General features: G+C 51.4%; 54 protein-coding genes and 1 pseudogene (2 of these 55 cut by a window edge). 18 read left to right on the forward strand and 37 right to left on the reverse strand.

Translation table 11 applies throughout. The annotated features are described in order from the left end of the window. Both ftsH and rlmE read right to left on the reverse strand, forming a co-directional pair. Nucleotides 1-1422, reverse strand: the 5' portion of a protein-coding gene (gene ftsH, locus UC15_RS01490) for an ATP-dependent zinc metalloprotease FtsH (protein WP_112286795.1). Its footprint begins 522 nt before the window's first position; the window shows 1422 of its 1944 coding nt (coding positions 1-1422); it begins with the start codon at nucleotides 1420-1422; its stop codon lies beyond the left edge, outside the window. Nucleotides 1423-1478: 56 nt separating this feature from the next. Next, on the reverse strand, nucleotides 1479-2108 hold the full coding sequence (gene rlmE / locus UC15_RS01495) for a 23S rRNA (uridine(2552)-2'-O)-methyltransferase RlmE (RefSeq protein ID WP_112286796.1): 630 nt from the start codon (nucleotides 2106-2108) through the stop codon (nucleotides 1479-1481). A gap of 182 nt (nucleotides 2109-2290) precedes the next feature. Here rlmE and yhbY point away from each other — a divergent pair, with 182 nt between their 5' ends. Continuing rightward, nucleotides 2291-2587: a ribosome assembly RNA-binding protein YhbY gene (gene yhbY / locus UC15_RS01500; RefSeq protein ID WP_095923662.1), complete on the forward strand. Its 297-nt coding sequence runs from the start codon at nucleotides 2291-2293 to the stop codon at nucleotides 2585-2587. A 180-nt stretch (nucleotides 2588-2767) separates the two neighbouring features. On the opposite strand, the gene greA is transcribed toward yhbY, so the two are convergent. Beyond that, nucleotides 2768-3244: a transcription elongation factor GreA gene (gene greA, locus UC15_RS01505; protein WP_112286797.1), complete on the reverse strand. Its 477-nt coding sequence runs from the start codon at nucleotides 3242-3244 to the stop codon at nucleotides 2768-2770. A gap of 281 nt (nucleotides 3245-3525) precedes the next feature. Between greA and dacB the strand changes: the two genes are divergently transcribed. From dacB to pmrB, 3 genes are read left to right on the forward strand one after another with little or no spacing between them, the layout of a single operon-like run. Next, nucleotides 3526-4959, forward strand: coding sequence for a serine-type D-Ala-D-Ala carboxypeptidase (gene dacB / locus UC15_RS01510; RefSeq protein ID WP_112286798.1), 1434 nt, complete (start codon nucleotides 3526-3528; stop codon nucleotides 4957-4959). 20 nt (nucleotides 4960-4979) lie between these two features. After that, nucleotides 4980-5642 carry a two-component system response regulator PmrA gene (gene pmrA / locus UC15_RS01515; protein WP_112286799.1) on the forward strand — a complete coding sequence of 221 codons (663 nt, stop codon included), beginning with the start codon at nucleotides 4980-4982 and terminating at the stop codon, nucleotides 5640-5642. Next, nucleotides 5639-6730 (forward strand): two-component system sensor histidine kinase PmrB, encoded by a 1092-nt coding sequence (pmrB, locus tag UC15_RS01520; RefSeq protein ID WP_112286800.1) that lies wholly within the window; start codon nucleotides 5639-5641, stop codon nucleotides 6728-6730. Before pmrA ends, pmrB begins: the two co-directional genes overlap by 4 nt. Before the next feature lie 87 nt (nucleotides 6731-6817). Here the strand turns inward: pmrB and cgtA are convergent, their stop codons facing one another. The 4 genes from cgtA to rplU all read right to left on the reverse strand — a co-directional run bounded on the left by cgtA (nucleotide 6818) and on the right by rplU (nucleotide 9653). Then, entirely contained in the window at nucleotides 6818-7990 is a 1173-nt protein-coding gene (gene cgtA / locus UC15_RS01525; RefSeq protein WP_112286801.1) for an Obg family GTPase CgtA, read from the reverse strand. A 33-nt stretch (nucleotides 7991-8023) separates the two neighbouring features. Next, on the reverse strand, nucleotides 8024-8980 hold the full coding sequence (locus UC15_RS01530; protein ID WP_112286802.1) for a DMT family transporter: 957 nt from the start codon (nucleotides 8978-8980) through the stop codon (nucleotides 8024-8026). Between the two features lie 85 nt (nucleotides 8981-9065). Continuing rightward, the gene (gene rpmA, locus UC15_RS01535; RefSeq protein ID WP_013573805.1) at nucleotides 9066-9323 is read right to left on the reverse strand and encodes a 50S ribosomal protein L27; all 258 of its coding nucleotides are present in this window, start codon (nucleotides 9321-9323) and stop codon (nucleotides 9066-9068) included. Nucleotides 9324-9341: 18 nt separating this feature from the next. Continuing rightward, entirely contained in the window at nucleotides 9342-9653 is a 312-nt protein-coding gene (gene rplU / locus UC15_RS01540) for a 50S ribosomal protein L21 (protein WP_013573804.1), read from the reverse strand. 259 nt (nucleotides 9654-9912) lie between these two features. Between rplU and ispB the strand changes: the two genes are divergently transcribed. Continuing rightward, on the forward strand, nucleotides 9913-10884 hold the full coding sequence (gene ispB / locus UC15_RS01545; RefSeq protein WP_112286803.1) for an octaprenyl diphosphate synthase: 972 nt from the start codon (nucleotides 9913-9915) through the stop codon (nucleotides 10882-10884). A 48-nt stretch (nucleotides 10885-10932) separates the two neighbouring features. Here the strand turns inward: ispB and UC15_RS01550 are convergent, their stop codons facing one another. Further along, complete coding sequence (locus UC15_RS01550) at nucleotides 10933-11292, reverse strand: DNA-binding protein (protein ID WP_112286804.1); 360 nt, start codon at nucleotides 11290-11292, stop codon at nucleotides 10933-10935. Nucleotides 11293-11981: 689 nt separating this feature from the next. On the opposite strand from UC15_RS01550, the gene UC15_RS01555 reads away from it, so the two are divergent. Beyond that, the gene (locus UC15_RS01555) at nucleotides 11982-12254 is read left to right on the forward strand and encodes a helix-turn-helix transcriptional regulator (protein WP_112286805.1); all 273 of its coding nucleotides are present in this window, start codon (nucleotides 11982-11984) and stop codon (nucleotides 12252-12254) included. Nucleotides 12255-12341: 87 nt separating this feature from the next. On the opposite strand, the gene mdh is transcribed toward UC15_RS01555, so the two are convergent. Beyond that, nucleotides 12342-13280 (reverse strand): malate dehydrogenase, encoded by a 939-nt coding sequence (mdh, locus tag UC15_RS01560; RefSeq protein ID WP_112286806.1) that lies wholly within the window; start codon nucleotides 13278-13280, stop codon nucleotides 12342-12344. A gap of 467 nt (nucleotides 13281-13747) precedes the next feature. Between mdh and argR the strand changes: the two genes are divergently transcribed. The 3 genes from argR to yhcN (UC15_RS01575) all read left to right on the forward strand — a co-directional run bounded on the left by argR (nucleotide 13748) and on the right by yhcN (UC15_RS01575) (nucleotide 15386). Continuing rightward, nucleotides 13748-14218 carry a transcriptional regulator ArgR gene (gene argR, locus UC15_RS01565; protein WP_112286807.1) on the forward strand — a complete coding sequence of 157 codons (471 nt, stop codon included), beginning with the start codon at nucleotides 13748-13750 and terminating at the stop codon, nucleotides 14216-14218. A gap of 440 nt (nucleotides 14219-14658) precedes the next feature. Further along, nucleotides 14659-14922 (forward strand): peroxide/acid stress response protein YhcN, encoded by a 264-nt coding sequence (gene yhcN / locus UC15_RS01570; RefSeq protein WP_112286808.1) that lies wholly within the window; start codon nucleotides 14659-14661, stop codon nucleotides 14920-14922. Between the two features lie 200 nt (nucleotides 14923-15122). Continuing rightward, a complete protein-coding gene (gene yhcN, locus UC15_RS01575; RefSeq protein ID WP_112286809.1) occupies nucleotides 15123-15386 on the forward strand; it encodes a peroxide/acid stress response protein YhcN in 264 nt (87 codons plus the stop codon). 315 nt (nucleotides 15387-15701) lie between these two features. Here the strand turns inward: yhcN (UC15_RS01575) and mpl are convergent, their stop codons facing one another. Then, nucleotides 15702-17087 (reverse strand): UDP-N-acetylmuramate:L-alanyl-gamma-D-glutamyl-meso-diaminopimelate ligase, encoded by a 1386-nt coding sequence (gene mpl / locus UC15_RS01580; RefSeq protein ID WP_112286810.1) that lies wholly within the window; start codon nucleotides 17085-17087, stop codon nucleotides 15702-15704. Nucleotides 17088-17254: 167 nt separating this feature from the next. Here mpl and fbp point away from each other — a divergent pair, with 167 nt between their 5' ends. Then, nucleotides 17255-18259, forward strand: coding sequence for a class 1 fructose-bisphosphatase (gene fbp, locus UC15_RS01585; protein WP_112286811.1), 1005 nt, complete (start codon nucleotides 17255-17257; stop codon nucleotides 18257-18259). Nucleotides 18260-18383: 124 nt separating this feature from the next. Here fbp and UC15_RS01590 read toward each other — a convergent pair whose 3' ends face one another. Next, on the reverse strand, nucleotides 18384-19955 hold the full coding sequence (locus tag UC15_RS01590) for a methyl-accepting chemotaxis protein (RefSeq protein ID WP_112286812.1): 1572 nt from the start codon (nucleotides 19953-19955) through the stop codon (nucleotides 18384-18386). 316 nt (nucleotides 19956-20271) lie between these two features. Between UC15_RS01590 and ppa the strand changes: the two genes are divergently transcribed. Next, a complete protein-coding gene (ppa, locus tag UC15_RS01595; RefSeq protein ID WP_013573791.1) occupies nucleotides 20272-20802 on the forward strand; it encodes an inorganic diphosphatase in 531 nt (176 codons plus the stop codon). Nucleotides 20803-20921: 119 nt separating this feature from the next. On the opposite strand, the gene UC15_RS01600 is transcribed toward ppa, so the two are convergent. The 3 genes from UC15_RS01600 to UC15_RS01610 are packed head-to-tail and all read right to left on the reverse strand — an operon-like array spanning nucleotide 20922 to nucleotide 26798. After that, on the reverse strand, nucleotides 20922-21275 hold the full coding sequence (locus tag UC15_RS01600; RefSeq protein WP_112286813.1) for a gamma-glutamylcyclotransferase: 354 nt from the start codon (nucleotides 21273-21275) through the stop codon (nucleotides 20922-20924). Nucleotides 21276-21306: 31 nt separating this feature from the next. Beyond that, nucleotides 21307-25122, reverse strand: a complete 3816-nt coding sequence (locus tag UC15_RS01605; protein ID WP_112286814.1) for a translocation/assembly module TamB domain-containing protein — start codon at nucleotides 25120-25122, stop codon at nucleotides 21307-21309. Further along, on the reverse strand, nucleotides 25119-26798 hold the full coding sequence (locus UC15_RS01610) for an autotransporter assembly complex family protein (protein WP_276320313.1): 1680 nt from the start codon (nucleotides 26796-26798) through the stop codon (nucleotides 25119-25121). The genes UC15_RS01605 and UC15_RS01610 overlap by 4 nt, the downstream gene beginning before the upstream one ends. A 328-nt stretch (nucleotides 26799-27126) precedes the next feature. Between UC15_RS01610 and msrA the strand changes: the two are divergent. Further along, nucleotides 27127-27763: pseudogene (gene msrA, locus UC15_RS01615) on the forward strand (peptide-methionine (S)-S-oxide reductase MsrA). 228 nt (nucleotides 27764-27991) lie between these two features. Next, nucleotides 27992-29344: a hemolysin family protein gene (locus UC15_RS01620; RefSeq protein ID WP_112286816.1), complete on the forward strand. Its 1353-nt coding sequence runs from the start codon at nucleotides 27992-27994 to the stop codon at nucleotides 29342-29344. A 149-nt stretch (nucleotides 29345-29493) separates the two neighbouring features. Here UC15_RS01620 and UC15_RS01625 read toward each other — a convergent pair whose 3' ends face one another. Beyond that, complete coding sequence (locus tag UC15_RS01625; protein WP_013573785.1) at nucleotides 29494-29700, reverse strand: DUF1107 domain-containing protein; 207 nt, start codon at nucleotides 29698-29700, stop codon at nucleotides 29494-29496. A 309-nt stretch (nucleotides 29701-30009) separates the two neighbouring features. Between UC15_RS01625 and UC15_RS01630 the strand changes: the two genes are divergently transcribed. Next, nucleotides 30010-30567 carry a YtfJ family protein gene (locus UC15_RS01630; protein WP_112286817.1) on the forward strand — a complete coding sequence of 186 codons (558 nt, stop codon included), beginning with the start codon at nucleotides 30010-30012 and terminating at the stop codon, nucleotides 30565-30567. A gap of 36 nt (nucleotides 30568-30603) precedes the next feature. On the opposite strand, the gene cysQ is transcribed toward UC15_RS01630, so the two are convergent. Continuing rightward, a complete protein-coding gene (cysQ, locus tag UC15_RS01635) occupies nucleotides 30604-31350 on the reverse strand; it encodes a 3'(2'),5'-bisphosphate nucleotidase CysQ (RefSeq protein ID WP_112286818.1) in 747 nt (248 codons plus the stop codon). Nucleotides 31351-31549: 199 nt separating this feature from the next. Between cysQ and UC15_RS01640 the strand changes: the two genes are divergently transcribed. After that, nucleotides 31550-33499, forward strand: a complete 1950-nt coding sequence (locus UC15_RS01640; protein WP_112286819.1) for a bifunctional 2',3'-cyclic-nucleotide 2'-phosphodiesterase/3'-nucleotidase — start codon at nucleotides 31550-31552, stop codon at nucleotides 33497-33499. A gap of 65 nt (nucleotides 33500-33564) precedes the next feature. Here UC15_RS01640 and fklB read toward each other — a convergent pair whose 3' ends face one another. Then, the gene (gene fklB / locus UC15_RS01645; RefSeq protein WP_037034256.1) at nucleotides 33565-34185 is read right to left on the reverse strand and encodes an FKBP-type peptidyl-prolyl cis-trans isomerase; all 621 of its coding nucleotides are present in this window, start codon (nucleotides 34183-34185) and stop codon (nucleotides 33565-33567) included. Nucleotides 34186-34440: 255 nt separating this feature from the next. On the opposite strand from fklB, the gene UC15_RS01650 reads away from it, so the two are divergent. Then, nucleotides 34441-35151, forward strand: coding sequence for a LysM-like peptidoglycan-binding domain-containing protein (locus UC15_RS01650; RefSeq protein WP_112286820.1), 711 nt, complete (start codon nucleotides 34441-34443; stop codon nucleotides 35149-35151). 100 nt (nucleotides 35152-35251) lie between these two features. Here the strand turns inward: UC15_RS01650 and rplI are convergent, their stop codons facing one another. From rplI to yjfP, 5 genes are all read right to left on the reverse strand, one after another. After that, nucleotides 35252-35704, reverse strand: a complete 453-nt coding sequence (gene rplI, locus UC15_RS01655; RefSeq protein WP_013573778.1) for a 50S ribosomal protein L9 — start codon at nucleotides 35702-35704, stop codon at nucleotides 35252-35254. A 38-nt stretch (nucleotides 35705-35742) separates the two neighbouring features. Beyond that, nucleotides 35743-35970, reverse strand: a complete 228-nt coding sequence (gene rpsR, locus UC15_RS01660) for a 30S ribosomal protein S18 (RefSeq protein ID WP_002210155.1) — start codon at nucleotides 35968-35970, stop codon at nucleotides 35743-35745. A gap of 4 nt (nucleotides 35971-35974) precedes the next feature. Beyond that, nucleotides 35975-36292 carry a primosomal replication protein N gene (priB, locus tag UC15_RS01665; RefSeq protein ID WP_095923688.1) on the reverse strand — a complete coding sequence of 106 codons (318 nt, stop codon included), beginning with the start codon at nucleotides 36290-36292 and terminating at the stop codon, nucleotides 35975-35977. A 5-nt stretch (nucleotides 36293-36297) separates the two neighbouring features. Further along, nucleotides 36298-36690, reverse strand: coding sequence for a 30S ribosomal protein S6 (gene rpsF, locus UC15_RS01670; protein ID WP_013573776.1), 393 nt, complete (start codon nucleotides 36688-36690; stop codon nucleotides 36298-36300). A gap of 150 nt (nucleotides 36691-36840) precedes the next feature. Next, complete coding sequence (gene yjfP, locus UC15_RS01675; protein WP_112286821.1) at nucleotides 36841-37590, reverse strand: esterase; 750 nt, start codon at nucleotides 37588-37590, stop codon at nucleotides 36841-36843. A 279-nt stretch (nucleotides 37591-37869) separates the two neighbouring features. Here yjfP and UC15_RS01680 point away from each other — a divergent pair, with 279 nt between their 5' ends. Together UC15_RS01680 and bsmA are read left to right on the forward strand one after the other, a co-directional pair. Continuing rightward, nucleotides 37870-39819 (forward strand): methyl-accepting chemotaxis protein, encoded by a 1950-nt coding sequence (locus UC15_RS01680; RefSeq protein ID WP_112286822.1) that lies wholly within the window; start codon nucleotides 37870-37872, stop codon nucleotides 39817-39819. A 96-nt stretch (nucleotides 39820-39915) separates the two neighbouring features. Then, the gene (gene bsmA / locus UC15_RS01685; protein WP_112286823.1) at nucleotides 39916-40227 is read left to right on the forward strand and encodes a biofilm peroxide resistance protein BsmA; all 312 of its coding nucleotides are present in this window, start codon (nucleotides 39916-39918) and stop codon (nucleotides 40225-40227) included. Here bsmA and UC15_RS01690 read toward each other — a convergent pair whose 3' ends face one another. From UC15_RS01690 to nnr, 15 genes are all read right to left on the reverse strand, one after another. Further along, a complete protein-coding gene (locus tag UC15_RS01690; RefSeq protein ID WP_112286824.1) occupies nucleotides 40228-41859 on the reverse strand; it encodes an isovaleryl-CoA dehydrogenase in 1632 nt (543 codons plus the stop codon). A gap of 136 nt (nucleotides 41860-41995) precedes the next feature. Further along, entirely contained in the window at nucleotides 41996-42739 is a 744-nt protein-coding gene (rlmB, locus tag UC15_RS01695; protein ID WP_095923693.1) for a 23S rRNA (guanosine(2251)-2'-O)-methyltransferase RlmB, read from the reverse strand. Between the two features lie 203 nt (nucleotides 42740-42942). After that, nucleotides 42943-45441 (reverse strand): ribonuclease R, encoded by a 2499-nt coding sequence (gene rnr / locus UC15_RS01700; protein WP_112286825.1) that lies wholly within the window; start codon nucleotides 45439-45441, stop codon nucleotides 42943-42945. A 41-nt stretch (nucleotides 45442-45482) separates the two neighbouring features. Beyond that, complete coding sequence (gene nsrR / locus UC15_RS01705; RefSeq protein WP_013573769.1) at nucleotides 45483-45908, reverse strand: nitric oxide-sensing transcriptional repressor NsrR; 426 nt, start codon at nucleotides 45906-45908, stop codon at nucleotides 45483-45485. Nucleotides 45909-46136: 228 nt separating this feature from the next. Continuing rightward, complete coding sequence (locus tag UC15_RS01710) at nucleotides 46137-47435, reverse strand: adenylosuccinate synthase (RefSeq protein ID WP_112286826.1); 1299 nt, start codon at nucleotides 47433-47435, stop codon at nucleotides 46137-46139. Between the two features lie 144 nt (nucleotides 47436-47579). Then, the gene (locus UC15_RS01715) at nucleotides 47580-47780 is read right to left on the reverse strand and encodes a DUF2065 domain-containing protein (RefSeq protein ID WP_112286827.1); all 201 of its coding nucleotides are present in this window, start codon (nucleotides 47778-47780) and stop codon (nucleotides 47580-47582) included. Nucleotides 47781-47874: 94 nt separating this feature from the next. After that, the gene (gene hflC / locus UC15_RS01720; protein WP_112286828.1) at nucleotides 47875-48876 is read right to left on the reverse strand and encodes a protease modulator HflC; all 1002 of its coding nucleotides are present in this window, start codon (nucleotides 48874-48876) and stop codon (nucleotides 47875-47877) included. A gap of 2 nt (nucleotides 48877-48878) precedes the next feature. Then, the gene (hflK, locus tag UC15_RS01725) at nucleotides 48879-50180 is read right to left on the reverse strand and encodes an FtsH protease activity modulator HflK (RefSeq protein WP_112286829.1); all 1302 of its coding nucleotides are present in this window, start codon (nucleotides 50178-50180) and stop codon (nucleotides 48879-48881) included. Between the two features lie 33 nt (nucleotides 50181-50213). After that, nucleotides 50214-51518, reverse strand: a complete 1305-nt coding sequence (gene hflX, locus UC15_RS01730; protein ID WP_014333660.1) for a ribosome rescue GTPase HflX — start codon at nucleotides 51516-51518, stop codon at nucleotides 50214-50216. Nucleotides 51519-51616: 98 nt separating this feature from the next. Continuing rightward, nucleotides 51617-51925 carry an RNA chaperone Hfq gene (gene hfq, locus UC15_RS01735; RefSeq protein ID WP_013573763.1) on the reverse strand — a complete coding sequence of 103 codons (309 nt, stop codon included), beginning with the start codon at nucleotides 51923-51925 and terminating at the stop codon, nucleotides 51617-51619. Between the two features lie 114 nt (nucleotides 51926-52039). Further along, on the reverse strand, nucleotides 52040-52981 hold the full coding sequence (gene miaA, locus UC15_RS01740; RefSeq protein WP_112286830.1) for a tRNA (adenosine(37)-N6)-dimethylallyltransferase MiaA: 942 nt from the start codon (nucleotides 52979-52981) through the stop codon (nucleotides 52040-52042). After that, nucleotides 52974-54875, reverse strand: a complete 1902-nt coding sequence (mutL, locus tag UC15_RS01745; protein ID WP_112286831.1) for a DNA mismatch repair endonuclease MutL — start codon at nucleotides 54873-54875, stop codon at nucleotides 52974-52976. The genes miaA and mutL overlap by 8 nt, the downstream gene beginning before the upstream one ends. A 32-nt stretch (nucleotides 54876-54907) precedes the next feature. Beyond that, the gene (amiB, locus tag UC15_RS01750) at nucleotides 54908-56668 is read right to left on the reverse strand and encodes an N-acetylmuramoyl-L-alanine amidase AmiB (protein WP_112286832.1); all 1761 of its coding nucleotides are present in this window, start codon (nucleotides 56666-56668) and stop codon (nucleotides 54908-54910) included. A gap of 7 nt (nucleotides 56669-56675) precedes the next feature. Then, nucleotides 56676-57143 carry a tRNA (adenosine(37)-N6)-threonylcarbamoyltransferase complex ATPase subunit type 1 TsaE gene (gene tsaE, locus UC15_RS01755; RefSeq protein WP_112286833.1) on the reverse strand — a complete coding sequence of 156 codons (468 nt, stop codon included), beginning with the start codon at nucleotides 57141-57143 and terminating at the stop codon, nucleotides 56676-56678. A 10-nt stretch (nucleotides 57144-57153) separates the two neighbouring features. After that, on the reverse strand, nucleotides 57154-57671 hold the end of the coding sequence (gene nnr, locus UC15_RS01760; RefSeq protein ID WP_112286834.1) for a bifunctional ADP-dependent NAD(P)H-hydrate dehydratase/NAD(P)H-hydrate epimerase. It continues 997 nt past the right edge of the window; the window shows 518 of its 1515 coding nt (coding positions 998-1515); its start codon lies off the right edge, out of view — the gene reads right to left on this strand; the stop codon is at nucleotides 57154-57156.

The following is a 57671-nucleotide window of genomic DNA, read 5'->3' on the forward strand; positions in this document are numbered from 1 at the left end:
AAGACGACCACCGTACAAGGTAGAAATCTGGCTTTCCAGTTTCTGACGGCTTGCGCTGATCGCATCGCCTTCAGGCAGGAAGAAGGTCACACCTAATGCACGGCCACGAGGAATAATGGTCACTTTATGCACCGGGTCATGTTCAGGAACCAGACGACCAATGATGGCGTGGCCTGCTTCATGATAGGCAGTGGACTCTTTCTGCGATTCAGTCATCACCATGGAACGACGCTCAGCACCCATCATGATTTTGTCTTTGGCTTTTTCAAACTCAACCATCGACACCACACGTTTGTTACCACGTGCAGAGAACAATGCAGCTTCGTTCACCAGGTTAGCCAGGTCCGCACCGGAGAAACCAGGGGTACCACGGGCAATCACAGACGCATCAACGTCAGTTGCCAGCGGAACGCGACGCATGTGAACTTTCAGGATCTGTTCACGGCCACGTACGTCTGGCAAGCCTACAACAACCTGACGGTCGAAACGGCCCGGACGCAGTAATGCCGGGTCAAGAACGTCAGGACGGTTAGTTGCTGCAATTACGATGATACCTTCGTTACCTTCGAAGCCATCCATCTCAACCAACATCTGGTTCAGTGTCTGTTCACGTTCATCGTGACCGCCACCTAAACCTGCACCACGCTGACGGCCAACGGCGTCGATCTCATCGATAAAGATGATACATGGAGCGGCTTTCTTCGCCTGTTCGAACATGTCACGCACACGAGATGCACCGACACCCACGAACATTTCTACGAAGTCAGAACCGGAAATCGTAAAGAATGGCACTTTGGCTTCGCCGGCAATGGCTTTCGCCAGCAAGGTTTTACCGGTACCCGGAGGACCAACCATCAGAACGCCTTTAGGAATCTTACCGCCCAGTTTCTGGAAACGGCTTGGCTCGCGCAGGTAATCTACCAGCTCGCTCACCTCTTCCTTCGCTTCGTCACAACCTGCAACGTCAGCAAACGTCGTTTTGATTTGGTCTTCCGTCAGCATGCGGGCTTTGCTTTTACCAAAGGACATTGCGCCTTTGCCACCGCCACCCTGCATCTGTCGCATAAAGAATATCCAGACGCCAATCAGAAGCAGCATCGGGAACCATGAAATGAAGATAGTCGCCAGGAAACTCTGCTGTTCAGGCGGTTCACCAACAACTTTCACGTTTTTGCTCAGCAGCGTATCCAGTAATTTAGGATCATTAACCGGAATATAGGTTGTGTATTTGCTGCTGTCTTTTTTGATAACGTCAATCGCACGTCCATTGATACGTACTTCACGGACCTGGTCTTGGGCCACTTCGGTTGTAAAGGTAGTGTAATCTACCTTACTGCCATTAGATTCGCTGGGACCAAAACTCTGAAATACAGACATCAATACAACTGCGATGACTAACCAGAGGATCAGGTTCTTCGCCATGTCACTCAAGGGATTAACCTCATATTACAACTGTGTTAACAAACAGCGTTAGGGAACTACAGTTTCCGCCCTGTCGCTACGATGTACACTTCTCGCGAACGTGCTCGGGAAGCGTCTGGCTTACGAATCTTCACCTTCGTAAACAGGGAGCGAATTTCCCGCAGGTATTCATCAAAGCCATCTCCCTGAAACACCTTCACCAGGAAACTTCCGCCTGGTGCTAATACATCCCGACACATATCCAATGCTAATTCAACCAGATACATCGATTTTGGAATATCGACTGCCGGAGTACCGCTCATATTAGGCGCCATGTCAGACATGACCACCTGAACTTTGCTTTCTCCCACGCGTTCGAGCAGCGCTTTGAGAACTAATTCATCACGAAAATCCCCCTGAAGGAAGTCGACTCCAACAATAGGATCCATAGGTAAAAGATCAAGAGCAATAATTCGCCCTTTGTTACCGATCTGCGAAGCCACATACTGTGACCAACCGCCAGGCGCTGCACCTAAATCAACCACCGTCATACCTTGTTTAAACAGCTTATCGCTTTGCTGTATTTCATCAAGTTTAAACCAGGCACGGGAGCGCAGCCCTTTTTTCTGTGCTTGTAGCACATATTTATCGCTAAAGTGTTCCTGCAACCAGCGACTGGAACTTGCAGAACGCTTTTTATTAGACATTATTTAGTAACCATATAGTTTTCCAACCACCCTGAGTTAGAGCCTTTGGAACAAGCCGTTAGCATCATGGCGTCTATGGCTAAGTCAGTATAATTGGCCTCCCGAAGCAGTCCGGGTTGGTCATATACATGAGATGGCGGTAGAATGACCCGTTTTCAATCCCAACTTAAGCAAAAAAGACGATGAATCTTAACAATAAACAAAAACAGTACCTGAAAGGTCTGGCACATCCACTGAAACCGGTTGTTATGCTGGGCAACAACGGCCTGACAGAAGGTGTGTTAGCCGAAATCGAACAGGCACTGCAGCATCACGAACTGATCAAGGTAAAAGTCGCGGCAGAAGAACGTGAGACGAAGACCTTGATCGTAGACGCGATTGTGCGTGAAACCAAGGCGTGTAATGTGCAAGTCATCGGCAATATGCTGGTACTTTATCGCCCTTCCACCGAAGACCGCAAAATTATCTTACCGCGTTAATCCATTAAGGTTTAACGAAAAGCGCTGTAGATTTTCGGAAAGGTGCCACGAAATCACGTTCAGGGGAAGGTCTCAGCGGGCCTTTTTACTTTAGTTTTCAATTTACTGTGAAGCAATTCACTGCATGAATGTGAGAATTACAGGGCGAAACATTACGTTTCGCCCTTTTTAATGCAGATTTTAGAGGTATTCGACCTTCAATACTTCAAACTCAACATCACCGCCAGGTGTTTTGATAACAACGACATCATCCTGTTCTTTGCCGATTAAACCACGTGCAATCGGTGAGTTAACAGAAATGAGATTCTGTTTAAAATCAGCTTCGTCATCGCCGACAATGCGGTATTTTTGCTCTTCCTCAGTATCCAGATTCAGCACGGTCACTGTGGCGCCAAAAATCACGCGGCCAGTAGCAGGCATTTTGGTCACATCGATAACCTGAGCATTCGACAGCTTGGCTTCGATTTCCTGGATACGGCCTTCACAAAAACCTTGCTGCTCACGCGCAGCATGGTATTCAGCATTCTCTTTCAAATCGCCGTGTTCACGTGCGGTCGCGATATCAGCAATGATTTTCGGGCGACGGACACCTTTCAGATGGTCCAGTTCTTCACGTAATCTTTCTGCGCCACGCAATGTCATCGGAATCGGTTTCATATATTTATTACCTCTAACTTGGTCCTTTCGGTAAACACCGTCCTGATTGAATCAGGTAAGAAATTAAGCCAGCGCTTCTGACCGACTCTCTGGCGAAAAACAAAAAAAACCTCACCCGGAGTTGCCACCAGGCCAGGATTCATTTTGCATTTTGATTCGTATTTTAACGTAGAGTTCCTTGAGGATCATCGTTTACTTTCAGCCACGTTGCGCCTTGGTTCGTAGCATCGTAGTATGGCACCACATTATCCCGCCGTTACCCAGAGCCTTTACTCAAAATAATGCGTTTTTTACGAATTGTCAGTGGATTAGCATGCGCGTTTGTACTGAATACAAATGCGGCTCAGATCGAAAATTACACAGAATATCTGCCTGACGGCACGAATCTGGCTGTGCTGGTACAGAAAATTGGCGCGCCTGCGCCGGCTATAGACTATCACGGTACTCAAATGGCGCTACCCGCCAGTACCATGAAGATTCTGACCGCGCTGGCGGCTTTGCTGCAGCTTGGGCCTGATTTTCGTTTCACCACCACACTTGAAACACCAGGTTCGGTTTCTGATGGCGTATTAAAAGGTGATTTGGTCGCTCGTTTTTCCGGTGATCCGACATTAAAACGTCAGAATATTCGGAATATGGTCGCTGTGTTGAAAAAACAGGGCGTCAAAGAAATTACCGGCGATGTGGTGATCAACACTTCGGTTTTTGCCAGCCATGATAAAGCGCCCGGATGGCCGTGGAACGACATCACCCAATGCTTTAGCGCACCACCGGCAGCCGCTATTGTCGACAGAAACTGTTTCTCAGTCTCACTGTACAGTGCCCCGAAACCTGACGAAAACGCGTTTATCCGCGTAGCATCTTACTATCCTGTGCATATGTTCAGCGAAGTGCGCACTCTGGCGAAAGGGTCTCAGGATGCACAATATTGTGAGCTGGACGTCGTGCCCGGTGAATTCAACCGCTATACCCTCACCGGCTGTCTGACCCAACGCAGCGAGCCTTTGCCGCTGGCGTTCGCTATTCAGGATGGCGCGAGTTATGCCGGTGCGATTTTAAAAGATGAGCTGTTGCAGGCTGATATTCAGATTGATGGCACGCTGAAGCGTCAGACTCAACCAACACCAGCGGGCACCGTTCTGGCACAAACCCAGTCGGCGCCGTTGCATGATCTGTTGCATCAGATGCTCAAGAAATCAGACAACATGATCGCCGATACGGTATTTCGGACAATTGGCCATCAGCGTTTTGGCGTGCCGGGAACGTGGCGTGCCGGTTCAGATGCTGTCCGTCAGATTTTGCGTCAGAAAGCAGGCGTAGATTTAGGTAACTCTATTCAGGTTGATGGTTCCGGTCTTTCCCGCCATGACTTGTTGTCACCGGCCACTATGATGCAGGTACTGCAATACATCGCGCAGCATGATAAAGAGTTAGACTTTATCTCAATGCTGCCATTGGCGGGTCATGACGGAACCTTGCAATATCGCGGCGGTCTGCATGAAGCAGGCGTTGACGGCAAAGTGTCGGCGAAAACCGGCTCACTGTCTGGTGTCTACAACCTTGCAGGCTTTATTACGACAGCCAGCGGACAGCGCATGGCCTTCGTCCAGTTCCTTTCAGGGTATGCGGTTCCGCCTGAAGATCAACGCACACGACGGGCTCCGCTGGTGCGCTTTGAAAGCCGTCTCTACAAGGATATCTACCAAAATAATTAACCACGGAGAAGTGCCAGAAGATGAAACTACTGATCGTTGAAGATGATGAACTCTTACGGCAGGGGTTGATGCTGGCACTTACCAGTGAAAATTATGCCTGCGATTGCGCTTCAACGGCGGCCGAGGCGCACAGCCTGATTCAAACCAGCCAGTACAGTCTGGTGATCCTGGATTTAGGCTTGCCAGACAAAGACGGGGCAACGTTGCTGCGCGAGTGGCGACGCCAGAATATCGCTCTCCCCGTTCTTATCCTTACCGCCCGGGATGCGTTAGAAGACCGCGTCGATGGTCTTGATGCCGGCGCTGATGATTACCTGATCAAACCTTTTGCACTGGTCGAATTACAGGCCCGCGTGAGGGCGCTTATCCGCCGTTATCAGGGACAAAGCGACAATCAAATTTCAGTGGATAATCTGAAAATCAATTTGTCCTCGCAACAGGCTTATCTCGACAACAATCCGGTGGAAGTCACTCCCAAAGAGTTCGCGATTTTGTCGCGCCTGATGATGCGTGCGGGGCAAACCGTGAACAGGGAATTACTTCAGCAGGATCTCTACACCTGGCAGGATGATCTGGGTTCCAATACGCTCGAAGTCCATGTTCATAATCTGCGTCGTAAGCTCGGTAAAGAAGTCATCCGCACCGTACGTGGCATTGGCTACCGGCTGGAAATTCGACAATGACCAGTATGCGTCGCCGCCTGCTGGTTATGCTGGCATTGATTTTATTCGTCACTCAGCTCACCAGTGTTTTTTGGCTCTGGCATGAAAGTCAGGAACAGATTAATTTACTGGTTAATGACACGCTTTCTGCAAAAGTACGGAACGCGCATGTTGAGAGGGAAATCGCAGAAGCGATAGCTTCACTCATTGCGCCTTCGCTACTGATGATGAGTATTACACTGGTTCTGTCCTTTTGGGCGATCAGCTGGATTATCCGTCCGCTCAATCAGTTGCAGAAACGTCTTGAAACCCGCTCTGCTGATAACCTTTCGCCCCTGCCCCTTAACAGCGAAATCAGGGAAGTTGTTGCCGTTACCAATGCGCTGAACCAGCTATTTTCCCGTCTCTCCAGCACTATTCAGCAGGAACGATTGTTCACTGCCGATGCGGCGCATGAGCTACGCACCCCTCTTGCTGGCGTACGCTTGCACCTGGAAATCATGCAGAAAAATGGCGTGGAAGGCAGTGATACGCTGATAAGTCGTATCGACCTGCTGATGCACACCATAGAGCAATTGCTCATGCTGGCCCGCGCCGGACAAAATTTCGCCAAAGGCGAATATCAGCAAGTTGATCTGATCAGTAACGTCATGATGCCACTCGAAGAAGAGTTACGCGAAATGCTTGATGAACGCCGACAGAAGCTGAAAATACACTTACCGCCGCTTGCTGAAATTCAGGGAGATGCCGTGCTGCTGCGGTTGATGGTGAGGAATCTGGTCGAGAACGCCTACCGTTACAGTCCGGAAAATAGCGACATCACAATTACGATTGCGCCAAAAGATAACGGCTTCCTGATACAGATAGATGATGCGGGCCCGGGCATTGATGAGACCAAAGCCAGCGAGCTGACACAGGCGTTTAAACGCAGCGATCAGCGGTATGGCGGCAGCGGTCTGGGATTAAATATTGTGGTGCGAATAGCGCACCTGCATGCCGGTACGCTGACACTGCTTAACCGCACTGGCAACACTGGCCTCAGCGCACAATGCTGGTTACCGGATGTCGCATTACAAAGTTCTCTGACACTTTCACCAGACGCCCGCTAATACGCGCTCTGATTAAAACGCGATTAAAAAGAAAAAGGCTGCCAATGGCAGCCTTTCTTTCAGAGATATGTCGCTAATACACGGGAATTAACGTTCGTAAATGATTTCTACGCCTTCGTCGTCATCTTCATCCCAGTCATCATCCCAGTCGTCGTCAGCTTCAGCTTCCACTTCAGCCAGTTGTTCACGATGATAGTCGTCCCACATGAACTCAACTTTCTCTGGCGCAGCTTCTTCGATTGCCATGTGCTTAGGATTTTCATTGATGAATTTCATCACGTCCCAGCACAACGCATTCACGCCTTCGCGGTTTGCGGCGGAAATCAGATAGTAATTACCTTCCCAACCCAAAGCATCGGCGATTGCTTTTGCACGTGCTTCCGCTTCTTCTTTTTCGATCAGGTCAACTTTGTTGAATACTAACCAGCGCGGCTTTTCAGCCAGCTTGGCATTGTATTGCTTCAACTCGTTGATGATGACTTTCGCATTTTCGATCGGATCAGATTCATCAATCGGTGCGATGTCGATCAGATGCAAAAGAACACGGCAACGCTCGAGGTGCTTCAGGAAGCGAATACCCAGACCTGCGCCTTCAGATGCCCCTTCAATCAGACCCGGGATATCTGCAACCACAAAGCTCTGCTCATGATCCATACGGACAACGCCCAGGCTCGGAACCAGCGTGGTAAACGGATAATCAGCAACTTTAGGTTTCGCCGCAGACACTGAACGGATAAATGTAGATTTACCCGCATTTGGCAGACCCAGCATACCAACATCAGCCAGAAGCATCAGTTCGAGTGCGATATCGCGCTCTTCACCTTTAGTGCCCATGGTTTTCTGACGCGGTGAACGGTTCACGGAAGATTTAAAGCGGGTGTTACCCAGCCCGTGGAAACCGCCTTTCGCGACCATATTAATCTGACCATTTTTGGTCATGTCGGCCAGGACTTCACCCGTGCTTTGGTCGAGAACGCGCGTTCCGACAGGCACTTTAATGGTGATATCTTTACCGCGCTTACCGGTACAGTCGCTGCTCTGACCGTTAGTACCGCGCTCAGCACGATAAGATTTCACAAAGCGGAAATCGATCAGCGTATTGAGGTTCTCATCAGCAACCAGGTAAACATCGCCGCCATCACCACCGTCGCCGCCGTCAGGACCGCCACGTGGAATGTATTTTTCGCGGCGGAAGCTGACGCACCCGTTACCGCCATCACCGGCCACAACCAGAATCGTGGCTTCATCAACAAACTTCATTTGTACCGTCTCCGTAAATCATTCGCCGGGCAGCTAAAGTTTAGCTACCAGGTTTTGCTCTGTCCGACGTGGCCACCAACGATGGCCAATTGCGGAAAACATTGCACCCGCCACCACCACAAATGCCCCAAGATAACCAATGAAATTAAGCACTGGTGCAGCAAAAAAGTCAGGCCAGGCAAGTGCCAATAAATCTGAAAATAGCAGGGTAAACAGCGGGGTCAGTGTCACAAGAGCACTGACCTGAGCTGCCTGCCATCTCGCCATCGCTTCCGCTAAGGCGCCATATCCTACTAAGGTATTCGCGCCGCAAAACAACAGACAGGCAAACTGCCAGCCGCTGAGCTGTGAAAGCACCGCCGGGCTGGCCAGCGGGAGCAATGCGATAGAACATAAAGTGTACAGCAAAAACAGGATTTGCGGTGAAGCCAGTTGACGCAGCAATACCTTTTGCGCCACGCCGTATATCACCCAAACCGTTGCTGCCCCGACGCCAAAAATTACACCCAGGGTGTAATCCGTCAGACGGGTAAAAATCTCAATCAGGCTGGTATTAAAAAATAATATCAGCCCGAAGATTAACATACTGGCGCCAATGACCTGCGTAACCCGCATCCTTTCTTTCAGGATGATCACGCTGGCCACCATCATACCGACAGGAGAAAGCTGACCGATTACCTGCGAGGCCGTCGGGCTGAGAAATTGCAGGGACGAACTAAAAAGGACAAAGTTCCCCAGCAATCCGCAAGTGGCAATCAGAACTAAAACCAACCAGCGTGGCCTGCTAAAAATCGCTTTCGGCGGCAATCTGCGTCTGGCAGCAAGAATACAACCCAACACAATGGCAGCCATCGAAAACCGATACCAGACTACTGTGAAGGGATCCATCACCACTAAAACCTGCTTCAGGGCGATGGGCAAAGATCCCCAACTCATAGCAGTGATCAGCGCCAACATAATCCCAACAGGAGCCTGCGATTTCGTGTCCATATCCCGCCAGAATGGGCTAACCAGAATGTAAAAAGCCCCGCAACGAATTGCGGGGCTTACATCTATTTACTAAGACGCGAAAAACTTATTCAGCTTCGATGCTGATGTACTTACGGTTTTTCGGGCCTTTAACTTCGAACTTGACTTTACCGTCAGCCAAAGCAAACAGAGTGTGGTCCTTGCCGCAACCCACGTTGATACCAGCGTGGAATTTGGTGCCGCGCTGACGAACGATGATGCTGCCTGCCAGTACTGCTTCGCCGCCAAAGCGTTTTACGCCCAGACGTTTAGCTTCTGAATCGCGACCGTTACGTGTGGAGCCGCCAGCCTTTTTGTGTGCCATTGTTCCGCTCTCCTAATCTTAAGCGCTGATGCCGGTGATTTTAACGTCAGTGAACCACTGACGGTGGCCCTGCTGCTTACGATAGTGTTTACGACGACGAAACTTAACGATTTTGACCTTTTCGCCACGACCGTGAGCAACGACTTCAGCTTTAATTACACCGCCAGCAACTAAAGGCAGGCCGATGTTGATTTCTTCACCGTTTGCAATCATCAGAACCTGATCGAATTCGATAGCTTCGCCAGTTGCAACGTCCAGCTTCTCCAGACGAATAGTCTGGCCTTCGCTGACACGGTGTTGTTTACCACCACTTTGGAAAACCGCGTACATATAAAACTCCGCTTTCCGCGCACTCAACTTTGTATAGTCCAGAGGGCGCTATAAATATTCACAATAGGGCGCGAATTCTACGCAAAAAATCAGCATAAGACAAGAGCACAATGCCTACAAAAGAAGAAAAAAAGCGCAGTTCTTCCGATAGCATTTATCTACACTGTTTTTCAAGTACAATCCCCTTTACAGTTAGCGCCATGTGCCAATGTGAGCCAGATCTCATTGCGGTGAAGAGAACAACAGCCGAAAAAACACAATGAACCTAGAACAGATTATTGATCTTACCCAGGACGACATGGCTGCAGTCAACGCATCCATCCTTGAACAGTTGAATTCAGAGGTTTCTCTCATCAATCAACTGGGATATTACATCATCAGTGGCGGCGGCAAACGTATCCGCCCGATGATAGCAGTACTGGCAGCCAAAGCACTATCCTATGAGGGCGACAAACACGTAAAAGTCGCCGCTCTGATTGAGTTTATCCACACAGCCACGCTGTTGCATGACGACGTCGTTGATGAGTCTGATATGCGTCGAGGTAAAGCGACGGCTAATGCCGCATTTGGTAACGCAGCCAGCGTGCTTGTCGGTGATTTTATCTACACCCGGGCATTTCAAATGATGACTGATCTGGAATCGCTCCCTGTTCTTGCGCTGATGGCAAAAGCCGTGAATGTGATTGCAGAAGGTGAAGTTCAGCAATTGATCAACTGCAATGATCCCGACATCACTGAAGAAAGCTATATGCAGGTTATCTACAGCAAAACTGCGCGCCTGTTTGAAGCGGCATCTCAATCCTCTGCCATGCTGGCTGGCGGGAATGATGAGCAGATTAAAGCGTTGCAGGATTACGGCCGTTATCTCGGTACTGCATTCCAGCTGATTGACGATTTGCTCGATTATGATGCTGACGGTGAAACACTGGGCAAAAACACCGGTGATGATCTCGATGAAGGGAAACCGACGTTGCCGCTTCTGCATGCCATGAAGCACGGCAATGCGGAACAATCGGCCATGATTCGAAAAGCTATCGAAGAAGGCAACGGACGTCATTTACTGGAACCTGTTCTTGCCGCGATGCATCAATGGGGCTCACTGACGTATACCCGTCAGCGTGCTGAAGAAGAAGCCGATAAAGCCATTCAGGCACTGCAGGTTCTTCCTGAGTCTGAATATCGGGCCGCGCTCGAAGGTCTGGCTCATATGTCTGTAAAACGCGATTTCTGAACATACTCCGTCGTACCCGCCAGCAGGCAGGTACGACGTCTTGTGCGATTAAGCCTCTCCCGGTTTGCGCAACCTGTTAAGCATTTCCGCCACACCTTCCCGCACGATAAAAGAAATCATCGTTTCGCGTTCCGGCTCCCTGAGTTGTTTATAACTTTCTATCCAAATCGCCAGAGGGTCCTGATGAGATGTATACACATATTCCGCAGAGTGTTCGTTCATGGCGAGACTCGCCACCGCACTGCCCGGTAAACTGTCGATGTGATATTCCACCGCCCGCCCCTGCACACCTCGCCTGCGACGCTTTACCCAGCCTAATCTGCGGGCCATTCCATGCACACCCTGTGTGGATGTGGGAAGGCCTTCTTTTCCGGTCAATTCCTTTGCAGCAAACCACTCTTTTTTCATAACATTCCTTGTATTTCTTATATAAGAATAAGAAAGGTCGTTGTTATACATTCATGACAGGCAATTAATCATGATGTCCTTCCTGGCTGGTGAGCGTTTTTTTTAAAGATGGTATTAACACGTGTCATTTAGGAATACAGGTATTTAAAGAAAAGAAGATATTCAATTTTTCAGAATGCGTCTACTGCTGCTTTAAAAAGTTTCCATGAATTATATTCATCAAGAGTTGTGCAACCCTATAAAAAGGACTTTTTCAGAAAGTTATGAAAGCAATCTCTTTCAGAAACGCAACCACCATCACAAACCCCATGAATAACATAAGGTTAAAGAAAAAATCATTTATAGCCTGATACTAACCCTCCGTCATCAATCACTTTCTTCCTAAAAAATTTATTCACACATTACTAATATCGATATAATTGCTAAAAATAACAACATTCCAATAACGCTTCCTAATAAAATGTATTCAACAAATTCACTAAAAATCGAGACAAATCACAAAAAGCAAATTTAAATTACTTGTTTGTTTTAATGATAATAAGAATGTATTTTCGAAATAAGAGAATAACTTATTATTCGGAAACATTGATGAGACTAAATAAAATTACAACAAGCACTCGAGGAATGTATATTTTTGGCAATAGCCTCTTATAGCTTCTTATAATCTGTTTAACCCATAAGGAAAGATCATGACGGCAAATAATAAAGACTGGCACCAGGCGGATATCATTGCAGCGCTTCGTAAAAAAGGAACAACTCTGGCTGCGGTTTCGCGTTCTGCAGGGCTGAGTTCTTCCACGCTTTCAAACGCGTTATCAAGACCGTGGCCAAAGGGGGAATTGCTGATTGCCAGTGCGCTGGGCATTCATCCGTCGCTCATCTGGCCCAGCCGTTACTTTGATGCGAATACATTAAAGATCATTGAACGTCGTTGCCGGCCAACTCCCGGTACGCGCGTATAAAATCAAATATTCAGAAAAAACCGCCAGATTTCTCTGGCGGCTCTTTGACTCAATGGCCTGCTTGTTGACGCCTTAATCAATGAGGACTTACTTATTAATGAACTGCTCGCCTAATTCGATATCTTTACGCAGGATATCTAACATTGAGTCCAGGGATTGTTGTTCAAAATGGCTGAGCTCACCGATGCTGATAAGCTCAGATACCCCTTCTTTACCCAGAAGAACAGGCTGCGCGAAGAAACGGGCATGTTCGCCTTTCCCTTCAACATAAGCACATTCAACCACATTGCTTTCACCTTGTAAGGCCCGGACCAGAGAAAGCCCGAAGCGTGCAGCAGCCTGTCCCATGGAAAGCGTGGCAGAACCACCACCCGCTTTAGCTTCTACAACTTCCGTACCGGCATTCTGAATACGCTTCGTCAGCGCTTCAACTTCGCTGTCACTGAAAGTGATTTCAGAAAGCTGAGATAATAAAGGAAGGATAGTCACCCCTGAGTGCCCGCCAATGACCGGCACTTCAATGTCTTCTGGCTGCTTACCTTTGAGTTCAGCAACGAAAGTGATAGAGCGAATAGCATCGAGCGTTGTCACACCAAACAGTTTGTTTTTGTCGTATACACCGGCGTTTTTCAACACTTCAGCCGCAATCGCGACGGTCGTGTTAACAGGGTTGGTGATGATACCGATGCAGGCTTTCGGGCATGTACTGGCCACTTGCTGGATTAGATTGCGAACAATGCCCGCGTTCACGTTGAATAAATCAGACCGATCCATACCGGGTTTACGGGCGACACCGGCAGAGATCAGGACGATGTCCGCGCCAACCAAAGCAGGCTTCGCATCTTCACCGCAAAAACCTTTGATTTTAACTGCGGTGGGGATATGACTGAGATCGACAGCGACACCCGGAGTAACCGGAGCGATATCATACAATGAGAGTTCGGAACCGGAAGGTAGCTGGGTCTTGAGCAGAAGCGCGAGGGCTTGACCGATACCGCCCGCAGCACCGAGAACTGCAACTTTCATCCTATACTCCTTTTTTATCATTAACTTATAAGTGTCGTGGAATTATTTTAGTGTGACCTTAATCACTTACGCTGTTAAAAACAATTGCTCACCTGCAGAGAAACTGAGGTTGGTCGTTTAGAAAGTAAAAAAAAACCTTTACGACGACCTTTTCCGGTCTTTTATGACTTTTTATCGGAAAGCGACATTATTAAAAGTAGCAGCACAAAACACACCAGGTTAATAAATGGTTAAATTCGCTCCAATGTTGAGAGCTGAATCGAGATCATCAGATAAAGGAGGGATTGAAGGTGTGGTCTCAACGAAATGCACATTTTTGGCATATCCATTACCTCTCCTTTTTCCCCATAACGCCTGTGTTCCTTGCCGGATGCATAATTCGGGATCTGCATCTCTTCGCATAGTTGCATAAAAATGCAATTATCTGCATAATCAACACAACTATGATACAGAGACCAGGGTGCAAAATGCGTAATCCTGCTAAACAGGAAGATTTAATCAAAGCCTTCAAAGCATTGTTGAAGGAAGAGAAATTCAGTTCTCAGGGCGAAATTGTTGCCGCACTTCAGGATGACGGTTTCGAAAATATCAATCAGTCAAAAGTCTCACGGATGCTGACCAAGTTTGGTGCTGTCAGAACCCGTAATGCGAAGATGGAAATGGTGTACTGCCTGCCTGCTGAGATTGGTGTGCCAACCACCACCAGCCCGCTGAAAAATCTGGTATTGGATATAGACCATAATGACGCGGTTGTCGTGATCCGCACCAGTCCGGGCGCGGCACAACTGATCGCCCGCTTGCTCGACTCACTGGGTAAATCAGAAGGGATCCTCGGCACGATTGCCGGCGATGATACCATCTTCACGACACCGGCCCGCGGCTTTAGCGTTAAGCAACTCCATGACGCGATACTCAGTCTGTTCGAGCAGGAACTGTAAATCCGCCTCATTTTGAACCTGCTGCAGCACCTTTTCTGTGCCAGAGGTCAGAAGAACACGCTTTCTGGCCTCCTCTTAACTACCTCCTTTCTAAATCACTGTTCCCTTTCAAGAGCATCCCGCAGTCATTCCTGTTAAATCCCTTAACAAGCACCACAACCACGTCACAGAAAGATTTCAACGATGTGATTCACTGCAAAAATAAGCACAAATAGCCACATTCACCCAATTTATTGATTTTACGAAAAATTAACACAAAAAGTCTATTTTTCACGCGTTTTTTATTCTTTTTAGTTATTAAAAATACACATAGGATGCACATAGACACCAAAATAACTATTAGCAAACTATTAATATTTACAGTTATTAGATGTATACTCATTTCCGTGGTGTGAAGCACCGGATATTGAAAACATAATAAAATCGACGAGGTCAAAATCATGAAAGTTAAAACTACAATCGCAACGTTAAGCATTCTATCTGCCCTGTCATTTGGCGTTTTTGCAGCACAACCTGTAACACAGGAACAAGCGTCAAATCTGCAATCAACAGGCATGATCAGCGTGAGCGGTGTTGCCGGCGCACCTTCTGATATCCGTCAGGCATTGTCAGACAAAGCCGATGCCAAAGGCGCTAAAGCATTCCGTGTTATCGAAGTTCGTGAAGAAGGTAACTACCACGCGACCGCTGAAATTTACCAATAAGTTCGGGTAAACGTAGCGAAGGGGCCTGAATGAATTGGGCCCGCGCAATGCGCATCTAGACGGATTTGTCACTGCATCATCTGCGTTCCCGTAGGCTTTACGCACTCCTGAACCCGATATCACAGTTCTGATGAATCCAGACATCAATCGACGTTGCTCTCGAAATAATCTAACAACGTCAGTGAATTCAGGAAATTATCATGAAAATCATTACTACTATTGCCGCCCTAAGCCTGTTATCTGCTGTTTCTTTCGGTGCATCCGCCGCTCAACTGGTGACTAATCAGCAAGCAGAAAATTTACAGCCTATGGGCACAATCAGCGTCAGCGGCGTCGATGGTGTTCCGACCGATATCCGCCAACAACTGTCTGATAAAGCCGACAGCAAAGGCGCTAAATCTTTCCGCGTGATAGAAGCCCATAACGACGGCGCTTATCATGCAACCGCAGAAATCTATCAGTAAGATCCCTGAGTAAGTCCCTGATACAAAGCCACTGTTTGAGTATTTTGAATTAGCGTTACCGGGTTTCAACAGCCACTGTTCGAAGAAATACAGCGAAAATACACTGCGCTGTTGAGGCTGGAAGGAGAGCTGACACTGCCACTGCCCTGCTCTCCGGCTAACGATACCCTCGTCGTCCTGTCCGACGACACCCTTTGGCCCTCAATTTTTGAGGGCTTTTTTTTGTCAAAATTTTTGCCTCAAAGAGTCCTGTCCGTCGGTAAAAGGCAAAAAAAAGCACAGCCGGAGCTGTGCCTGGTTCCATCAATTTACGTTTTACAGCTGTTGCACAGCCTGCGCCTTGGTTGCCAGTGCCGCCAGCAGTTTGCCGTGAATGCCGCCGAAGCCGCCGTTGCTCATCACCAGAATATGGTCGCCCGGCTGGGAAGCCTTGATCACCATATCAACCAGCGAATCGACATCTGCGCTCCAGTGCGCTGGCTGAATACAATGTTCAGCCACTTCAGCCACCTGCCATGGAATATGCTGCGGTTGTAACAGGAAGACTTCGTCAGCACGACCCAAGGATGGTGCCAGTTCATTCTTACTCATCCCCATTTTCATGGTATTAGAGCGAGGTTCGAGAACCGCAAGAATGCGCGCAGTCCCGCCAACTTTGCTGCGCAACGCAGAAAGCGTGGCCAAAATGGCTGTCGGATGGTGAGCGAAATCGTCGTACACGCTGACACCGTTTTCCACACCGCGAAGCTCCAGACGGCGGCGGGCATTGATAAATTCTCCCAGCGCTTTGCAGGCATCTTCCGGCTTAACGCCAACATGACGGGCAGCGGCGATCGCCATCAGTCCGTTATGCATGTTGTGTTCGCCGACCAGATTCCAGTTAACCTGACCAACCACTTCGCCGTGCAGATAGACTTCAAAAGTGCTGGCGTCTGGCGTCAGTTTTTTCGCATCCCATGCACAATTTTCAGCTTCACCGGCAAATTCCTGCTCACTCCAGCATCCCATCGCCATGACCTGTTTCAGTGGTGTGTCGTGCTCTGGCAAAATAATTTTGCCTTTGCCCGGCACCAGACGCACCAGATGGTGGAACTGTTTCTGAATGGCCTTAAGGTCGTCGAAGATATCAGCGTGATCGAACTCGAGGTTATTGAGCACCAGTGTACGCGGGCTGTAATGAACGAACTTGGATCGTTTATCAAAGAACGCGCAGTCGTATTCGTCGGCTTCCAGCACCATAAAAGGACTGTTGCCAAGACGCGCAGAGACCTCAAAATTGCCCGGCACGCCGCCAATGACATAACCCGGCTCATAGCCGCAGGCCTCGAGGATCCACGTGACCATTCCCGCCGTCGTCGTTTTGCCGTGCGTACCCGCCACCGCAATAACCCAGCGTCCCGGAAGGACGTGGTCATGCAACCATTGTGGCCCTGAAACATAAGGGATCCCCTGCTCCAGTACGGCCTCGACGCAAGGATTACCGCGCGTCATCGCGTTGCCGATAATCACCAGATCAGGGTGCGGATCGAGCTGTGCAGGATCGTAGCCCTGGATCAGGTTGATCCCCTGATTTTCCAGAAGCGTACTCATCGGTGGATAAACGTTGTCGTCCGAACCGGTGACCTGATGCCCCTGAGCACGAGCCAGCATCGCCAGCCCGCCCATAAACGTGCCGCAAATCCCAAGAATATGAATGCGCATATATTTTCCATTGATGCCTTTAAGTCAGCCGCTATTCTACCGCTCAGATTCCTCCAGAAGAAATGGATTTGCCTATGATTCGTCCATATATTTGGGCTAAACTGCCTTCGCTCTTGTGAAATTTTTATTAACGTACCGTTATCTATCCTCGATTCAGGGAAAGTGTCATGAAAACGTTAGGCGAATTTATTGTTGAAAAGCAGCAGGATTTTCCACATGCAACCGGTGAACTGACAGCGTTGCTTTCAGCGATAAAACTCGGCGCCAAAATCATTCACCGCGACATCAACAAAGCGGGTCTGGTTGATATTCTGGGCACCAGTGGTGCTGAGAATGTGCAGGGTGAAGTGCAGATGAAACTCGATCTGTACGCAAATGAAAAACTAAAAGCAGCCATGAAGGCGCGCGGTGAAATTGCCGGTATCGCGTCTGAAGAAGAAGATGAAATCGTCATTTTCGAGGGCGAACGCGCTGAAAATGCAAAATACGTCATTTTGATGGATCCGCTGGATGGCTCCTCCAATATCGACGTAAACGTCTCCGTCGGCACGATTTTCTCCATTTACCGTCGTACCACCCCGCTGGGTCAGCCTGTTACTGAAGCTGATTTCCTGCAACCGGGGAATCGTCAGGTTGCCGCAGGTTACGTCGTGTATGGTTCTTCAACCATGCTGGTGTACACCACTGGTGCTGGCGTTCATGCCTTTACTTACGATCCTTCTCTCGGTGTGTTCTGCCTTTCTCACGAAAAAGTCTGTTTCCCTAAAAAGGGCAACATGTACTCGATCAACGAAGGTAATTACATCAAGTTCCCTCTTGGCGTTAAAAAATACATCAAGTATTGCCAGGAGCAGGATGAAGCCACGCAGCGTCCTTACACTTCACGTTATATCGGCTCGCTGGTCGCAGACTTCCATCGTAACCTGCTGAAAGGCGGCATTTATATTTACCCAAGCACCGCCAGTCATCCGAACGGAAAATTGCGTTTGCTGTATGAATGCAACCCGATGGCTTTCCTTGCGGAGCAGGCCGGTGGTAAAGCCAGTGACGGTAAAAATCGTATTCTGGATATCGTTCCGCAAAAACTGCATGAACGTGCGCCGTTCTTTGTCGGTAACAGTTCAATGGTCGAAGATGCAGAACGCTTTATCGCGCAGTTCCCGGATGAATAATCAAACTTGCCTCAATAAAATCATCAAAGAATGAACGTGATATCTCTGTAACTTAGCAATACTCCAGAATGTAAAAAGGTGGCTTTTCAGCCACCTTTTCTTTATTCAGCCCGACGGCCAGAAATCAGAACTGACCTGCCCGGTTCAGCTTAAATACCGCCATGCTTTCAGCCAGCAACTGCGCCTGTTCTTCCAGAGAACGCGTGGCCGCTGTCGCCTGCTCTACCAGTGCCGCATTCTGCTGCGCCACCTGATCCATTTGGGTAATCGCCACGTTCACCTGTTCGATGCCATGAGTCTGCTCGGTGGTTGCGATAGATATTTCGCGCATCAGACTGGTCACGCGGGTCACTTCGCTGGAAATTTCCAGCATCGTATCGGCGGCTGATTTCACCATATCCGAACCCTCAGAAACGCGGCTTTCAGAGTCAACAATCAGCTCTTTGATTTCTTTAGCAGATTGCGCACTGCGTTGCGCCAGGCTGCGCACTTCACCGGCTACCACGGCAAAACCACGCCCCTGTTCACCCGCACGCGCCGCTTCGACCGCGGCATTCAGCGCCAGAATATTGGTCTGGAATGCGATGCCGTCAATAACAGTAATAATATCGCCAATGCGTTTCGAGCTGTCGGTAATGCCCTGCATTTTATCCATGACCTGATGCACGACTTCGCTGCCCTTACCGGCAATAACCGAAACGCTTTGCGCCAGCTGATTCGCCTGTTCGGAATTCGCGGCATTCATACGCACGGTGGATGTCAGCTGTTCCATACTTGCTGCGGTTTCCTCCAGCGACGCAGCGGATTCTTCCGTGCGCTGCGCCAGATGCACGTTACCGGCAGCCAGTTCGCGGGAACCAACATCAATCTGATTTCCGGCATCGCGCACGCGACCGACCGACTCAACCAGAGAGTCCTGCATTTGTTTCATCGCTTTCAGCAAACGCCCCATCTCATTATTGCGGGAATCATCAATCTCATGAGTCAAGTCGCCTTTGGCGATAAATTCCAGCTGAGCGATAGAGAAATTCAGCGGATGCATGATGATTTTCTGCAAGGCAAACCACGCCAGCACTGCGATCGTTAGCGCAATGACGAAAGCCGCAACGATCACCGTCAGCTGGATACGTGCATTGGCACGAGCCTGTTCGATGCGCTTGCTGGTGTTATCGACCGCATAAGCACGAAAATCTGCCAGCGCTTTGTCGTAAGCATTGCTGTAAGGCGTGATTTTATTTTCCAGCACATCGTAATAACCGTCTGCGCTTTGCGCCTGAAGCGCGGCCAGAATCGGGACTAAACCGTTAGCTTTATACGCGTCGTAGGTTTTCTTCACGGCGTCGGATAAATCTCTGCCCTGCTGAGTTTCATCCTGAATGCTGACAAATTTTGCCAGATCGGTATCAGCCTGTTTGATATAACCGGCAATGCGATCGGCAGTCGTTTTGGCATCATCCATCATGCCGATTTCCAGCTGGCGTACGGCCACACCGCTGGCGACGCGCGTGCGCAGTGAGAAACTGTAGCTGTCGGCCAGTGAACCAAGTTCATCACCCTGAAGCTGATTAATCTTTTGCAGGGAAGTCGCACTCTGCCTGATAGCATTGGCACCCAGCACGCTAACCAGCAGTAAAATCAACGTCATAAATACCAGCAAACCGATCAGACCGGCTTTTACGCTCAACTTATTCAACATACGATGTTATCCAGCCATTCAGGTGAAAAGAGATACTTCCGGTGAGGTAGGGATCAGGTGATTCCTGATTTTTTGTTTGAATATTGTTATCGGCAACGGACTGAATTTCTTGATAAGAAAAGTAAAAACAGGCAGTTACACGGTAAAGCGTCGGATGAGTAAATTTTACTGCCACCGCTGAGGATTTTGACGACCTTCAGCAGCAGGTCGTGCCGGAAAAAGCGCTAAGAGGTTCTGACGAAAAGGGCGGGAAATCGCGGGAGAGTTGGCTATAATGTGCGGCACTCTATTCCTGGTTCAACGAAGGAAACCAACAATGAGCTTACTGAATGTCCCGGCGGGCAAAGAACTGCCAGAAGATATCTATGTCGTTATCGAAATCCCTGCAAACGCAGATCCAATCAAGTACGAAGTGGATAAAGATACCGGCGCGCTGTTTGTAGACCGTTTCATGTCAACTGCGATGTTCTATCCGTGCAACTACGGTTACATCAACCACACTCTGTCTCTGGATGGCGACCCGGTTGACGTTCTGGTTCCAACGCCATACCCGCTGCAACCAGGTTCTGTGATCCGCTGCCGCCCTGTCGGTATGCTGAAAATGACCGACGAAGCTGGTGAAGATGCGAAACTGGTTGCGGTTCCGCACACCAAACTGAGCAAAGAATACGATCACATCAAAGATGTGAACGACCTGCCAGAACTGCTGCGCGGCCAGATCACCCACTTCTTCGAGCAATACAAAGCGCTGGAAAAAGGCAAATGGGTAAAAGTTGACGGTTGGGCTGACGCTGCTGCAGCAAAAGCTGAAATCGTGACTTCTTTCGAACGCGCTAAAAACAAATAAGCTTTCAGCTGTTTGAATAACTGCCGTTTAAAAGAAAAAAACACCGCCAGATGGCGGTGTTTTTTTATGTAGTAAACGTTGTCAGACAACGATTATTTTTTTAAACGACCTTGCTCAGATCATTCACTGACCGCTTCGTTACGCTTCACCCAGTCTCCACCTGCTATTCTCGGCACACCATCCAGTGAGCGAATGTAGAGGTAAATCCAGGCGCTGCCATACGGTGTCGAGATCAGCTCACGACGGTAATCCTTGGTGTTACTTTTAAGCTCATCCAACTCCGCCAGTATTGACGAGGTAATGCGGTAAACTTCGCAATAGACTTTGCCTTCCCCTGGTATAACAGCAGGATAGTGGCCCAGATTATACAGGGCATACCCTTCCAGCTCATGGTCACCCAACCATTGAGCATTCGTCATCCAATGACTGTTGCCTTGCTTGCGTCGCAGACTACCGTAAACAATTATTCGCATGTTTATATTCGTATAGTAAAAGTCACATGAATTAAAACTCAAACTGATAGAGCAAATCCAATGCCTGATCGATGCCTGATACAGCCTGCAGGTAAAGCTTTGGCATCAACCGGTAGCGCAGAGTCAGAGTCGCCAGTGAGTCGAATATTCCAACACCATATTTCACCTGTAATCCTGGTAAAACATAACCACTGACCACGACCTGAGAACTGTCTCCTACGCCCTGAGTATCCAGCGCCAGATTGCTCACACCGAATGCCTCGCCGATTTTACCCACAAGTTTACCACTTTGCGCAACCCCTAACCCGATAAGAGCGGAGGTCATTGCGCCACTGTCACCGCCAGAATTGTCTAATCCCTGCCCGCGAAGCAGGTAGGACAAGGCTTCCTGCTGCGACATCGCCGGATCTGAGAATATTTCAAGTTTAGGCGCATCAGCCTCACCTGTAACCCTCAACCCCGCCACCACGTCGTTCTCTGTCGCTTCCGGGTTACGGATCGCCTCCAGATTCAGCAACGGTTGATCCGCCGGTCCGGAGAACAGCATCTGGCCTTTACGCACAATCAAGTCTTGCCCGTAAGCGTGGAAGCGCCCGGACGGAATATTAATTTGTCCGTTCAGCCCCAGACCGCGACTGTCCTGCGCCACTTTAAGTGCGCCTTCAAGACGCGCTTTCAGACCGAATGCATCGAGGCGAACATCTTTCCCAATGTTCACCATCAGGTTGCTGTTGATCGGAATAGACGCTGACTTTGGCGCAATCGGCTGACGCTGATCGTTAAGCATCACTTCATCCGATGAAACCCCGACCGCGCTTTCCGGCAATTCCTGCACCGTAATGCGCGCCCACGGAATATCAACGGTTCCGTTAAGCGAGAACAGCTGCGGTGTGGCATCAAACACTAAATCCGGTGAAACGTCCAGACGCACCATCGGCGGCACCGAAACACGTACTTTGTTGCCCCGCGCCGCAATACGCGCCCGCCAGGCATTAAGCTCACTCCAGTCGGCGTTACCGTTCAGTTCCAGCTGGCCCTGCGCGGTTTTAATCACCCCTTCCATGATGGATGACATGCCGTTGAAATTAATGCCGATATTGGCGTCAGTGATATCAAACGGCATAAACTGCGCGTCGAAATCGACACCGGTCAGCGCCAGCTTGCCGAACACCAGCGGTTTCTGTGCATTCCCGCCGAGCCGCAGATTGGCATTCAGAATACCCGACGCTTTTTCGCCGTCCATCAGCGCCGGTTGCAGTAAGGCCATGGAAATGCGGGCGATATTCACATTGCCGCTAAGATTACGTTTACCCTGCGGATCGGCAATCTGAATGCTGCCATCCAGCTGGCCGTTATTGGTTATCCTGATTAACCAGTCGAGATTCGCACGGCCATTATTCAGCCCGGCACTCAGGTTCAGCGTGTCGAAGGCGACAGGCAGCGGACTGCCCTGCACCAGTTGCTGAACCTTCACGCCTTTACCCACCAGTGAGACGCTGGCCTGTGGCAGACCGCCCTCGGCTTTCCAGCTCACATCCGCTTTACCGCTGAACACACCGTTCAGCTGCGTATCATCGGTGAGGAAAGGTTTGACCATCGCCAGATCAAAGCGGTTGAGCACAACGCTCGCCTGCCCGCTGGCACCGGCATCAATGGTTTTCGGCACACACAAATCCGCATTCGGGTTTTGCCAGCAATGAGGGCCGACAGTGATGCGTTGTTCTTTGTTGAAGTAATCCAGCGCAATAGAACGGTTGAGGCGCCACTGCCCGACCGGCGTATCAAATAACGTATTGGTGATACTGCCTTTCCACTCTTCGGTTGCACGGTCAAAACTGCCGCTTAACGCCAGGCGACCGGACACCGGTTTACCGTCGACTTTCAGCGTCAGCTGATGCTGTTTCTCGTTACCTTTGGCATCGAGATTAATATCGGTGATATCCAGCGCATCCTGTTTAAGTTGCTGAACGCGAACGGCAAGATTGCCCTGGATCTGATCGGTTGAGCTGACGTCGCCTTTGATATCCACGCGACGCACCGTCAGTGCCTGCCACTTCAGGCCGGTGGCGGTCAGATCCGCAAGCAGCTTCGGTGCTTTAAGATCACCGCGCAGCTGCAACATCCCTTTCACCACGCCGCCCAGTCCCGGCAGTGCGCCGTCAAGATGTGGCGCATCCACTTTGGCGTCGAGGTTCCAGGTGTCGCCGAGCGTGCCCTTCACATCCAGATTATTGCGCCCCAGTTCAAGGTGCAGTTGCGGAATATCCCACTGCCCGTAACTGTTTCCGCGCACGTTACCTTGCGCCTTCACGGCGTTTTGCTTGACGTTCCCGGTCAGATCCAGCACCGGCACCTGCATCTGCCACGTGCCGCCATACAGACTGCCGCGTGTGGTGATTTTGCCCTGCAACTTCGCCGGCCAGTCCGGATACTGTTTCGCGGTGTTGATGCCGGTCAGCTTCAGTTCACTGTTCCAGCTGATGGCTTTACTCCAGTCCACCACACCGGTCAAATCGGTATTCCCTTCCAGCGCCGCAAGGCGCAGCAGCGTCAGTTTGAACTGCTCAACATTGCCTTTACCGTCGAGTGTCAGTGTGGCGGGTGGGATCTGATCACCTTTGAAATCTGAACGCAGCGAAAGCGCATAATCGGTCGCTTTACCGCTGAAATTAAGTTTGAAGCCTTTAACCTGATACTGCGGTGTGCCGGTCAGCGGCCATTGCAGCGCGTCGCTGGTGAGTTTCAGATCCAGTGGCAGACCGGCTTCTGCCAGTTGCGTTTCCAGCGCCAGCTGCGCACGCACCGGGCCGGAAAGATTCAGGCCGACATCCAGTTTGTCGCGTAATCCGCCACCCACTTTCAGTTTGATCTTCTCACCCTTCAGCGGGTCGATATTCACTGCGGTGTTAATCGTCAGATCCACCGGCCAGTTTTGATTAAGCGTCGCCTGCCCCGTGCCATCGACAGAACCCTGAGCAGAGCGCACCATCAGTTTATCCAGCTTAACCTGCTGATCCTGCGTGCTGGCCTTCAGTTCAAAACGGGTGATCAGCACATCGGTATCACCGGTCAGCCGCAAGTTTTCACCGAGGATTTGCTGAATATCCAGATCGACCGGCAAACGGAAATCGGGTAAATCAGGCAGCAGCGGTTTGGCAAACATCTCCTGCAATGCTTCACCCAGCGGTTTCTCCGGCACCACCACCGGCGGCTCAGCCGGTTTGCCCGTCGCTTTCTCCACGGCTTTGTCCTGCGCGGCCTGCACCACTTCCGGTAACGGGTTGACCGGTGTTTTTGGCAACGCAATCAGTAATCCGCCGATACGTGTTGGCATCAGCTGAATGGCACGGCCTTCCCAGTGTGCGCCGGTGCGGAATGACGCCAGCGAAATCGCCCGATCATCCAGCGTGATATTAATATTATCCAGCGTCAGCAGACGGAGAGTGATGGGATACGGTGTGCTGAGATTGGTCAGTGGCTCGCTGGTTTCCGGCTCCGGTTGAGCCGCAGCGGGCGTCATCTCTTTGGTGTTCACCACCACGTTGACGTCTTTTACCCGCAACGCATTGACGCACAGCGCACTGTTTTTGAGACACGAGAAATCGAGGGAAAGGTGGAACTCTCCGGCTTTCACATCCACGCCCGGCATTTCGTAATGCACGCCTTTGAGCGTCAGATCGCGCCAGCCGCCTTCCGTGCTGGCGATGTTCAGCCCTGGCACAAAGCGGTTCGCGCCGTTGATCATCAGATGCAGACCGGTTTGCGTCCCGACAAGGAAAGCCACCAGGCTGATTAACAGCACCAGGAAGATCAGGAAACCCAGACAGATTTTCTTAAATAAACTCATAATTCCGGACCCAAGCCGATGTAAAACTGCAATCCATGCTCATCTTTGTCGCCGACAGGTGCGGCAACATCTAATTTCACCGGGCCTATCGGTGAAGCCCAGCGCACACCCACACCCGCGCCGGTTTTGAAATCGTTTTGTGTGATGTCGTTAACCGCTTCGCCGGAATCGACAAACACCGCGCCCCACCATTTTCCGGTCACGTTGTATTGGTATTCCACCGAACCGGTACCCAGATAGGACGCACCGGTCAGCTTGCCTTCATCATCACGCGGGGAAATGGATTTGTATTTGTAGCCGCGAATACTGCGGTCACCCCCGGCGAAGAAACGCAGGGATGGCGGCACGCGCTCGAAGTCATTGGTTTCAATCCAGCCGAGATTGCCGCGGAACACAAAGCGGTGTTTATCCGCCAGTGTGCGGATCCAAACGTTTTGCGCCTGAATCACGGCGAAATCGACGTCAGATCCCCACGTGGTATCAGACACATCGAGAGAATAACGCTGAGAATCGCCCCAGGTCGGCATCAGGCCGCCGCGCTGACGCGTACGGTTGAGGCTCACACCCGGATAAATCAGCATGGTGGTGTTGGTCACGCTACCCTGCGTAAAGTGGTCGAGGCTCCAGCGCAGGTTCACTGCATGCTGCCAGCCGCTTGAGAGATCCCAATAACGCGCCACATTCACCGTAGTAGAATCCGAGTTGGTATCGTTGAGATCTTCGCGTTTGAAGCCGCCCTGCACCAGGTAATATTGCTCCAGCGGCGATTTAAGCAGCGGAATTTTATAACTGAGATCTAAAGACTGCTCAGGACCAGACAGCGTGGTCGAGGTTTCAAAACTCTGACCCCGATCGTTCACCCATGGCTTTTTCCAGTTGGCCGTTACGCGCGGGCCAATATCCGTGGAGTAACCGACACCGGTTTCAATGGTATTTTCGGTACGCGGCGACACCACCGCGTTGAGCGGCAAGGTTTTTGTGGCTTTGGCATCAGTAAAATCTGGAGACACGACCACAGAGTTAAACCAGCCAGTTGCGGACAGGCGGCGGTTAAGCTCAGCCAGTTGCGCCGTGGTGTAATAATCACCCTTATGGAATGGCACCAGATTTTGCAGATACTCGTCGCGGATCTGTGATCCCTGATAATGGACGTCGCCGAAGTGGTAACGCTCGCCGCTGTCGAACTGAATATCCCAGAACGCTTTATGTTCATCTTCAATCACGCCCAGCTGGCTCTTGCGCATGTTGGCATCAAAATAGCCTTTACGCAGCGCAATCCCGGTCAGCGAGCTTTTAAAATTGTCGTAAGTCCCGTGGTTTAAAATCGTCCCGACCGCAGGCACATCACGCTTTTTAAGCTGTTCGAATTCATTATCTTTATCCGCCTGCCCTTCAATCACCACGCTGGTACCGGCGATTTTCACCGGTGTTCCCGGCGTGACTTTGGCAATCAGAACCGGACGCCCCGGCGGGGGTGTCTCGCGATAATCAAAATCGATCGTCGGGGAATAATAGCCCAGCGGCCGTAATCCCTGCTGGATCGCCGCACTGACACGCGCACGGAACCGGCCATTAGCGCCGACTTCATCGCTTTGAATCGAAGATAAACGAACGCGGACGTTCTTTTCCAAATCGCCATCCAGGCCTTCCAGCTGCAAACGCACCTTCGCTGCCATGGAAAGTGAGGGGGCCAGCAGTACTAATAACAAACCCAGTTCACGATATCGTGGCACACGCACTCCTGCTAATTTTACTGTCCTGTTAAAATATCAGATGCCCGCCGGAGAATATCTGCTCGTCTTTGGCAGATTCATCTTCAGAAGCTCAGATGAAAGCAGTTTAGTGCTAATCCCCTGAAAATGTTCAACGACGAAGCAACGTTCCCCGTATTGTGTGCAAAGACGCAATCAGATACAACTAACACTGGCCTGTTGGTCATGGTTATTCTTAAGGCCGCTTTGTTACAAACCTTGTTCATTTAAGCAACAACTGGAGTTTTCCGTGGTGCAACTTTCCGATAAAACGCAGCCTGTCACGCAGGCAGACGCGTTACCTGGCCGTACAACCCCGATGCCAGTGGCAACTATTCATGCAGTAAATGAACATTCAATGACGCATGTTCCTGACAACATGGAAGTCGCTATTTTTGCGATGGGCTGCTTCTGGGGCGTAGAGCGTTTGTTCTGGCAACAGGAAGGGGTTTACAGCACAGCAGCCGGTTACAGCGGCGGTTTCACCCCTAATCCGACCTACCGCGAAGTGTGTACCGGCCAGACCGCTCATGCGGAAGTGGTGCGCGTGGTGTTTGATCCGGCGGTGATCAGTTATGCGAAGCTGTTGCAGATTTTTTGGGAAAACCACGATCCGGCTCAGGGCATGCGCCAGGGCGGGGATATCGGCACGCAATATCGCTCAGGGTTGTACGTACTGAGCGCAGAGCAGCAAGATCAGGCGCTGGCCAGTCTGGCGAGTTTCCAGCAGGCGATGGACGAAGCGAACGATAAGCGCACCATCACCACGGAAATCACCGAAGCCCTGCCGTTCTATTATGCTGAGGACGAACATCAGCAATACCTGTTTAAAAAACCCGGAAGGTTACTGCGGTTTAGGCGGGATTGGCGTCTGTCTGCCACCTCAATAATGCGGGATTTTTAAGCGCTGGCGCAGTCTCAGTGCTGCTGCTATACTATGCGGGTCACAAATGTGGCCCTTTAAAACTATTTTCTGGCAATTATCTTTGTTTTTCATCCTTACGCTTTTTTCTTCTGAACAGCTTTTTAGTCGTTCTAATAAAATGATGTTCATTTAAGCAACAAAAATAATGAGTGCCTTTCCCTGCCGGTTCAGCCCGGTGTTAAACGGATAGATTATGTTAAACAGTATTTTACTGATTCTTCTCCTTATCGCGATCAGTGCCTTTTTCTCGCTGTCTGAGATATCGCTGGCCGCTTCCCGCAAAATAAAGCTTAAACAGTTGGCAGACGAAGGAAACGTCAATGCCTCCCGCGTAATGAAATTACAGGAAACGCCTGGCCTGTTCTTTACCGTGGTGCAGATTGGCCTGAATGCCGTCGCCATCCTCGGGGGTATCGTAGGTGATGCTGCATTCTCCCCTGCGTTCCAGACGTTCTTTATTCGCTTTATGTCGCCTGAAATGGCGGATCAAGTCAGTTTTATCTGTTCCTTCGTTCTGGTCACCAGTCTGTTCATTCTGTTTGCTGACCTCACACCGAAGCGCATCGGTATGATTTCACCTGAGACGGTTGCCGTTCGTATAGTCAACCCGATGCGTTTCTGCCTGATGATTTGCCGCCCGATGGTGTGGTTCTTCAACGGTATGGCGAACATGATTTTCCGCCTGTTCAAACTGCCGATGGTACGTAATGACGACATTACGTCTGACGACATCTACGCCGTGTTTGAAGCCGGCGCGCTGGCGGGCGTACTGCGTAAGCAGGAACATGAACTGATTGAAAACGTATTCGAACTCGAATCGCGTACCGTCCCTTCTTCCATGACCTCGCGTGAAAGTGTGATTTATTTTGATCTGCGGGAAAGCGAAGAAAGCATCAAAGAGAAAATCGCCACCCATCCGCATTCGAAATTTCTGGTGTGTGACGGTCATATTGACCAGGTGGTCGGGTATGTCGATTCCAAAGACTTACTGAACCGCGTGCTGGGCAATCAGAGTTTAATGCTGAGCAGCGGCGTGCAAATCCGCAACGCGCTGATCGTGCCGGATACGCTGACGCTTTCTGAAGCGCTGGAAAGCTTCAAAGCCGCGGGCGAAGACTTTGCCGTTATCCTGAACGAATATGCGCTGGTGGTCGGTATTATCACGCTCAATGACGTGATGACGACGCTGATGGGCGACCTGGTCGGTCAGGGTATGGAAGAACAGATTGTGGCACGTGACGAGCATTCATGGCTGATTGAAGGCGGTACGCCAATCGAAGACGTGATGCGCGTGCTGCATATCGAAGAATTCCCGCAGTCCGGCAACTACGAAACCATCGGCGGCTTCATGATGTTTATGTTGCGTAAAATCCCGAAACGTACGGACTTCGTGAAATTCTCCGGCTACAAATTTGAAGTGGTGGATATCGACAGCTATAAGATTGATCAGCTACTGGTCACGCGAATTGTCGATCAGCCTGCAACACCATTGCTGCCGAAAACGCCGCAAGAAATTAAAGATGAGCAGAAGGCTCAGGCTCAGTAATCGGGTTCCCCGGTAAGCGGCTCTTCAGTACACAGATCTTGTAAACAGATCTTCAGTAAAAAGTCCCGGATTCTGAAAACACTAACGGCCCCATCGGGGCCGTTTTTTTTGCGCAAGCTGCAAAGTGGCAGCGACAACGCGCAGGGCGTTTAACCCATTTCTGCCTGTAAATGCGTAACCTGCCGGTTAACTTCAGACATCACGCTAAAGTGGCGCTTATCGCGTACCTTTGGCAACAGGATTTTGCCTTGGTCGAATTCAAATGCGCCGACGTCCTTGATATACAAACGTCCACGAAACAGTGTCTTAACGTACTTTGCGACTTTCATCGGATTGTAACGCTGGAAGATTCTCATTTTTCTCTTTTACTCCGTTAAATCACTGCATGTACCGGCCACGTCGCAAGGCGACAGATACCGGGACCAAAAAGTGGAGTGCAGTGAAGAGACTTATAACATAGCAGGGCAGTCAGGTATTGCCAGTGGATTTAACTGCTTTTACATTGCTTTTCAGTATTGTCTTAAGTCTTGACGTTCTGTAGCAGTATAACCCTGCTTTATGTGGCAATTTTGTAACCAGCAACACAATTTTAACATCCCAACAGGACAGACCACTTCAGCGGTCCTATGATTGGCTGAACCGTTCATTTGTGCCCCGGAGAATCTATGCTTTTAAGAAGTCTTTTTGTGATCACTTTTGTGACATTTTCGTTTTTCGCTTCCGCCCACAATTTTACCGTCGGCCAGCGCCTGGCTCCGGTTGGCGTAGACGACAAAGGCGAACTGAATGACGTTAATGACACCTTCAGTTACAACAAATGGAACAGCGCGAAGCTGCCGGGAAAAGTGCGTATCGTGCAGCACATGGCGGGCAGAAGCAGCGCCAAGGCGTTGAATGAACCGCTGATCACCGCCATCAGAGCCGCAAATTTGCCGCATGATAGTTATCAAACGACCACCATCATTAATACCGACGACGCCATTATCGGCACCGGCATGTTTGTGCGTAAAAGCATTGAAAGCGGCAAACGTGAATTCCCGTGGTCGCAGATAATTGTCGACAGCAACGGCACGGTAAAAAAGGCCTGGGAACTGCAACCGGAAAGTTCAGCGGTGGTGGTGCTGGATAAAAACGGGGTAATTAAATTCGCCAAAGATGGCCAGTTGTCACCGCAGGAAGTTCAGCAGGTGATTACGCTGGTAGATAAGCTGGTCAAAGAATAAAACGCGAAATCCCCGGTCGCAAAACCGGGGATGACATCAGAATAAAGAGACGCGGAAGCCCGGATTGAGGAAGGATTCACGCGGGGTGTAGGTCAGCGTCTGACCTTTCCAGTCATGCACCTGTGCGCCTGCCGCCAGCGCAACCGCGTGCCCTGCTCCGGTATCCCAGATGTTGGTTGGCCCGAAGCGCGGATAAAGTTGCGCCGCGCCTTCTGCGACCAGACAGAATTTCAGCGATGAACCAATCGCTACCGTCTGATGCTCACCAAGCTGTGCGAGGTAATCCTGCAATTCAGGGTCATTGCTGAAATGCGAACGGCTGACCACTACCAGCGGCGGGTGCGCTTCTTTCACTTCAATCTGCTGACGCGCGCCCTGCTCTTCCTTCCAGGCTTTGCCTTCTGCCGCGCTGTACATCACTTTGGTCACCGGCACGTACACCACACCCAGCACCGGAATACCGTCTTCGATCAGCGCGATATTTACCGTGAATTCACCATTACGCTTGAGGAATTCTTTGGTGCCATCCAGCGGATCGACCAGCCAGTAGCGCGTCCAGTTTTGGCGTTCGCTCCAGCTTTGCGGATCTTCTTCCGACAGCATCGGCGTTTGTGGATCCAGTGCTTTCAGACCTGCTTTAATCACATTGTGTGCTGCGATATCGGCGGCGGTCACCGGCGAGTCATCCTGTTTATGACGCGCATCCAGCGGCTGTTCGCCATCGTATACAGCCATGATCGCATCACCTGCGTCGCGCGCTAACTGACAAATTTGCTCTAACATCTTTTACCTCAGTGCTTTGATTCTCATTCCTCAAGCCTAGTTTTTTTTGCCGCGAATAGCCATCCCGTCATGTTAACGCGTCATAAAGCCGTTACATCTCACATTTATTTATGACAACTGATTACATTCTCAGCAAATTTTGAGATACATATCCGGTTTTTCTTTTCCGGGCATCATCCCTTTCTCTGGAGGCAAGGCAATGAATAAGCGTCATCTGACGTTATCCCTGCTGGCGACACTGACGGCGGCATCCGTTCAGGCGTCACAGGTGGATCTGCGCATCATGGAAACCACGGATCTTCACAGCAACATGATGGACTTCGACTACTACAAAGATAAACCGACCGATAAATTCGGTCTGGTTCGCACCGCCAGCCTGATCCACGCGGCGCGTAACGAAGTCACCAACTCAGTGTTAGTCGATAACGGCGACATCATTCAGGGCAGCCCGCTGGGCGATTACATGGCGGCGAAAGGCCTGAAACAGGGCGACGTTCATCCGGTGTATCTGGCGATGAATACGCTGAATTACGCGGTCGGTAACCTGGGCAATCACGAATTTAACTATGGCCTGGATTACCTGAAAAAAGCACTGGCCGGGGCGAAATTCCCTTACGTGAACGCCAACGTGATTGATGATAAAACCGGGAAACCGCTGTTCACGCCGTTCCTGATCACCGATAACGCAGTCAAAGACCGCGACGGTAAAACCCATAATCTGCGCATCGGCTATATCGGTTTTGTGCCGCCGCAAATCATGGTCTGGGACAAAGCCAATTTGCAGGGCAAAGTGACCGTCGCGGATATCACCGAGACGGCTAAAAAGTGGATACCGGAAATGCGCAAACAAGGCGCCGATATTATTGTCGCCATTCCGCACTCCGGCCTGTCGGGCGATCCGTACAAAACCATGGCGGAAAACTCGGTCTATTACCTGAGCCAGGTAAAAGGCATCGACGCCATTATGTTTGGCCATGCGCACGCCGTTTTCCCGAGTGAGGAATTCACCAGTATCAAAGGCGCGGACATAAAACAAGGTACGCTGAATGGCGTTCCTGCCGTGATGCCGGGCATGTGGGGCGACCATCTGGGCGTCGTCGATATGGTGCTCAGTAACGACGGTGGTAACTGGAAGGTCGAGACAGCCAAAGCCGAAGCGCGCCCGATTTACGACAAAGAGCAGAAGAAATCACTGGCGGTGGAAGATCAGGACTTAGTTAAAGTTCTGGCGCCGTCACATGACGCCACTCGCGAGTTTGTCAGCAAGCCGATCGGTAAATCTAACGACAACATGTACAGCTATCTGGCGCTGGTTCAGGATGATCCGACGGTGCAAATCGTCAATAACGCGCAAAAAGCCTATACCGAGCATTTCATTCAGGGCGATCCGGATTTAGCCGATTTGCCTGTGCTTTCTGCGGCAGCGCCGTTTAAAGTCGGCGGTCGTAAAAACGATCCGGCCAGCTTTGTGGAAGTAGAAAAAGGCGAACTGACTTTCCGTAATGCGGCCGATTTGTATCTGTATCCGAATACGCTGGTGGTGATGAAAGTCACCGGTCAGGAAGTCAAAGACTGGCTGGAATGCTCCGCCGGCCAGTTTAATCAGATTGACGTCAACAGCACCAAACCGCAGTCACTGATTAACTGGGATGGTTTCCGTACCTATAATTTCGACGTCATCGATGGCGTGAATTTTCAGATTGATGTCAGCCAGCCTGCGAAATTCGACGGTGAATGTACGCTGATTAATAAAGACGCGGAACGCATCAAAAACCTGACCTACAACGGTAAGCCGATTGACCTGAAAGCGACCTTCCTGGTCGCCACGAATAACTACCGCGCGTACGGTGGAAAATTCGCGGGCACCGGCGATAAGCACATCGCCTTTGCTTCACCGGATGAAAACCGTTCCGTGGTCGCGGCCTATATCAGTGCCGAAACGAAAAAAGCGGGCGCAGTCACGCCAACCGCTGATAACAACTGGAAGCTGGCACCGATTAAAGCATCCCAGCCTCTGGACATTCGTTTCGAAACATCGCCTGGCGATAAAGCGGCAAACTTCATCAAAACCCATGCCCAGTATCCGATGACGGCTAAAGGTCCGGATGCCATCGGTTTCGAAATTTATCAGGTCGATTTACAAAAATAATCTGAGATTCAGACGTAAAAAAGGGCGCATATGCGCCCTTTCTTGTTTCTGTATTCTGAAAAGAATTACAGAATTTCCAGCAGCTCAACTTCAAAGATAAGCGCGCTGTATGGAGGGATGGAGGCACCCGCACCACGTTCGCCGTAAGCCAGGTTATGAGGGATGTACAACTCCCATTTAGAACCGACTGGCATCAGGGTCAGTGCTTCGATCCAGCCTGCGATCACGCCGTTAACCGGGAATTCAGCCGGTTCGCCACGTTGTACGGAGCTGTCGAACACGGTGCCGTCGATCAGTTTACCGGTGTAGTGAACGCGTACACGGTCCTGACGGCCCGGGATGGTGCCTTCGCCCTGAGTGATAACAGAGAATTGCAGACCGGACTCGGTGCTGCTCACGCCTTCGCGCTGTGCATTTGCAGCCAGGAATTCCTGACCCTGAACAGCCAGAGCTTCCTGACGTTCACGACGGACAGCATCAGCACGTTCGTGGACTTCACGCAGTGCGCGGTGAACCACATCAACAGGAACGGCTGGCGTATTCCCTTCCAGCGCGTCGCGTAAGCCTGCCAGCAGTGCGTCAGGCTCTAAGCCCTGCAAACCTGATTCCTGCAACTGTTGACCGACCTGCAGGCCGATACCGTAACTTGCCTGCGCTTCTACGCTGTCAAATGAAGGGGTAGTCATGAAATTTCCTTAGCTCTTAAAAATGTCGAAGGCGCAGCATAGCAGCGCAAGGCTTTTGGGTAAAATCCTCTGTGAGGCAACATGACGGCAGGCGCAGTTCCTTCCTCTTTTCGGGAAATTTTTCGCATTTGACGCCATTTAGCACATCGTTTGGGTGATATTTGTGCTTTGTCCCTTTCCGCATCAAGCAGTTAAACAGCTATACTAGGCAGCAACAGCCAGTAGAAATTGCGACAGTTAACAAGAGAGGTCGTCATGGGCAGAATCCCGCCCAGGAGAAGGAAAGCCATCCGTATTTATCAACCCATGTTGAGATCCTGGATTGCCATTATGAAAAGGCCATTGCGAGACACGTCAGAAAAGAGCGAAAGTGAAAGCGAAATTCAGGACGGCGTCACCGCTGAAACTGAAAAGCCGGCGGTCAGCCGGGGCAAAACACTGCTCAATAAAATCTGGCATCTGAGCGACGATTTCCAGTGGATGTCGCCACTGCCTTATGCGCATCGCCGCGGCATTATTCTTGCGGTACTGGTGATCCTTCTGGCACTGCTGTGGCCTTACACGCCTGAAAATACCTATGCCCCTGCGCAGCCGCAACAACCGACCAGTATCCCGATGCAGGCCGATTTGCGTAACGATCAGGGTCGCACCACGCAGATGGCACAGCCGGATCCTGTTTCGCCGCAAAGTAATGACAACAGCGGCGCATGGCGCAGTTATCAGGTGCAATCCGGTCAGACGCTGGCGCAGTTATTCCGCGATAACAATATGGCGGTCAATGATGTGTTTTCGATGGCAAGGGTTGAAGGCGCAGAAAAACCGCTGAGTACCCTGAAGACCGGGCAGGAAGTGAAAATTCAACGTGATGCACAGGGCGTGGTCACTGCTTTGCAGGTGACAACCGATCAAAACGTTACGGTGACATTTACCCGCCAGCCGGACGGTAGTTTCCAGCGCAGTAACTGATCCCGATTTTCAGGCAATACCTTTCCTTTCCGCTTTCCCAAACGCAGAAAAGCAAAACGCCGGCACATGGCCGGCGTTTCACAGGTTTACTTCAGCGCTATTACGCTTCAGCAACCACAACTACGTTCAGTTTAGCGAATACGTCGCTGTGTACCTGGAACTCAACTTCGTGTTCACCAGTGGTACGCAGAACGCCATTCGGCAAACGAACTTCGCTTTTAGCAACTTCAACGCCAGCAGCAGTTACTGCATCAGCGATATCGCGAGTACCGATAGAGCCGAACAGTTTGCCTTCGTCGCCTGATTTAGACGCGATGGTTACTGAACCCAGTTCGTTGATTTTAGTTGCGCGAGCTTCAGCAGCGTTCAGAACGTCAGCCAGTTTGGCTTCCAGTTCTGCACGACGCGCTTCGAAGAACTCAACGTTTTTCTTGGTAGCAGGAACAGCTTTGCCCTGTGGTACCAGGAAGTTACGAGCGTAGCCCGCTTTAACGTTAACTTGATCACCCAGGCTGCCCAGGTTTGCTACTTTATCAAGCAGAATAACTTGCATTACTTTATCCTCTCAAAGTCGTTAATAGACAGTGCCGATTACTGATGACGATCAGTGTATGGCAACAATGAAAGGTAGCGAGCGCGCTTGATGCAACGAGCGAGCTGACGCTGGTATTTTGCACGAGTACCGGTAATACGGCTCGGGACAATTTTACCGCTTTCGGTAATGTAGTTTTTCAGTGTAGCGATGTCTTTGTAATCAATCTCTACAACGCCTTCCGCGGTGAAACGGCAGAACTTGCGACGACGGAAATAACGTGCCATTAGGCTAGTCTCCAGTATCTATCAAATCAATCTGCTCGGCATGTAACACCACTTTATTCAGTCCATTGCGCCCTTGATGGCAGCTAATGAATCCGGTAACAGTGAGTTGCGTGCCGACCGTTAAACTGTGAGTTAATGCTTGTGACGCTTGTCCACTGACAACCACGGGCATTCTGCACCATGCTTGTCGGTTAAATCCGGCTTCCTGCTGCGAGGATTTGTGTTCTAGCACAAACTGGCAGTGTGGAATGCCCGAAGGACTGACTTTACGAATGGGTGTCTTGCACACTGTGCCGGACAACACCAGACGATTCGCCGTCACGGCAATTACTCTTCAGAATCCCCAGCTTCAGCATCATCGTTAGCTTCAGCAAAATCTTCGCGGCGATCACGGCGCTCGTCTTTAGCTTTAACCATTGGAGATGCTTCAGTTACCGCGTGTTTAGTACGCATAACCATGCTACGGATAACGGCGTCGTTGAAGCGGAAGTTAGTTTCCAGCTCATCGATCGCTTCCTGCGGAGCTTCAACGTTCAGCAGAACGTAGTGAGCTTTGTGCAGTTTGTTGATCGGGTAAGCCAGTTGACGGCGGCCCCAGTCTTCCAGACGGTGAATCTGACCAGCAGCGTTAGTGATTACTGCACTGTAACGCTCGATCATGCCCGGAACCTGTTCGCTTTGGTCAGGGTGAACCATAAAAACGATTTCGTAATGACGCATCGAATTGCTCCTTACGGATTATTCAGCCTCCTGTCAGGGTCAACCGCGGCCCATGGAAGCAAGGAACGTGTTTGTGTGCGGTCGAAAAAATGACGCGCAATTATATGTACAGCCTGTGGGAAACTCAAGGAGAAAGGCAGATTAATTTCTCTACAGCTTCGCCGCGAAGAATGCCGTGGCTTCCGCCAGCGCATGAACCGAGACTTTATGCTTCGCGCCCGCTTCAGAAATAAAGGTCAGATTCGCATCAGCGCCGCTTTCTGACAGTTCCTGCCGCAACCGCTGGCTTTCAGCAAAGGGGACGACATCATCTTCTTCGCCATGCCAGACAAATAACGGAACATCGGCGATTAACGCCGCTTTTCCGCCGATATCCAGACTGAGTAAAGGGGCGACTTCGCGCTCAAACACGTCGCGTGATACGATGTCCCCGGCGTTGTAAGCAGGGAAAAGATGGTGCGATAGACGGGCGAAATAACCTGAGCCCATCAGGTTCGCCGCCACTTTCACCCACGGGAATTTCACCAGCGCAGCCATGGTGGTCATTCCGCCCATCGAGACACCGCCGACGCCTAAACGCTGCGGATCTGCCAGACCGCGTCCGACAAACACATCTTTCAGTATTGCCAGCTCATCGATGTTGTTTTGCAAAATGCCCCAGAAATTCGCCACGGTTCTGGCCTCATCTTTTTCTGCGCGGGCACCATGCATTAAGGCATCAGGCAAGATCACGCGAAAACCCGCTTTTGCCAGCGTGTAACCGAAATAGGAATAAATTTCTTTGGATGACAAAAAACCGTGATAGAAAAAAATCGTCGGGAGCTGTTGCTGATACTGCCCGGCGGGTACTGCGTGGATCACCTGGATCCCCTCAACAGTTTCTTCGTACATCTCTACCATCGTGAATTCCCCTGCGCATTTAGAAAAATATATGGCGTTACTGTGCTCTGACATTCTACGGGTCTGCAAACCGGCAACCACTCCCTTTTTCGTATAATTTATAACCCGTTATGTTTAATTCTGATTTTCAGGACCACTGGCCTTAATTCAAATTCATAGATTCAATATTATTTCGTTGATTCATATCAATTTTTATTGAAATAACCAGTTACATTTGATCATTAATCCTTTCCTGTTTTTCGCCGTTAGTGCGCTATCAGAAGCTAACGGAAAAATTTAATGAAAATGTCATCAAAACGCGCCTTTCGCCGCTGGAGCATTGGCGCAAAACTGGCCAGCATCGCCTCTTTACTGGTCGGCTCGTTATTTATTATTTTCACTTTGTCACTGACTCACTCCGCCGGAAGGCAGGTGAATACACTTGCCGTCAACGCCATTTCTGAGCAGGTCACCGGTGTGGTGGACATGATTGAAATGTACAACGCCAGCCTGAATGCCGAAGTGGACAGCTACACACGCTTGTTCAGCCATTTCCTGCCGTCAGATTTCGAGCTGGATACCACCAGTCCGGTAATGGTCGGTGAACAATCGGCACCGGTCATTAAAGCCGGCGGGTTGCCGCTGAATCTCGACAGCAAAATTCCCGATGACTTTCTGGCCCGCACCGGCGCAATTTCCACCGTGTTTGCACGCCGCGGCGATGACTTTATCCGCGTGACGACTTCGCTGAAAAAACAAGACGGCAACCGCGCTATCGGCACCCTGCTCGACAATACCAGCTCCGCTTATGCGCAAATTATGGCAGGGCAATCTTTCAGCGGGCTGGCAACGCTGTTTGGCAAAAAATACATCACCAAATATCAGCCGGTGCGCGATGCGCAGGGCAGCGTCATTGGGATTTTGTTCGTGGGTGTGGATATCACGCAGGAATATGCCGACATGCGTCAGAAAATCCTCTCCAAACGCATTGGCGAGAAAGGCTATTTCTTTGTGCTCAACAGCGCACCCGGTAAAGATCTCGGTAAATATCTGGTGCATTCCACTGATGAAGGAAAAACGCCAGCGTGGCCTGAAGGCGAACTGCAACAGGTGATGGCGCAGCCGAAAGGCCAGCGCGAGTACACTGACACGGCCACTCATCACCAGCAATTTATGGTCTACGCGAATGTTCCCGCGTGGCACTGGGTCGTAGTCGGCAGCACGGATAAAGACAGCCTGATGGAGCAGGTGAACAGTACGCGTAATCACTTCCTGCTGATAAGCCTGCTGGCGCTGGCCTGTTTCGCCGCGCTGTTTATCTGGCTGACGCGCAAGCTGGTCAGCCGGCCGCTCAGCGACGTCGTGAGTATCGCGCAGCAATATGCCAGTGGCGACCTGCGCGCACGGGCACAAACGCAGCGCGTGGATGAAATTGGTGCGCTGATGCATGCGATAGACGGTATTGGTCACGGGCTGGAAAAAATTGTCGGCGAGGTACGGCAGGTTTCGTCTGAAATCATGCTCAACACGCAAGGACTGGCGCACGACAGCGAGCAGATCAATCAGCAGATCGGCACGCAGGCCAGCAGCCTGGAAGAAACGTCCGCCAGCATGGAGCAGATCACCGCTACTGTGCAGAATACGGCGGATAACGCCACGCAGGCGACGCAGCTGGTGCAGCAGACCGACAAAGCCGCCACCGTTGGCGCTGATGCGGTGAATCAGTCGGTTGAAAGCATGGAGGCCATTAAGCACGCCTCAACGCGCATCGCGGATATCACCACAGTTATCGAAGGCATCGCCTTCCAGACCAATATTCTGGCGCTGAACGCCGCCGTAGAAGCCGCCAGAGCCGGTGAACATGGTCGTGGCTTTGCGGTGGTCGCCTCGGAAGTCCGGGCACTGGCGCAGCGCAGTTCTAATGCGGTTAAAGAGATTGAAAATCTGGTCGCCGATTCCCTGAGCAAGGTCGAAGACGGGCATCAGAGTGCTGCTAAAACGCAGGCGAATATGAGCAATATATTGCAGGGGATCCGTCAGGTGAAAGTGCTGATGAGCGATATCGATGTGGCGTCGCACGAACAATCTTCCGGTATTTCGCAGGTGAATATCGCCATTATGCAGATTGGCAAAGCAACGCAGGAAAACGCCACTCTGGTCGAAAACTCACAGCAGACTGCCGCGGCGCTCAGCGAACAAGGGCGACATCTCTCAAAACTGGTCAGCGTCTTTAAAATTTCAGAACGTTAAGCCGTGAATTGCGCGGCAATAAACACCGCGCGGACTCGCCAGCAGACCGGTGAAAGGGCTACACTTCAGGGTATCGCCCTTTTACCGGATATCACGATGAAATCCCTCCGAATCTCCGCTGCTTTGCTGTTACTCGTTGCGTTAAGCGGTTGCAGTAGCCTGATGCACACCACGCCGGTTCCTCCGCCCGCCGTGACAGCCAAAGCGCAGGAAATAACCCGTGCGCAGACGTCCACACTCACCAAAATTGGCAGCATCACGGTCGATGTGATTGGCAGCCCGATGGATGCAGAAGCAGAAGTTCAGCGCCGCGCCGATGCTGCGGGTGCGCATTACTACGTGATCATGTTTAACAGCGAAACCATTATTCCCGGCCGCTGGTATTCACAGGCCACACTCTACCGTTGATTATTCAGCGCCGATCGCGCGGTTAAGCAACAGCTGGCACAAACGTTCCGGCAACTGCGTTTCGCCGCGCGGATCGAGCACCATTCTGCACCAGGCGTCCGCCACCGGTGGCGAAGCAAATTCCAGCATCTGCGTTGCCGTCATCAGGTTGAACAGCTGACCGGTCAGCCAGCGCCCGTGCGTTTCTTCCGCTGTACGCAGACGTTGTAAAAACTGACGGGAGGCGCGGTCAAATATACGGTTTTGGCCGCGAGCCTGATACAAGACCTGTTGCAGCATTTCTCCGCTGGCGGGCAGTTTTTTGAACGTGCGCAGCACATCCAGACACATCACATTCCCCGAGCCTTCCCAGATGCTGTTGACCGGCATTTCACGATACAAACGCGGCAACTCGCTGTCTTCGCAATATCCAATCCCGCCCAGCACTTCCATCGCCTCAGCCACAAACGGCATTCCCTGACGGCACACTTCAAATTTGGCGGCAGGTGTCAGCAACCGGCACAGCAGCTGTTCTGCCGGATTATCGTGCGCGCCAGACGCCGCAGCCAGACGCATCAGCAACATCGTCTGCCCTTCCAGCAACAGCGCCATCCGGCTCAGCGTCTGACGCATCAGCGGTTGTTCGATAAGAGGTTTACCAAAAACCTGCCGCTGGAAGGCGTGGTAAAGCGCTACCGACAACGCCCGGCGCATCATGGCGTGGCTGCCCAGCGCGCAGTCAAAGCGCGTATGACCGCCCATTTTCAGGATATGGCGGATGCCCTCGCCCTCTTCGCCCAGCAGCCAGCCGGTGGCATTCTGAAACTCCACTTCGCTGCTGGCGTTCGAACGGTTACCCAGTTTGTCTTTCAGCCGCTCAATGCGGATCGCATTGCGTGTTCCGTCTGGCAAAACTCTCGGCATAAAGAAACAGGAAAGTCCGCCATCAGTCTGCGCCAGTACCAGATGCGCGTCGCTTTGCGGCACAGAGAAAAACCATTTATGGCCGAGCAGATGATAAGGCTTTCCACTGCCGCGCCCCTCGAGCGCCATCGCCCGCGTGGTGTTGCTGAGGACATCAGAGCCACCCTGCTTCTCGGTCATGCCCATGCCGATCAGCACGCCTTTCTTCTGGTCGCCGGATTGCAGATGCGGATCATAACGATCGGATAACAGCGGTTTCAGCCAGCCGCTGAATTCCGGCGGCAGCGTTTTTTGCAGCAACGGGATCGCGCCGAATGTCATGGTCACCGGGCATAACGTTCCCGCTTCAACCTGACCGTGAAGAATAAATCGCGCTGCACGGGCTACTGCCGAACCGATACGCGCATCTTCCTGCCACGGCAAATTATGCACACGGTTGGCGATCAGCCCCTGCATCAGCAGATGCCAGGCGGGATGAAAACGAACGTCGTCCAGACGCTCACCGCAGGAGTCATAACGTAAAAGCTCCGGTGGATTGGTATTCGCCAGCCTGCCCAGCTCCAGCGATTCCGCAGAGCCTAACTGCTGCCCGAGCGACGCCAGCACATCAGCATCCCATCCCGCCTGCTGACGGGAAACCGCTTCGCGCAGCGGAGTATCGGAAAGGAATAAGTTACTGTTACTCAGTGGTTTGGGTTGATTAAAAACCCGATGTGTTTCCCAGTTCATCGCCTGCTCCCTGTTAAAAGGATATGGCCTAAGTATGGTAAAAATCGGGGAATTAACAGACGGGCGGATCACAAAGGCAGAAATGCAAACGGGAGCCCTGAGGCTCCCGTTTAATCAACAGCTGAGAAAGCAGAAATCAGCTTTTCTTCAGACCACGCTGGCGTACCGCTTCGAACAGGCAAACGCCGGTCGCGACAGAAACGTTCAGGGAAGACACGCTGCCCGCCATCGGGATACTGATCAGCTCGTCGCAATGTTCGCGGGTCAGACGGCGCATACCTTCGCCCTCTGCGCCCATCACCAGCGCCATCGGGCCGGTCATTTTGCTCTGGAACAGATCGTGATCGGCTTCACCGGCGGTACCGACGATCCAGACATTGTGTTCCTGCAACACGCGCAAAGTACGCGCCAGATTGGTCACGTTGATCAACGGCACGTTTTCAGCTGCGCCGCTGGCGACTTTTTTGGCGGTCGCATTCAGTTTGGCAGAACGGTCGCGCGGGACGATCACCGCGTGAACACCGGCTGCATCCGCAGTACGCAGACAAGCGCCCAGGTTATGCGGATCGGTGACGCCGTCCAGAACCAGCAGGAACGGACAATCGAGGCTTTCCAGTAATGCAGGCAGGTCGTTTTCCTGATACTGACGACCTTCACGCACGCGCGCAATAATGCCCTGATGCACAGCGCCTTCGGATTTATCATCCAGCCACTGACGGCTCGCCACCTGGATCACAATACCGCTGGCTTCCAGCTCGTCGATCAGCGGTTTCAGGCGTTTATCGTCGCGACCTTTCAGGATGAAGACTTCCAGAAAGCGTTGCGGATCGTTATCGAGTAAGGCTTTAACGGAATGGATACCGTAGATAATTTCGCTCATGATGCTCTTTAAAATAGACTTGCGGACAGCAAGTTAACAGGGATTGCGGGCGATTCTATCATACCCTTCGTCATTCATGCTGCAGATGCGTTGGCGGCACTCAGTCACCCGAATCACTTAACTGAGTAAGCTCATCGGGATTCCTTCGTTTGCCGCCTTTCTGCAACCTGAATGCTTTCGGGTAGAATACCAGCCCGTCTGACTTAGCTTTCTGCTGACTTTTTCTTCGCGCGTTTGGCTCTGGTGGCCGCAGCAATTTTTGCTGTTTTATCAGAAGGCTTTTTAGCTTTCTTCGGCTTACCGTCTTTACCGACCGCGCTTACCGCTTTCTCTTTCTTCGGCTTGGCGGGTTTCGCGTCATCTTTGCGGAAGGCGCTGTCCGGCTCGAAGTTCACGTTTTTCTTACCGGTGCGACGACGGCCGGCGTTGGCCGGTGCTGCGGAACGCATAGAACGCTCGCCGCCTTTTTTAGCGCGATCACGTGCGGTTTTGCCTTCACCACGCGCTTTGCGGGTGCTGGAAACCAGCGCGAAATCGATTTTACGCTCGTCCATATGCACGGCTTCAACACGGATTTCGACGGTATCGCCGAGGCGGTAAACGGCACCGGAAGACTCGCCGACCAGACGCTGGCCGATGTTATCGTAACGGTAGTAATCGTTGTCGAGCGAGGACACATGCACCAGTCCGTCGATGAACAGATCGTTGAGGCGCACGAAGAAGCCGAAGCCGGTCACGCTGGCGATGATGCCGGTGAAGACTTCACCCACGTGATCCTGCATAAAGTCACATTTCAGCCAGTCCGCCACGTTACGGGTAGCTTCGTCCGCACGGCGTTCTGCCATTGAACAATGCTCGCCTAACTGCAACATGTCTTCGTAATCACTGTGCCAGCCGCCGGTTGGCGTCCAGCGATCTTTCAGCGTGCCGTGCTCTTTCGCCAGCAGGTACTTGATCGCACGGTGCAGCGCCAGATCCGGATAACGACGGATTGGTGAAGTGAAGTGTCCGTAAGATTGTAATGCCAGACCAAAGTGGCCACGGTTTTCCGGATCGTAAATCGCCTGTTTCATCGAACGCAGCAGCATAGTTTGCAGCATTTCGCGGTCAGGACGATCGGCCAGTTCATCCATGATCTGAGCGTAATCTTTCGGCTCAGGTTTCATACCACCGCCCATCACCAGACCCAGTTCGCCCAGCACGCTTTTCAGCGCAGAAATATGGTCATCACTTGGACGGTCATGCACACGGAACAGCGCCGGTTCATTATGTTTTTCAACAAAACGCGCCGCAGCAATGTTCGCCAGGATCATGCATTCTTCAATCAGTTTGTGGGCGTCGTTACGCACGGTCGGTTCGACACGTTCGATACGGCGCTCGGCATTGAAGATGAATTTCGCTTCTTCGGTTTCGAATGCGATACCGCCACGTTCTGCACGCGCCTGATCCAGCACTTTGTACATGGTGTGCAGTTCAAGCAAATGCTTAACCAGCGGCGAATACTGCTCGCGCAGTTCCGGATCGCCTTCGATGATGCGCCAGACTTTGTTGTACGTCAGACGTGCGTGGGAGCTCATCACCGCTTCGTAGAATTTAGAGCTGGTCAGTTTGCCCTGCGCGGAGATAGTCATCTCACAGACCATACACAGGCGGTCTACCTGCGGGTTCAGGGAACACAGTCCATTAGACAGCACTTCCGGCAGCATCGGGACAACCTGCGACGGGAAGTAAACGGACGTCGCGCGGCTGCGTGCTTCGTCGTCCAGCGCGGTGCCGTGACGGACGTAATAGCTCACGTCGGCGATGGCGACCCACAGGCGCCAGCCACCGCCGCGTTTTTTCTCGCAGTACACGGCGTCATCGAAGTCACGCGCGTCTTCACCGTCAATGGTAACCAGCGGCAGGCTGCGTAAATCGACACGGCCTTTTTTCGCTTCTTCCGGCACCTGTTCGCTCAGATCTTCGACCTGTTTCAGAACCTGTGGCGGCCAGACGTGCGGAATTTCATGGGTGCGCAGCGCGATATCCACCGCCATGCTGGTACCCATTTTATCGCCGAGGACTTCAACGATTTTACCCACCGCTTTGGTCCGGCGGGTCGGACGCTGAGTCAGTTCAACAACAACCATATAGCCCATGCGCGCACCGTTAATGGCGTCGGCCGGGATCAGGATGTCAAAGCTCAGACGACTGTCGTCAGGCACCACAAAACCGGCACCGGCATCAGTAAAGTAACGGCCAACAATCTGGCTGGTTTTCGGCACCAGAACACGCACAATGCGCGCTTCACGGCGGCCTTTACGGTCGGTGCCGACCGGCTGTGCCAGAACCACGTCGCCGTGGATGCACATTTTCATTTGTTCAGCAGAAAGATACACATCGTCTTTCTTCACGCCTTCAAGGCGCAGGAATCCGTAACCATCGCGATGGCCGATAACCGTGCCTTTCAGTAAGTCCAGACGCTCCGGCAGCGCGTAGCACTGGCGGCGGGTGAAGACTAACTGGCCATCACGTTCCATCGCGCGCAGACGACGGCGCAGGGCTTCCAGCGCTTCTTCTCCGGACAGATTCAGTTCGTTACCGATTTCTTCCCGGCTGGCTGGGGTTTCACGTTTCGCGAGATGTTCCAGAATGAATTCACGGCTGGGAATAGGTGATTCGTATTTTTCTGCTTCTCGTTCCAGGAATGGATCTTGTGACATAGCGGTTCCTCCGTTGTCATCAGCAGTTTGTTGAAAGTCTTTCATTCAACAAGCAATAATTTGTAGAGCGTTGAGTTATCTTTGACCATATCGGCCAGAGTGTACTGATTCAGCTCATCAAGAAAATGTTCTACAGCAGTGTGCAGGACTTGTTTTAGCCGGCATGCAGGCGTGATATGACAAAAGTCGCTGGCGCAATTGACCAGCGAAAGAGGTTCCAGTTCGCGCACCACGTCGCCAATGCGAATGGTCTCTGCGGGCTTGCCCAGTTTGATCCCTCCGTTCTTTCCGCGAACGGCAGTCACCAGGCCAGCACGGCTCAACTGATTAATGATTTTCACCATGTGGTTGCGCGATACACCGTAAACCTCGGTGACCTGCGAAATATTGGTCATCTGATCATCCGGCAACGAAGCCATATAAATCAACGCTCTCAAACCATAATCAGTAAAACTCGTTAACTGCACACATACCTCTGGGTAGCTATTTACCCGGTCTTTCCACGTCAGCCATGCCAACAGGGTGAAGATGATTGTTTATTATGACACTTTGATGATAAACCAGCCGCGAACTTTGCAGCTAATCATTTAGATAGTGGATGGTTTATGGAAAGTACACAAGAGAAGGGATTCACAAAAAAATAAACCGGGCAGTTTTGCCCGGTTATGACGTTTTTATGCAATCAGCTCAGGCTGTTATGCGTCAAACGGGTCGCGCAGGATCATGGTTTCGCTACGATCCGGGCCAGTAGAGATAATATCAACCGGCACTTCTGTCAGCTCTTCAATACGCTTGATGTAGTTCAACGCTGCCTGTGGCAGGTTTTCTACTTCTTTCACGCCGAAGGTGGTTTCGGTCCAGCCAGGCATGATTTCGTAAATTGGCTCGATACCTTCCCAGCCTTCAGCAGCCAGCGGAGTGGTGGTCATTTCGCGCCCATCAGGCATACGGTAACCGACACACAGCTTCACTTCTTTCAGACCGTCCAGCACGTCCAGTTTGGTCAGACAGAAACCAGACAGGGAGTTGATCTGCACAGAACGACGCACGGCCACGATGTCCAGCCAGCCACAACGACGGCTACGGCCAGTGGTCGCGCCAAACTCGTTACCTTGCTTACGCAGGAACTCGCCAGTTTCGTCGAACAGTTCAGTCGGGAACGGACCTGCACCCACGCGGGTGGAGTAGGCTTTGACGATACCCAGAACATAATCAACATAACGCGGACCAATACCTGAACCGGTAGCGACGCCGCCAGCGGTGGTGTTGGAAGAGGTCACGTACGGATAAGTCCCGTGGTCAATATCCAGAAGCGTGCCTTGCGCGCCTTCGAACATGATCAGGTCGCCACGCTTGCGCGCGCCATCCAGCAGCTCAGACACGTCAACAACCATAGCCGTCAGGATGTCGGCGATAGCCATGACATCATCCAACGTTTTCTGGAAATCAACCGCTTCTACTTTGTAGTAGTTAACCAGCTGGAAGTTATGGTAATCGATGATTTCTTTCAGCTTGATAGCGAAAGTTTCTTTGTTGAAGAGATCGCCTACGCGCAGACCGCGACGGGCAACTTTATCTTCATAAGCCGGGCCGATACCACGACCGGTAGTGCCGATCGCTTTATCCCCACGCGCTTTTTCACGCGCCATGTCGAGCGCGACATGGTAAGGCAGGATCAGCGGGCAAGCTTCAGACAGTAACAGACGTTCGCGTACAGGGATGCCACGAGCTTCAAGTTCGCCCATTTCTTTCATCAACGCGTCAGGCGCCAGAACAACACCGTTGCCGATGATGCTGGTCACGTTTTCACGCAGAATGCCAGAAGGAATTAAATGAAGAACGGTTTTTTCACCGTTGATAACCAGAGTGTGACCGGCGTTGTGACCGCCCTGATAGCGCACAACATATTTAGCCCGTTCAGTAAGCAGGTCTACGACCTTGCCTTTCCCTTCATCACCCCATTGAGTGCCGAGTACGACGACGTTCTTACCCATCTCAAGAATCACCAGGTTGCTTAAAAAAGGATTCTAACATCTCATTCTGTGCTTTCCAGCACTTTTAGCACACGTTTGCGGGAAAAATTTTAATTGCGTGCTACGCGTCGCAGCAAGACGTGACACCTGGGTTGTAACAAAAGCTCAGCCACCCAGACGACTACGCAACATGTAGTAAATAACGAAGCCTGCCACCACAAGTCCCCCGCCAAAACGCCGTAAAACGTGGTCCGGAAGATTCGCCAGTGAGAGGATCATTTTTCTCCATGTTTTTGGATAAAGCATCGGCCCCAAACCTTCAAGAACCAAAACTAACGCCAGCGCCAGCCAAATTGTCGAATTCATGTTGAGTGTCTCAGTGCTTCCTTTGCGGAAAATTATATCGGTTTCAGAAAAGACAAAAGGCCCGTCAAGGGCCTTTTGGAAATTGCATCAGCAATTATTTGTTCTTTTGATCAGGAGACTTCATGAAGCGGAAGAAATCGCTGTCAGGGCTCAACACCATGACGTCGTTACCGCTCTTGAAGCTAGCCTCGTAAGCACGCAGGCTACGGATGAATGCGTAGAAGTCAGGATCCTGGCTGAATGCATCAGCAAACAGTTTCGCCGCTTCGGCATCACCTTCACCGCGGGTGATACGGGCTGTACGTTCTGCTTCAGCCACAGTACGGGTTCTTTCGTAATCCGCCGCTGCCTGAATCTTAGTCGCCTCTTCTTTACCCTGAGAAATGTGACGCAATGCCACCGCATTACGCTCAGCGCGCATACGATCGTAAATCGCGCTGGACACTTCTTCCGGCAAGTTGATTTGTTTCAGACGTACGTCCACCACTTCAATACCCAGTGCTGCCATGCTGTTCGGGTTGACCGCAGGCTGTTTGCCTTTGGTTTCCTGTTCAACACGTTTGGCCGCAGAGGCAATCGCATCATCAGCTTCAGTGGTCGCTTCAGGTTCATCACCTACGCTACCGGTGTTCAGCGCATCACGCACGTCCAGCGTCAAACGGCCACGGGAATCGGTCACGATGTCTTTCACATCAAGACGACCAATTTCAGAACGCAGACGGTCACTGAATTTACGTTTCAGCAGAATTTCTGCCTGAGACACATCACCACCGCCCGTTGCCAGGTAGTAGCGGCTGAAATCACTGATACGCCATTTCAGGTAAGAATCGACGATTAAGTCTTTCTTCTCGCTGGTCACGAAGCGGTCAGCCTGGTTGTCCATGGTCTGAATACGCGCATCGAGCATTTTAATGGATTCCACAAAGGGAACTTTAAAATGCAGGCCCGGCGCATAGACCAGCGGTTTATTATCGCTGTCACGCAGGACTTTACCGAAGCGCAGCACGATCCCGCGCTGACCTTCCTGAACGACAAACAGTGAGGCATAAAGCGCCACCAGCACCACAACGACGATAAGTAAAAATGACTTACGCATTGTTATTCTCTCCCTACGCGAAGTGTATCGTCACGCTGTGCGTTTGCACGGCGCTGGTCCATGACACTGCCAGACGAACGGGAACTGCTGGTACCGGCACTGCTTTTGCCATTACTGCTGGTTAAACCCGGAACGGAAGGCAACAAACCTGATTCATCATTTTTGCTGGTGTCATTGGCTGCTGCATTGCCGCCACGCAGCATCTGATCCAGCGGTAATACCATCAGGTTATTCCCTTTGTCACTCACCAGAACTTTACGGGTGTGACTGAGGACTTTTTCCATGGTCTCGATATAAAGACGCTCACGGGTAATTTCCGGCGCGGCTTTATATTCAGGTAACAGTTTGGAGAAACGGGCAACCTCACCCTGTGCTTCCAGAACAGTACGATCTTTATAGGCTTTTGCGTCTTCCAGTAAGCGCTGCGCTTCACCGTTTGCCAGAGGCTGGATCTGGTTCGCATAAGCTTCTGCTTCACGAATAGACTGTTGCTCTCTTTCACGGGCAGCGATCGCGTTATCGAAGGAAGCTTTCACTTCTTCCGGCGGACGCGCGGTCTGGAAGTTGACGTCCTGAATAGTGATACCCATTTTGTACGGACGAATGGTTTCTTCCAGTACACGTTGGGTATCGCTACGCACCGTGGTACGGCCTTCAGTCAGGATTTTATCCATCGTGTATTTGCCGATAACGCCACGTAATGCGCTGTCCGTTGCCTGGCTCAGGCTGTCGTCAGGATTGGCGACGCTGAACAGATAAGCTTCAGGATCCGTCACGCGGTACTGCACGTTCATTTCAACGCGTACCACGTTTTCGTCAGAGGTCAGCATCACGCCAGACGCAGCAAGTTCACGTACCGATTCTACGTTCACTGCGCGTACCTGGTCGATGAAGGTCGGTTTCCAGTTCAGGCCCGGCTCAACCAGATGGCTGAACTTACCAAAACGGGTCACAACGCCACGTTCGGCTTCTTTAATGGTATAGAAACCTGTCGCAGCCCAGATAACCACCACCGCAGCGACCGCGATGCCGGCAATCCGGGTGCCACTCATTCCATGACCGGAACCGGTTGGCGCACCGTTGTTATTGCTGTTGTTATTGTTGCCTGAACCTTTTCCACCGAAACCGCCCAGCTTTTTGCTGAGTTTACGGAAGATATCATCCAGATCAGGTGGCCCCTGATTGCGGCCGCCTTTGTTGTCATTATTTCCACCAGAATTTCCACCAGAGTTGCCGCTATTATTATTGCTGCTGCCCCAGGGGTCGCGGTCCTGTCCGTTATTACCGGGCTGATTCCACGCCATGTTATAGCTCCATTATTCTATGATTGGTGTTCTTCAGGCCAAATCAGACAGGCTCTGGTTGCGGACATAGCTTTCCAGTTCCTGCTCTTGTTTGCAGAGGCGGCGCCAGTCAACGATGGGCATTCGCACCATCAGACCAATACTGCCATCCTCTTCAATCCATTCTTTTTCAATTGCCTGAAGCTGGTAAAAACGGCTACGAAGGCGGCCTGCTTCCGGCGGCAAGCACAATTCATGCTGCGCGATTTCGCCGGAGAGTCGCTCCGTTAATGCCTGAAATAGCAACGGAATGCCTTCACCTGTCACGGCTGAAAGCCAGACTCTGACAGGCAAATTCTCCTCGTTGCGGTCGATACGCGGGACAAAATCATCCAACATATCTATTTTGTTCATCACTAACAGCGCAGGAATTTCATCTGCTTCGATCTCTGCCAGCACCGTATTCACCGCGTCAATATTTTCCTGAACACGGATGTCCGCTGCATCAATAACATGTAATAACAGAGATGCCTGTCGGGTTTCCTGCAACGTTGCTTTAAAGGCCGCAACCAAATCATGGGGCAGGTGACGAATAAACCCTACGGTGTCCGCCAAAACTGTTTCCCCGACATCTGCGACCATAATACGGCGCAGCGTAGGATCAAGCGTAGCAAACAACTGATTGGCCACATAAACATCGGCCTGAGTAATACGGTTAAAAAGTGTGGATTTCCCGGCGTTGGTATATCCAACCAAAGACACCGTCGGAATATCCGCACGAACGCGTGAACGGCGACCTTGTTCACGCTGCTTAGCCACTTTTTCAAGACGGCTGAGGATTAAAGTGATTCTGTCTCGCAGTAAACGGCGGTCAGTTTCGAGCTGTGTTTCACCCGGACCACGTGCGCCAATACCGCCGCCCTGTCGTTCAAGGTGCGTCCAGCCACGAACCAGTCGGGTAGCAATGTGGCGTAATTGCGCCAGTTCTACTTGTAACTTACCTTCGTGTGTTCGGGCCCGCTGGGCAAAAATATCTAATATCAATCCGGTGCGGTCGACAACGCGACATTCGCATAAGGCTTCCAGGTTTCTTTCCTGGCCGGGAGACAAGGCGTGATCAAACAGGATGACAGAGGCGCCCGTTGCTTTGACGGCATCTGCGATTTCTTGGGCCTTTCCTTCACCGACAAAGTATTTTGGGTGCGGTGCCTTACGGCTCCCGGTGACGACTTGCAACGCCTCTACACCTGCAGAAGAAACCAGCGATTCAAATTCGCTCAGGTCTTCCGTGTCTTTGTCTTGCGAGAAATAGATATGAACCAGTACGGCCTGCTCACCGGCTTCATAACGGTCAAACAAGCTTGCGACCTCTCATTTGGGAAATATTCGCCAGCCGGGGGTGCATAAGCATAATCGGAATACTTATGAACCCCTTCGTGGTTGACCAACGCTGCGCTTTATTCAGCGTCATCGTTTTCCTGCTGCGGCTGTTGCGCAGACGGAGTACTACCTTGGTGATAATTGTTGGTGCTGCCCGAACCTGGATTATTGCTATGGTGTGACACCGGGCGGGAAGGCACTACGGTGGAGATAGCGTGTTTATACACCATCTGGCTTACCGTATTTTTTAACAGAATGACAAACTGGTCAAAAGACTCAATCTGGCCTTGCAGCTTAATACCATTCACCAAGTAAATAGAAACCGGAACACGTTCACGACGCAATGCGTTCAGGAACGGATCTTGCAAAGATTGCCCCTTAGCCATTCTATCTTTTCCTTATTAGTTTGTTGTTTGTAACTTTGAGCCTATCGGCTCGAAAATAAATCACATAAAAAATTTGCGCGCTGAGTACTCATCAATTGTACACAATCACCCAACCTATGCACTAACAACCTGAATTACACGGTTTAAGGCCTCTTCTGGCTTCTCAGAATCGAGCCATTCGACACCCTCCCAACCTCGCAACCAGGTCATCTGACGTTTGGCCAGCTGTCGTGTCGCGCAAACACCACGATAAACCATTTCATCGTAATCGAATTCACCAGACAAATATGACCACATCTGGCGATAGCCTACACAGCGAATAGAAGGCAAATCGGTATGCAAATCGCCCCGAGCTATCAGCGTTCTGACTTCGTCTTCAAAACCATTGGACAACATCTGACTAAAACGTTCCTCGATCCGCGTATGTAATAATTCACGACGGGTCGGGGCAATCGCAAACTGATGAACACGATAGGGCAATGTTTCACCCGAAATTTTAGTCAGTTCCGTTAAAGTTTTACCCGAAATAAAAAAAACTTCCAGTGCTCTGGACAGTCTCTGCGGATCATTCGGATGAATTCGCATTGCCGCCACCGGGTCTATCTCGCGCAATTGGTCATGAAGTGCTTCCCAACCCTGCTCCGCCGCCTGCTTTTCGATACGTTCACGAACGTCAGGATTAGCAGGGGGCAACGGGGAAAGTCCTTCAAGCAATGCCTTGAAATAAAGCATAGTCCCACCTACCAATAACGGGATCTTATTGCGTGAGGTTATTTCAGCCATTTCGCGTAATGCGTCGCGACGAAAGTCTGCCGCGGAATAAGCCTCGGCCGGATCCAGAATGTCGATCAGACGGTGCGGCGCCTGCGCCAGCTCTTCCGCCGTCGGTTTCGCTGTGCCGATGTCCATCCCACGATAGATTAAAGCCGAGTCCACGCTGACTAACTCAACGGGAAGATGGTTCATCAGCGACATCGCCAGTGCCGTTTTACCGGATGCGGTCGGCCCCATGATAAAGATTGCCGGGGGAAACGCGTTGTTTTCAGAGTCAGTCATGCTTAAAAGCCGCCAGCGCGGGCTGTAAATCAAGAGGTTGCAGAAGTCCGGACGGAGGCGATTTCACCAACTGCGGGCAAAGACGCTCAACATCCGTGAGTAATTGTATGGCTTGTGAAATCGTCCAGACCTCGTGCTCGCAGCCACAGTGGCGGGCAAACCACATGGCTACCGCATCAGAAGTCACCTCCTGCTGAACAGCAAGGTAACCTAACAGATCAGGTATCAACTTTTGTAAATTTTGTTGGCGTAATGGTAAAGGTACCGCGCGAACCGTCACACGATGCGACTCATTGAGCATTTCTAAACCAAAATGCTGCAATAACGTCTGATGCCGCGCCATGACAGCGGCCTCTTCTTTACTGACGTTCAGTTTAAGCGGAATCAAAAGCGGCTGCGGACGTAACCCTTCTTCCGGCGGTGTCAGCTGCGCCCATTTCAGCCAGCGATCTGCCACCGGCAACGACAGCAGCACCAGTTGTTTGCCGCGCTCAAGTAACGCATATTCCGCCGAACACACCGTCAGCACACGTCCGAAACTCTGGCTGTGTGATTCCAGTGCCGGTTCAGCCAGTGTACGGGCCGCAGAAGCGGCAGACTTAGCGGGCTGTGCCACGACAGGAGCCGGTTCCTGTAAGATGAATGACTCCGGCGCAGGCTGCAATAAACGGCCGTAAGCCTTGCTTTCAGAAGGATTGTAAGCCGGTTCATTGCTGCGAAAAGCCGGCTCCCGGGGCTGACTGGCACGTGCTGTTTCAGGAAACACATTTTCACGCGGTGGTGATGATTTACGTTCTGCCGGTTGCGAGAAATGATTCCCGCCTGCGGCCTGACGGTTTTCCTGCTGCCAGCGCGGTGTATCTTCCTGTAGCTGTGGCTCATCCAGAACCGGCGCGCCCGCCTGCTGCAATACGGACATTACCGCCTGATAAATAAAATCGTGTACCAGCCGCGACTGATGGAAACGCACTTCGTGTTTGGCCGGATGCACATTCACATCCACCTGATGCGGATCGACATCCAGATAAAGCACATACGCAGGTTGCTGATCGTCTTTCAGCTGATCCTGATAGGCCTGACGGATCGCGTGATTTATCAGGCGATCCTTCATCATACGATTATTCACATAACAATATTGCATGTCGGTCAGGTTACGCGAACCCGCCGGATCCGCCACCCAGCCACGGATCGCCAGGTCACCGTGACTCCATTCCACTTCCAGCGCGTGCTCGACAAATGTCGGGCTGCAAATGCTTGCCAGACGTCGGGAGAACTGCGAAGGGTCTTTGACCGCGCGATACTGGCGAATAAGCTTGCCGTTGTGGCTGAGATTGACGGACACGTCAAAGCGCGCCAGCGCAATCCGGCGGACAACTTCATCAATATGGGTAAATTCGGTTTTCTCGGTGCGCATGAACTTACGGCGGGCGGGCGTGTTGTAGAACAAATCCAGCACTTCGATGGTCGAGCCCTGCGGATGCGCTGCGGGTTTGACTGTGACCGCCATGTCGCGCCCTTCGGCGTAGGCCTGCCAGGCTTCATTTTGCTCAGCCGTTCGTGATGTCAGGATAAGACGCGAAACCGAGCTGATACTCGCCAGCGCTTCGCCGCGGAATCCCAGACTCAGGATAGCTTCGAGATCGTCAAGACAGGTAATTTTACTGGTCGCATGACGCGCCAGCGCCAGCGCCAGTTCGTCTTTGCCAATACCACAGCCGTTATCGCGAATGCGGATAAGCTTGGCACCGCCGCGATCAATATCAATATCGATTCGCGTTGCGCCGGCATCAAGGCTGTTTTCCACCAGCTCTTTCACCACGGAAGCCGGCCTTTCGACAACTTCGCCCGCAGCTATCTGGTTAGCAAGTTGCGGCGGCAGTACCTTGATCGGCATAGCGGCTCCTGTGGCTGACGGTGATGAACCGCCTATGACTGTGGAATAGTTAAGGTTTGGCCGAGCTGTACCTCGCCAGACTTCATGTGATTTGCGGTTTTGATGTCATTCATACTGACACCATATTTACTCGCGATTGCCGACAACGTATCACCGCGTTTAACCGTATGTTTCGACGATTTCTTCGACGCTTTTGCCGTTGTACCAGAAGATGTGCGGGTGCCCGCTGGCACTTTCAATCGCTGGCCGACCCAGACACCGTCTTTTTTCAGTTTATTGAGATCACGCAGCGCCGCAGTCGTCGTGCCGTAGCTGTTTGCGATGCCGGTCAGCGTTTCGCCGCGGGTCACTTTATGGATCTGCGTCGCACCGGCTGCACCGGCGGTCACTTCAATCGGTCCCGGCTGATTACTGGCTTTCGCGCTACTGCCGACCGCCGCTGCTGATGAGGCCAGCAGCGGACGGTTTTCGACCTTTGGGCCGTTTTGTATCGGATGCGACTGGAAATAATTACGCAGACCGATGTGAATGGCCCTCGCAATTTTATCCTGGTACGCGCTGCTGCCCAGCAGCCGCTCCTCAGTTGAGTTACTAATAAAGCCGGTTTCCACCAGCAGGGAAGGAATATCTGGCGAGCGTAATACGCCTAAACTGGCGTGCTCCGGCTTGGCTTTATGCAACGAGCCGACGGAGCGCAGTTCGCGCAGAACACGGGTCGCAACGTCATAGCCGACACGTTGAGAATGACCAAACTGCAAATCGAGCACGGCCTGACTCAGGTAAGGATCGGATGCGGTATTCGCCAGCACGTCACCCGCACCACCTAACAGCTCAGATTGCTTCTCGTGCTGCTCGAGCCAGTTACCCATTTCGCTGTTCGCACGGCGGTTCGATAGTACCCAGACCGATGCGCCACGCGCGCTGCGGCTTGGCGCGGCATCGGCGTGAATGGAAACCAGTACGTTGGCGTTTTTCTTACGCGCCACATCGGAACGTCCCATAACGGAAATAAAGTAATCACCGTCACGGGTTAATACCGGCTGGAACATAGGATCAGCATTCAGAATCGCCTGCAATTTCCGGGCGATGGCAATAGTGACGTTCTTTTCTTTAAGACCGCCCGCACCGATGGCTCCGGGATCCTGTCCGCCGTGACCGGCATCAATCGCGACAATGATTCTGCTGTCGCTGGTGCTGACAGTTGATGAACGCGAGTTATCAGGGGCGACGGAAGTGGAAACCACTTTAGTCTGATCGTTGGTAAACGGATTGGATTTCGACGACGGCGTGACCGTTTTGCCTGCATTTGGCGAAGGCGTATTGGTGGCTGTGACAACCGGCGCAGCACGGCGTGGTGCGGACGCGGCGGCATTCATGGTCAGCACTACCGTGTACTGGCTGCCGTCTTTTTGTTTCGTCGCGTTGGTTCTGACTTTCTGATTCAGCTCAAACACCAGACGCTGGCTTTGTGCATTCGGCGGCGTACTGGCACGCACACGCGTCACCAGGTTCTGGCCGTTAAAATTCAGCGGCAGGCCTTTCATCACGCCGTCCTGACGGATATCCATCACCACACGTTCAGGATTATGCAGCGGGAAAAAGGAGTAATCCGGCGAACCGTCAAACGTAATCGTAATTGTCGACTGCGTCTGGCCATTAGAGACATTGATATTTTTCATGCCCGCCGCAAAAACCGGCGACGCAAGCACAGCAAACAACATCAGCGTCGATAACATCCGCGTCGATAATGACATCGCCGCCGACGTAAACAGAGAGGTAAAACGTGAGTTCATCGCGTGATCATCCTTGCTGTTGAACACGATGCAGCAAATTTATACCAGATTCGGAAACCGCCACCAGCTTCGCGGTGCGCCCGGTCTGGGAATAATCCAGCGTCAGTTCTATATCTGGTTCGGGTAACACGCCAGCACCCTGCTGCGGCCATTCCACCAGACAAATAGCATCCTGTGCGAAATAGTCTCGGATACCCATAAATTCCAGTTCTTCAGGATCAGCCAGGCGATACAAGTCAAAATGATAGACGGCGATCTTTTCCAGCTGATAAGGCTCAACCAGCGTATAGGTCGGGCTTTTCACATTGCCCTGATGCCCCAATGCCTGAAGAAATCCCCGGCTAAAGGTTGTTTTACCGGCTCCCAGATCGCCATAAAGATGGATAACCGTAGAGCCTTCGCAGGCTTTCGCCAGTGAAGCACCTAGTTGCAGCGTTGCCGCTTCGTCGGGTAGAGAGATATTAAGTTGATTCATTCAGTGATATCTATTTCTTCAGGTCTGGATTAACTAACGGGGCAATCACCGCTAAAAGATCAGTTGCCAGCATACCGCGCGTTCCCTGCCGGTGGGCAATTTCGTCTGCGGCAGCGCCATGAACCACTGAGCCCGCGCAGGCCGCATCATAAATATTCAGTTTCTGAGCCAGCAATCCGCCAATGATACCAGAAAGCACGTCGCCCATGCCGCCCGATGCCATACCGGCATTGCCGACATCTGCGAGCGCCATTTCGCCATGTTCACTGGCAATCAGACTGCCCGCGCCTTTCAGCACCACCACGCCGCCATAACGTTCCGTGAGTTTCTGCGCCGAAAGTAAGCGGTCACTCTCAATTTCCTTCACGCTGCAACCGAGTAAGCGGGCTGCCTCGCCAGGATGAGGCGTCAGTACGCGATTTTGCCGTTTCCCGGGATTGATTGCCAGCAGGTTAAGCGCATCAGCGTCCCATAACGCCGGTTTATCCCATTTTGCCGCGCGATCAACCGCCTGTTTACCCCATTCTT

The organism is Rahnella sp. AN3-3W3 (assembly GCF_003263545.1).
GTDB classification, from domain to species: Bacteria; Pseudomonadota; Gammaproteobacteria; order Enterobacterales; family Enterobacteriaceae; genus Rahnella; species Rahnella variigena.

Coding starts and splice junctions, on each gene's coding strand:
- rlmE (WP_112286796.1), bottom strand. CDS start 2,108: ATGTCTAATAAAAAGCGTTCTGCAAGTTCCAGTCGCTGGTTGCAGGAA.
- yhbY (WP_095923662.1), top strand. CDS start 2,291: ATGAATCTTAACAATAAACAAAAACAGTACCTGAAAGGTCTGGCACAT.
- greA (WP_112286797.1), bottom strand. CDS start 3,244: ATGAAACCGATTCCGATGACATTGCGTGGCGCAGAAAGATTACGTGAA.
- dacB (WP_112286798.1), top strand. CDS start 3,526: ATGCGTTTTTTACGAATTGTCAGTGGATTAGCATGCGCGTTTGTACTG.
- pmrA (WP_112286799.1), top strand. CDS start 4,980: ATGAAACTACTGATCGTTGAAGATGATGAACTCTTACGGCAGGGGTTG.
- pmrB (WP_112286800.1), top strand. CDS start 5,639: ATGACCAGTATGCGTCGCCGCCTGCTGGTTATGCTGGCATTGATTTTA.
- cgtA (WP_112286801.1), bottom strand. CDS start 7,990: ATGAAGTTTGTTGATGAAGCCACGATTCTGGTTGTGGCCGGTGATGGC.
- UC15_RS01530 (WP_112286802.1), bottom strand. CDS start 8,980: ATGGACACGAAATCGCAGGCTCCTGTTGGGATTATGTTGGCGCTGATC.
- rpmA (WP_013573805.1), bottom strand. CDS start 9,323: ATGGCACACAAAAAGGCTGGCGGCTCCACACGTAACGGTCGCGATTCA.
- rplU (WP_013573804.1), bottom strand. CDS start 9,653: ATGTACGCGGTTTTCCAAAGTGGTGGTAAACAACACCGTGTCAGCGAA.
- ispB (WP_112286803.1), top strand. CDS start 9,913: ATGAACCTAGAACAGATTATTGATCTTACCCAGGACGACATGGCTGCA.
- UC15_RS01550 (WP_112286804.1), bottom strand. CDS start 11,292: ATGAAAAAAGAGTGGTTTGCTGCAAAGGAATTGACCGGAAAAGAAGGC.
- UC15_RS01555 (WP_112286805.1), top strand. CDS start 11,982: ATGACGGCAAATAATAAAGACTGGCACCAGGCGGATATCATTGCAGCG.
- mdh (WP_112286806.1), bottom strand. CDS start 13,280: ATGAAAGTTGCAGTTCTCGGTGCTGCGGGCGGTATCGGTCAAGCCCTC.
- argR (WP_112286807.1), top strand. CDS start 13,748: ATGCGTAATCCTGCTAAACAGGAAGATTTAATCAAAGCCTTCAAAGCA.
- yhcN (WP_112286808.1), top strand. CDS start 14,659: ATGAAAGTTAAAACTACAATCGCAACGTTAAGCATTCTATCTGCCCTG.
- yhcN (WP_112286809.1), top strand. CDS start 15,123: ATGAAAATCATTACTACTATTGCCGCCCTAAGCCTGTTATCTGCTGTT.
- mpl (WP_112286810.1), bottom strand. CDS start 17,087: ATGCGCATTCATATTCTTGGGATTTGCGGCACGTTTATGGGCGGGCTG.
- fbp (WP_112286811.1), top strand. CDS start 17,255: ATGAAAACGTTAGGCGAATTTATTGTTGAAAAGCAGCAGGATTTTCCA.
- UC15_RS01590 (WP_112286812.1), bottom strand. CDS start 19,955: ATGTTGAATAAGTTGAGCGTAAAAGCCGGTCTGATCGGTTTGCTGGTA.
- ppa (WP_013573791.1), top strand. CDS start 20,272: ATGAGCTTACTGAATGTCCCGGCGGGCAAAGAACTGCCAGAAGATATC.
- UC15_RS01600 (WP_112286813.1), bottom strand. CDS start 21,275: ATGCGAATAATTGTTTACGGTAGTCTGCGACGCAAGCAAGGCAACAGT.
- UC15_RS01605 (WP_112286814.1), bottom strand. CDS start 25,122: ATGAGTTTATTTAAGAAAATCTGTCTGGGTTTCCTGATCTTCCTGGTG.
- UC15_RS01610 (WP_276320313.1), bottom strand. CDS start 26,798: ATGGCAGCGAAGGTGCGTTTGCAGCTGGAAGGCCTGGATGGCGATTTG.
- UC15_RS01620 (WP_112286816.1), top strand. CDS start 27,992: ATGTTAAACAGTATTTTACTGATTCTTCTCCTTATCGCGATCAGTGCC.
- UC15_RS01625 (WP_013573785.1), bottom strand. CDS start 29,700: ATGAGAATCTTCCAGCGTTACAATCCGATGAAAGTCGCAAAGTACGTT.
- UC15_RS01630 (WP_112286817.1), top strand. CDS start 30,010: ATGCTTTTAAGAAGTCTTTTTGTGATCACTTTTGTGACATTTTCGTTT.
- cysQ (WP_112286818.1), bottom strand. CDS start 31,350: ATGTTAGAGCAAATTTGTCAGTTAGCGCGCGACGCAGGTGATGCGATC.
- UC15_RS01640 (WP_112286819.1), top strand. CDS start 31,550: ATGAATAAGCGTCATCTGACGTTATCCCTGCTGGCGACACTGACGGCG.
- fklB (WP_037034256.1), bottom strand. CDS start 34,185: ATGACTACCCCTTCATTTGACAGCGTAGAAGCGCAGGCAAGTTACGGT.
- UC15_RS01650 (WP_112286820.1), top strand. CDS start 34,441: ATGGGCAGAATCCCGCCCAGGAGAAGGAAAGCCATCCGTATTTATCAA.
- rplI (WP_013573778.1), bottom strand. CDS start 35,704: ATGCAAGTTATTCTGCTTGATAAAGTAGCAAACCTGGGCAGCCTGGGT.
- rpsR (WP_002210155.1), bottom strand. CDS start 35,970: ATGGCACGTTATTTCCGTCGTCGCAAGTTCTGCCGTTTCACCGCGGAA.
- rpsF (WP_013573776.1), bottom strand. CDS start 36,690: ATGCGTCATTACGAAATCGTTTTTATGGTTCACCCTGACCAAAGCGAA.
- yjfP (WP_112286821.1), bottom strand. CDS start 37,590: ATGGTAGAGATGTACGAAGAAACTGTTGAGGGGATCCAGGTGATCCAC.
- UC15_RS01680 (WP_112286822.1), top strand. CDS start 37,870: ATGAAAATGTCATCAAAACGCGCCTTTCGCCGCTGGAGCATTGGCGCA.
- bsmA (WP_112286823.1), top strand. CDS start 39,916: ATGAAATCCCTCCGAATCTCCGCTGCTTTGCTGTTACTCGTTGCGTTA.
- UC15_RS01690 (WP_112286824.1), bottom strand. CDS start 41,859: ATGAACTGGGAAACACATCGGGTTTTTAATCAACCCAAACCACTGAGT.
- rlmB (WP_095923693.1), bottom strand. CDS start 42,739: ATGAGCGAAATTATCTACGGTATCCATTCCGTTAAAGCCTTACTCGAT.
- rnr (WP_112286825.1), bottom strand. CDS start 45,441: ATGTCACAAGATCCATTCCTGGAACGAGAAGCAGAAAAATACGAATCA.
- UC15_RS01710 (WP_112286826.1), bottom strand. CDS start 47,435: ATGGGTAAGAACGTCGTCGTACTCGGCACTCAATGGGGTGATGAAGGG.
- UC15_RS01715 (WP_112286827.1), bottom strand. CDS start 47,780: ATGAATTCGACAATTTGGCTGGCGCTGGCGTTAGTTTTGGTTCTTGAA.
- hflC (WP_112286828.1), bottom strand. CDS start 48,876: ATGCGTAAGTCATTTTTACTTATCGTCGTTGTGGTGCTGGTGGCGCTT.
- hflK (WP_112286829.1), bottom strand. CDS start 50,180: ATGGCGTGGAATCAGCCCGGTAATAACGGACAGGACCGCGACCCCTGG.
- hfq (WP_013573763.1), bottom strand. CDS start 51,925: ATGGCTAAGGGGCAATCTTTGCAAGATCCGTTCCTGAACGCATTGCGT.
- miaA (WP_112286830.1), bottom strand. CDS start 52,981: ATGACTGACTCTGAAAACAACGCGTTTCCCCCGGCAATCTTTATCATG.
- mutL (WP_112286831.1), bottom strand. CDS start 54,875: ATGCCGATCAAGGTACTGCCGCCGCAACTTGCTAACCAGATAGCTGCG.
- amiB (WP_112286832.1), bottom strand. CDS start 56,668: ATGAACTCACGTTTTACCTCTCTGTTTACGTCGGCGGCGATGTCATTA.
- tsaE (WP_112286833.1), bottom strand. CDS start 57,143: ATGAATCAACTTAATATCTCTCTACCCGACGAAGCGGCAACGCTGCAA.